We start from the raw sequence: 40,676 nt of genomic DNA on the forward strand, positions 1-40,676 counted from the left end.
CGGCATTGAATCGCTTTATTATCGAGTTCGGTGACCGCCTGGACGGCCACCTGTAATGGGATGGGCAGTTACACAGATTTATTTACAGGCTCTTACTTACCGCCTGGACATCAAACGCCTCATCCGCCGTAAGCTGACCATGGCAATTGCGGATGCCCGTATGGAAGTCGACGGCCGGGAAATCTACACCGCCAAAGACCTTCGGGTTGGCCTGTTCACATCTACTGATGACTTTTAGGAGTTAGCACGATGCGTCGCGTTGTTGTAACCGGCATGGGGATTGTCTCCAGCCTCGGAACCAACCAGAAAGAAGTAGCCCAGTCCCTTCGGGAATCCCGCTCCGGCATCGCCTTCAGTGAGGAAGCCAGAGACAATGGTCTGCGAAGCCACGTTGCGGGCAAGATCGACCTGAACCTGTCGGAACTGATCGACCGCAAGATCTGGCGCTTCATGTCCCCGGCGGCCGGCTACTGCTACCTGTCAGCCAAAGAAGCCATCGAACAGGCAGGCCTGACCGAAGAACAGATTCGTGCCAACAGCACCGGTGCGGTATTTGGTACTGGCGGCGCCTCCACCGTGGAGCTTCTGGACGCCATCGACACCCATCGCGACAAAGGCATTCGCCGGGTTGGCCCTTATCGGGTGCCCCGCACCATGGGTAGCGCGATCAACGCATCCATTACTACCGCATTTGGCATTACCGGCATCAACTACGGCATCACCTCTGCCTGCGCCACCAGTGCCCACTGCATTGGCCACGCGGCAGATCAGATCGCCCTGGGCCGTCAGGAAGTCATGCTCGCTGGTGGTGGTGAGGACATTCACTGGACTCTGAGCCTGATGTTCGACGCCATGGGCGCGCTGTCCACCAAGTACAACGACACACCGGAGCTGGCCTCACGCACCTACGATGCGGACCGCGACGGCTTCGTTATCTCCGGCGGTGGCGGTGCCTTGGTACTGGAATCCCTGGAGCACGCGGAAGCCCGTGGCGCCACCATCCTGGCGGAACTGGTTGGCTTTGGCGCCACCTCAGACGGCGCCGATATGGTCGCCCCGAGTGGCGAAGGTGCGGTTCGCTGCATGAAGCAGGCCATGGCGCAGGCTGGCGGTGAGATCAAATACATCAACACCCACGGTACCAGCACCCCGGCCGGTGACATAACCGAGCTGAAAGCCCTGAAGGACACCTTTGGCGACAAAATTCCGCCACTGAGCTCCACCAAACCCCTGTGCGGCCACGCCCTGGGTGCCGCTGGCGTGCACGAAGCCATTTACACCCTGATCATGCAACGGGAAGGCTTTATTGCCCCGTCTGCCAACATCCAGAACCTGGACGAAGGCGCCGAAGGCTACCCCATCGTCCGGGAACGCCAGGACAACCAGAACCTGGACCTGGTGATGAGCAACAGCTTCGGCTTCGGCGGCACCAACGCCACCCTGATTTTCAAGAAAGTCTGATCAGGACAGCCTGAGCGAGCGATATTCAGCCGGCGGAGTGCCCATCCAGCGCTTGAACGCCCGGCTGAATGCGCTGAGTTCCGAGAAACCAAGCTGTTCGGCAATCTCTACCAGCGGCTTGGTTTTATCTTTCATGTAGGTAATGGCCTGTTCGCGGCGCACCTGCTCCAGCAACGACGCAAACGTCAGCCCCTCTTGCCGCAACTTCTTGTGCAACGTGTAGCGGCTCATATTCAGCTGCCCTGCCACCGTCTCCACACCCACCTTGCCACGCGCCAACTGAAGCCGGATCAACACACTGACCCGATTACTCAACGAACGCTTTGAAACCTCAGGCCCCAGAGGCTCTGATGCCATGCCAATTCCTCCTGCCATTCTGTTTTAATCCACTGTGAAAGCTTGTCAGCGTACACATGTTAGCCGAGATCAATCAATACGACTTTTGAGCAAGATCAATGGCGATGCACTCAGTTTAGGGCAAAATCCACATTTTTCATGATGCCCTTCCTGCAACCACTGATTACCAGAACCACCCGGAGCCCCCATGACCACCCCGGAACTGCTCGCGCCCGCCGGCACCCCCGAACACCTTGAAACCGCTTTCGCCTACGGCGCCGATGCAGTCTATGCCGGCCAGCCAAGGTACTCGCTGAGAGTAAGGAACAACAGTTTCAGAGACGTTTCAGCTCTCGGCGCCGGCATCGAACGCGCCCACGAATTGGGAAAACAGTTCTACCTCGTCTCCAACATCGCCCCCCACAACGACAAGGTACGCAGCTACCTGCGAGACCTGGCGCCAGTGCTGGAACATAAGCCCGACGCCCTGATCATGTCCGACCCGGGCCTGATCATGCTGGTGAGGGAAACCTGGCCCGACCAACCCATCCACCTGTCGGTACAAGCCAACGCCGTCAACTGGGCCACCGTCGAATTCTGGCGCCGCCAGGGCATCAACCGGGTCATCCTGTCCCGGGAACTGGCCCTGAACGAAATCCGCGAAATCCGCGAGAAAGTCCCCGGAATGGAACTGGAAGTGTTCGTACACGGCGCGTTGTGCATGGCCTACTCCGGCCGCTGCCTGCTGTCCGGCTACATGAACCACCGCGACGCCAACCAGGGCGCCTGCACCAACGCCTGCCGCTGGAACTACAAACCGGTACAACACAGCCACGACCAGACCGGCGACCTGATCGCCACCTCCGCCGACGCCGTGAAAACCTACGAACCCAAAGAAATCCTGCTGGAAGAACCCAACCGCCCCGGCGGCTTCATCCCCGCCTACGAGGATGAACACGGCACCTACATCATGAACTCCAAAGACCTCCGCGCCGTCCAGCACGTCGCCGAACTGGTCAACATGGGCGTCCACTCCCTGAAAATCGAAGGCCGAACCAAAAGCACCTACTACGTGGCCCGCACCACCCAGGTCTACCGCCAGGCCATCAACGACGCCCTCGCCGGCAAACCTTTTGACATGCACATGATGAACGAACTCGAAGCCCTCTCGAACCGCGGCTACACCGAAGGTTTCCTCCGCCGTCACGTACCCCAGGAATACCAGACCTACGAACAGGGCTCCTCCTACCTCGGCACCCAGCAAGTGGTAGGCACCATTACCGATGCGGATGACCGATGGCTCACCATCGACGTCAAAAACAAATTCGCCCCCGGCGACCAACTCGAACTCATCACCCCGTCCGGCAACCTGCGCTTCAGCGCCAACACCATGGAAAACCGCCACGGCGAAGCCATGGACTACGCCCCGGGCAGCGGTCACATCGTTAAAATCCCCAGGCCAGATAGCTTGCCGGAAAAGCTGGACTTCACTTACCTGACCAAGATTTTTCCCAATAGCCCAGAGAGTTAAAGAGAAGCTTAGTGGCGGTCCGCGCAATGTCGCCGGAGCTGGGCGGGTACGCCTTCCCAAAACCTTGCGGAGCCAGGGATGGCGGAGCAGAGCGTACACGGACGTATCCACAGCGTGTTTTGGGAAGGCGTACCCGCCCGGCGACCACACCAATCCTGAAGGCTACAAAAGCCCAGACTCCAGGCCAGAAAACAAACCAAAGTCTATCAAGGCAATAACCGCCCCCTTAGTGCCCCGAGGGCCGATTAAGGTATAATCCCTACACAACCGATTTAATACCTGACTAAAATACTCTGGTATTGTATAATCGCTCGCCAGAAGCAACGGGAAAACGGCCAAAAAAGCCCGCCCCGTCATCCAAAAACCGATTGCAGGGCGTACTCAAGGACACGAGCGACCACTGCAACGCCAGCAAACAGATGACATCCGCCGACACCACCCAGCCAAAGGTATGCTCGGCGAAACACAGGGCACCATGCCCAAGATGAGAGAATTACGGAGCGACGATCATGGCGACCACCGACAACGAGGTGAAAGAGCTGATCAAACGGGAATACGAGCACGGATTCGTCACTGAAATTGAATCCGACACCTTCGAACCCGGCCTCAATGAAGATGTAATCCGCCGCCTGTCTGAAATCAAACAGGAACCGGAATTCATGCTCGAATGGCGCCTGAAAGCCTATCGTCGCTGGCTGGAAATGGACGAGCCGGAATGGGCTCACGTAGATTTCCCGAAAGTGGACTACGATGCCATATCCTATTATTCGGCGCCCAAGAAAAAAGAAGACATGCCCCAGAGCCTGGACGACGTTGATCCGGAGCTGCTGCGCACCTACGAAAAACTGGGCATCCCCCTGCACGAACGGGCGAAACTGGCCGGTGTAGCGGTTGATGCCGTCTTCGATTCCGTTTCTGTGGCCACCACCTTCAAAGAACCGCTGGAAAAAGCCGGCGTGATCTTCTGCCCCATCTCCGAAGCGGTACAGAAGTATCCGGAACTGGTGAAAAAATACCTGGGCAGCGTCGTGCCGGCCGGCGACAACTACTTCGCCGCCCTCAACTCCGCCGTGTTCTCCGATGGCTCCTTCGTGTACATCCCGAAGGGCGTTCGCTGCCCCATGGAACTGTCCACCTACTTCAGGATTAACGCGGCCAACACCGGCCAGTTCGAGCGCACCCTGATCATCGCCGAAGAAGGCAGCTACGTGAGCTACCTGGAAGGCTGCACCGCCCCCATGCGGGATGAGAACCAGCTGCACGCAGCAGTGGTGGAACTGGTCGCCCTGGACGACGCCCAGATCAAATACTCCACGGTACAGAACTGGTACCCGGGCGACGAGAACGGCAAAGGCGGCATCTACAACTTCGTCACCAAGCGCGGCGCCTGCATCGGCAAGAATTCCAAGATCTCCTGGACCCAGGTAGAAACCGGCTCCGCCATCACCTGGAAATACCCGAGCTGTGTGCTGCGCGGTGAGAACAGCGTTGGTGAGTTCTACTCCGTGGCCCTCACCCACAACTACCAGCAGGCCGATACCGGCACCAAGATGATTCACCTTGGCAAGAACACCAAGAGCACCATCATCTCCAAGGGTATCTCCGCCGGCCGCAGCTCCAACGCTTACCGCGGCCTGGTAAAATTCGGCCCGGGCGCGGAAGGTGCGCGTAACTTTACCCAGTGTGACTCGCTGCTGATTGGCGACCGCTGTGGCGCCCACACCTTCCCGTACATCGAAAGCAAGAACAAATCGGCCATCGTGGAGCACGAAGCCACCACCTCCAAGGTCAGCGACGAGCAGATGTTCTTGTGCCGTCAGCGTGGTATCGATCCGGAGCAGGCGGTGTCCATGATCGTGAACGGCTTCTGTAAGGAAGTGTTCAAAGAGCTGCCGATGGAGTTTGCGGTGGAAGCCGGCAAGCTTCTGGAAGTCAGCCTGGAAGGCTCCGTCGGTTAACGAGACGGCATACACACAAGTATCCCGGAAGGGACACCCTGATAGCTGACTCCCCCATACTTGGGGCAGGAAAAGAATTCAGACGGTTAAAAAGAGAGAAGCGTACAAATGCTGAGCATCAAAAACCTGCACGCCTCCGTTGAGGGCAAAGAAATCCTCAAAGGCATCAACCTGGAGATCAAAGCCGGGGAAGTTCACGCCATTATGGGCCCGAACGGTTCCGGTAAGAGTACCCTGTCACAGGTTCTGGCAGGCAACGACGCATTTGAAGTTACCAGCGGCGAAGTCACCCTCAATGGCGACAACCTGCTGGATCAGGAAACCGAAGAGCGCGCCCGCGAAGGTATCTTCCTGGCGTTCCAGTACCCGGTGGAAATCCCCGGTGTCAGCAACCTTCAGTTCCTACGCACCGCCGTAAACGCCATGCGCAAGCACAAAGGCGAAGAAGAAATGAACGCCGCCGAATTCATGAAGCTGGCCAAAGAGGTCTCCAAACAGGTCGACCTGGACCCGGCATTTCTGAAGCGCGGCGTAAACGAAGGCTTCTCCGGTGGCGAGAAGAAGCGTAACGAAATCATGCAGGCCCTGCTGCTGCAACCGAAACTGGCGATTCTGGATGAAACCGACTCCGGCCTGGACATCGACGCCCTGCAAGTCGTATCCAACGGCGTAAACGCATTGCGCGCTGAAGACCGCGCCATCCTGATGGTCACCCACTACCAGCGCCTGCTGAACCACATTGTGCCGGACTACGTGCACGTACTGGCCGGCGGCAAAATCGTTAAATCCGGCGGCCGCGAACTGGCCCTTGAGCTGGAAGAACGGGGTTATGGCTGGTTGGGCATCAAAGACGAAGACACCAGCAACTGATCAGGAGGTCGCGGAATGAAATCAGCACCCACGCTTTCCAGCGCCTTCCTGCACCCGGCCGGGCAATCTTTGCCGGAGCCGTTGCTGGCGCTGCGTAAACAAAGGGCCAGCGCACTGGTTGATATGCCACTGCCAACCCGCAAAACCGAGAACTGGAAGTACTCCAGCAAGTATCTGAAACTGGCCGATGACATGGCCATCTCCTTGCCGACTGAAGGCAAAGGCGGCAACAGCCTGGCGGTTCCCGGTTACAAAGTTGTTTTCAACAACGGCGTGATGATCCCGGAAGCCAGTGAGTACCCGGACCTGGACGGTATCATCATCCAGAGTTTCAGTGACTTGGATGAAGACGACGCCAAGGCGGTATCACTGCAGCTTGGCAGCACCCTGGACCATGACCAGGCCCAGTTTGCCCGCGTGAACGGCGCCCGATTCGAGGACGGCCTGTTTATTCGCCTACTGCCCGGTGCCGTGCTCGACCAGCCGTTGTTCGTGATCCACGAAACCACCGCCGATGACAGTGGTTCGGCTTATCCGCGTATCTACGTGGAAGCCGGCGCCAACAGCCAGATGACGCTGGTGGAAGAATACATTTCCAGTGGTGATGCAAGCGCCCTGGTTAACACCGTTACCGAATTCAACCTGGCCGATGGCGCCAACATCACCAGCATTCGCCTGAACATGGAAGGTGAAAACGTTCAGCACATTGGCGCTACTGGCGTTCTGCAGCAACGCAGTTCCCGGTTCGAAAGCCACTGCGTGGGCTTCGGCGGCCCGCTGCGCCGGCACGATCTGCAGGTTCGCCTGGAAGGTGAGGGCGCGGAGACCAAACTCAACGGCGTAGTGGTTACCCAGGGCAAGCAGCACTACGACAACCACACATCCATTGACCATGTAGCGGCCCACTGCAACAGCGAAGAGACCTACCGCAACATCGCTGCGGACCAGTCCCACGCTATCTTCAATGGCCGCATTCATATCCACCAGGACGCCCAGAAGTCCAATGCGGATATGAACAACAAAAATCTGCTGCTGTCTAACGGTGCAGAGATCGATACGAAACCGGAACTTGAGATCTACGCGGATGACGTCAAGTGTGCACACGGCGCCACCATTGGCCAACTGGATGAAACCTCGGTGTTCTATCTGGTATCCCGCGGCATTGGTCGCCGGCAGGCCAACGTGCTGTTGACCATGGCGTTTATAAACGAGCTGGTGCAGCAGATTCCGGTGGAAGCCGTGCGCGAAACTGCCCAGGCGCGGCTCAATGATTTCTTCGAGCAAACCTTTCAGGAGGCCTGAGGGCATGACTGACTTGTCCGTGGTAAAGAACACCAACTCCCCGGCGTTTGATGTAGAAGCCATCCGCCGAGACTTCCCGATCCTGGCACAGGAAATCAACGGGAAGCCGCTGGTGTATCTGGACAACGGCGCTTCGGCCCAGAAGCCACAAGCCGTCCTCGATGCCATGGACCGCTATTACCGCGAGATGCATTCCAACGTGCATCGGGGCGCCCACACTCTGGGCGACCGGGCAACGGCCGCCTTTGAAGGCGCCAGGGAAGTGGTGCGTCATTTCCTGAACGCCCCCAGCACCAAAGAAATTATCTGGACCCGTGGCACCACGGAGGCCATCAACCTGGTGGCCAACGGCCTTGCCCCGCGCCTGAAAGCCGGCGATGAGATCCTGGTCAGCCATATGGAACACCACGCCAACATCGTGCCGTGGCAGATGATCGCCGAGCGCACCGGCGCCAAAGTGGTCCCTGTGCAGGTTACCCCCGAAGGCGATCTCGACCTGGATTCCTTCAACAGCCTCCTCAACGAGCGTACTCGCGTGCTGGCTCTGACTCACGTATCCAATGTGTTGGGCACCGTAAACCCGATTGCCCCGTTGATCGAGCAGGCAAAAAAGCAGGGCGTGATCACCCTGATTGACGGCGCCCAGGCGGTGCCGCATTTCAAGCCAGACGTGCAGGCACTGGGCTGTGATTTTTACGTGTTTTCATCCCACAAACTGTTCGGGCCCACCGGCATCGGTGTGCTGTATGGCCGTGGAGAACTGCTGGAAGAAATGCCTCCTTATCAGGGGGGAGGCGAGATGATTGAACGGGTGTCGTTCGAGCGCACCACCTGGAACGTTCTGCCCTACAAGTTTGAAGCTGGCACCCCGGCGATCGCCGAAGCCGTCGGCCTCGCGGCCGCGATCGATTACCTGGACAGGCTGGACCGCCAGGCCATGGAAGCGGCAGAAAATGCCCTGCTTATCCGTGCCAACGAGCTGGTAGAGACGGTTCCGGGCATGGAGATTATCGGCACCGCGAGGCAGAAAGTACCGGTAATGTCCTTCAAGATTGCCGGCCTGCACCCAAGCGACATCGGCACCCTGCTGGACCAGCAAGGCATTGCCATCCGCACTGGTCACCACTGCGCGATGCCATTGATGGATTTCTACGGAGTACCCGGTACAGCCCGGGCTTCATTTGCGTTCTACAATACGCTGGAAGAGGTCGAGAAACTGTTTACCGGCCTGCAAAAGATTCAGCGCCTGTTTGCCTGAGGAGGTGGAAACATGTCAGCCGAAGTCTTCACCCCAAATGATGTGAACGTGACCATGACTCCGACGGCGGTCAAACACGTTCGCAAACAACTGGATAAAAAACCAGAAGCCAAGGGCATTCGCCTGGCCATCAGAAAGAGTGGCTGCTCCGGCTTCAAATATGAAACCCAGTGGGTGGAAACCCCGGAATCCGACGACCGTATTTTTACAATCGACGGCGTGGATGTGTTCGTAAAGCAGGAACACCTGCCCCTGGTGAACGGTATTGAAATCGATTTTGTCACCGAGGGCGTCAACTCCCTGTTCCGCTTCCGCAACCCCAACGCGACAGCGGAGTGTGGGTGTGGCGAGAGTTTTACGGTGGCATAAACAGAGGTCTTACAGAGCATGCAAGAACGGGAAGTTGTTCTAACCAAGCGCGAAGTGGAGGCCCGGCTGGTGCCTTCCGGCACGGAGATCATGATTCCGTCAGACACCTTCGTGACCATCACCCAGTCCCTCGGTGGCACCTTTACCGTAGCGGTGAATGGCAACCTGGCACGCATTGAGGGTCACGACGCAGACGCCTTGGGCAAGCAGCCCCTGGAAAGCAGCTTTGAGACCCCGGAAGACGGCACCATCAACGAAAACCAGGTGTGGGAAGCCCTGCGCAACTGCTATGACCCGGAAATCCCGGTCAACGTGGTGGACCTGGGCCTGATCTACAACTGCAAAATCGAGAACGGCACCGAAGACGGCAACCACATTCACATCACCATGACCCTCACCGCCGCTGGCTGTGGCATGGGCCCCGTCATCACCAACGATGTGCAAACCAAGGTGGAGCATGTCCCCAACGTCGACAAGGTAACGGTTGAGCTGACCTTTGATCCGCCCTGGAACAACGATATGCTCACCGACGAAGCCAAACTTGAACTGGGAATGCTATGACCGCCAGCAAGGAACAATTTCTCGACAACCCTCTGGGGGTAAAAACCACCCTGGAAGACGTTCTGGACGCCTTTGAGTTTCTGGACGACTGGGAAGAGCGCTACGCCTACATCGTGGACCTGGGCAAACAGTTGCCGGCGTTCCCGGATGACGAGCGGACAGAAGAGAATTACGTGCATGGCTGCCAAAGCCAGGTGTGGCTGGTTCACCATCACGACGAAGACAGCGGCAAACTGTTCCTGCTGATCGATTCAGACGCCATCATCGTGCGTGGCCTGGCGGCCATTATACTGGTAGCCCTGAACGGCAAGACACCGCGGGAGTTGCTGGCCACCGACATCGACGAGCTGTTCGAACAACTGGATCTGTTCCGCCACATCTCGCCAACACGGGGTAATGGCCTGCGGGCAATGGTCGGCAAGATCCGGGACATCGCGGCGGCCGAAGCCGCCTGATCTCACCAGATGATCGCCATGTCATCCCGCTGGATATTCACCTGACCACCGATTATCGGCAGCCGACCGATGCTGAAATCCGGGTGCACGTTATCCAGGGTGATTGAAACTCTCGCGTCCGTCAGCTCAGGGGTGCCGTCCAGTGAATCAAAGTAACGCTGGCTGCGGTAGATATTGAGCTCGTCACCCGGACGCAGGCCAGCCGTAGCTCCAGAGGCCAGAGTCACCCGATCGCCAGTCACCCGAGTGACCCGCACCATGAATGGCTGACACGCCAGGGCATTGTTCACCGCCACCGACATGTCATCAATCACACCAGACACCGCCCGGCCCCACTCGGATTGCTCGAAGCCGGCAGATGCAAAACCGCCCGTGCCACTGCCCTTGGGATCCCAGCGAGCGGAGGTTTCAAAACGCTGACGAAATACCGGCGAACCACTGAAGCCATCGAACACCATCACCTCAGCTTCAAACCGGCGAGTGGTATCGACCAGCCCAATGCCGCGTTGCATGCGGTTGATGATGGAACTGCCCCAGGCGTTTGGGTCTGCCACACCAATGTCTCTGATCACACCCGACACCACGAACTGCGCCCCCAGCTCCCGAGCCAATTGAACCACATTGGTCAAGTGGTTCGCGGCCAGATTCTGGCGCGAGGTCGGAGCATCCGGAAGATCGCTAAACAACTGCAATGAGGTGGAACCCAACACCTGCATCCTGCCTTGAGACTGCAAGCGGGCAATCAGTGCCTGCGGCAATTTCTCGCCGGCATCATCGAGCCCCGGATTTCCGCCCTGCTGTGGCCGGACAATCGGAAAGCCTGTCACCGCAACCCGCTTGCGCAGCCCGGAGGCTTCCCCGGCCTTACAACTTTCGGTACCGGAAGCATCCGCCATCTCGGCCCGCACCACCACCCGCAAAAGGTTGCCGCTACGGTACTCATCCACAATGGTGGCATTACGTAACTGGGCGGTGGCCGATAGCTGCGTTCGGGACTGGGTCAGCTCACCATTTTCAAGCGTATCCTGGGTGCTTACGCTGGCCTCATACTGCAGTGCGAGATCACGCATGGCCGCCTGCCGGGCCTCGGCGCGGGCCTGGTCCAGATTGTTCTCCCGGATATTGGCATGGCCCACCCCCTCAAGCACCGCGGCGCTGACCACGCCCGAGCATACCCACAGCAACAATAGAACAATGGTTTTCATACTTCTCCCGCATTCCGCCAGGGCATTAACGGATTAATCCAGATAATAGAGCGACTGGGTGCGCCGGGTTTCTACATCCCCAACCCGGTCGTTCTGGCGCGGCATGGGGATCATGCATTGATCCCGAACCTGATCATCCACCACCCGTGAAACGCACTCACGGAATCTTGGTTCCAGCTTGAGCTCCATCACTGTCTCAATCACACCATCGCTGTGCTCGTTCACCGCCACCATCCGCGCGCCGCGAATATAACTGTCTACATAGGTGCGGAAGTTGTCATTGTTAACGACAAAATCATTCACCGTGGAACTGCCGTAAATCACCGTACCGTATACCCGCTCAGCCAGATTCCGATAGGCATCCAGTTGCGAAGCACGCCGGGCCATTAACCGCTTTCGAGGATTGATGCGGTCTTCACGGACATCCTGGTAGGTGCCAAAACCACTGACCCGAACCGTGATGGGTTCAAATTCTGTACGGGTATCCTGCGAGCTGTTCTGATAGCTGCCCACCGGCGCGCAAGCTGCCAATGTAAAAACCAGAACAGGCACGAGAGTCCATCGCAGTGTCATTATCTTGTCTCCGGAAAACACTTTTGCAGTATCCATGAAAAAATCACGCCAGCATCAACAACCCAATGATGTTACGCGCTTTTTTAAAACCAACGACCTTTCTCCCATGGGAAAGCGGCAACAGTCTGCCTTCGTTTACAGTTCGGGAACAAACCGTTACCCGTTGTGAGCTGCTTCACGGATTAAACTCGTCTAATCTTTCAAGTACTTAATTGTTTGTACCTGCAAAAAACAACTCAGGACTGTTCATGAAAACAAACCGCCTTTGCAAATTGTCCCTGGCCATCAGCCTTTCCGTTGCCACCACCTCTGCCCTTGCGAGCCCGCAGACACCCATGTCTGCGCGCTCGTTCGCCATGGGCGGGACTGGCGTCGCCGTAGCACATCCCTCTGCGGCCCCCTTGGCCAACCCGGCCATGATGGCCGCGCCCCAGCATGACTGGGCGGATGATTTCGGCCTGATGCTGCCCTCGGTCAATGCACGATTTGCGGATGAAGAAGAAGTTATTGATCAGATTGATGATATTCAGGATGTGATTGATGAGTTCCAGGGACTGAACAGAACCTCTAACCCCGAAGAAGCACGTCGTCTCGCAGGAGATCTTCGGGAGCGTTTGAACAACTTTGATCGAGACACTGTTCGGGTCGATGCTGGCCTGGGCATTGCCTTTGCTATTCCCACGAATTCCATTTCAGTAGGCTTTGTGGCGGATGGCGCCATCCGGGCGACCGTCAGGGGCGAACTGGATCCGGATGATGATGCGTTCCTGAGGGAGCTCGAAACCGCTACTGCACTGGAGCTTGCAACTGCAGACCTGGACAGGGATCTGAAATCCAGGGGCCGCATTCTAGCGTCGGCAGTTGCTGAGGTCGGCATCAGCCTGGCCACAACCTTTGAGTTGAACAATGGCGAGCAATTCCAGTTCGGCGTCACCCCAAAATATGTCGAGCTTCGCACTTTCCAATACACCGAAACCGTCTCAGGTTTTGAAGACGATGACTTCGACAGTGACGAATTCGAAACTGACAAAAGCGGCTTCAACCTGGATATCGGTGCCGCCTATGCCTTCGGTGAGAATCGCGAGTGGAATGCCGGTGTGGTGGTCAAAAACCTGATTCCGATGGAGCTGGACTCCGCGCAGGCACGCCCGTTCCTCGGCGAAGAGAAACGCACCCTCGAACTCAACCCCATGGTCACTGCCGCCATCGCCCACAAGAGCGACTACCACGTAGTCACAGCCGAACTGGACCTGACCAAGAAAAAAGCCTTCGGCTTTGAAGACGATACACAATGGCTGGCTGTCGGCGCCGAATTCGACGCCTGGCGTTACGCCCAGCTGCGCGCCGGTATCCGGCACAACCTGGCCAGCAACAGCGATAACGACGGCATCGAAGAAGATACCCAGTTCACCGCTGGTCTGGGCCTGAATGTTCTTGGCGCCCGTCTGGATATTGGCGCTCTGTACAGCAGTGCTGATGTGGGTGCCGCGATCGAGCTTGGCACCTCCTTCTGATATCGCCGTAGTTCCAGAGCCCGGCCTGCCCCGCAAGCCGGGCTTTTTTGTGCCATACGGCATCCTTGCCACGCAAAGTCACGGTTCGGGTTTGCCTACGGCAGACTGTGGCCGGATAATCTACCGATCTGCACCCACACACCAAAGGAAACCCCAGCTTCATGCAAACCTATCTGGTAGGCGGCGCCGTTCGGGACAAACTGCTCGGCCTTGAGGTGAAAGACCGGGACTGGGTCGTGGTTGGCAGCACACCGGATGAGATGCGGGCGAGAGGTTTCAAGCAGGTAGGGGCCGATTTTCCGGTGTTCCTGCACCCGAAAACCCACGAGGAATACGCGCTGGCCCGCACCGAACGCAAGCAGGGCCGGGGTTACCACGGGTTCACCGTGTACAGCGCACCCGATGTCACCCTTGAGCAGGACCTGAAACGCCGCGATCTGACCATCAATGCCATGGCGGAAACCGAAGAGGGCGAGCTGGTTGATCCGTTCCATGGTCACGGCGATCTTGAACAACGAAAACTGCGCCATGTGTCCGAAGCGTTCGCCGAAGACCCGCTACGCATCCTGAGAACCGCCCGGTTTGCGGCGCGCCTGCAGCCTATGGGTTTTAGTGTATGCCAGGAAACCATGGCCCTTATGCGCGAGATGGTCAGTAAAGGCGAGCTGGGAGATCTTGTACCGGAGCGCGTGTGGCAAGAGGTTCAGCGAGCACTGCATGAAAAAGCTCCCGGCGTGTTTTTCGATGTACTCAAAGACGTTGGGGCGCTGGAGATTCTGATTCCTGAGCTGGCCAGACCGGCGATGTTGCAGCATGGGCTGCAGGCTCTTCATTGCGTACATCGGAAGAACGGCAACACGTCCCAGCGCTTCGCCGCGCTCCTGTGCGCCGTCCCGGAAGCCGCAGCTGTTACCCGTGCCAAAGCCATGAAAAGTCCGAACGACTGCAAGGACATGGTGCACCTGGTCGGCCGTTTTATGGGCCAACTCGCCGAATCGAGCCAGCCTGCTCCTGGCCCGGAACAGGCCATGGAGTTACTGGAGAAAGCCGATCTCTGGCGCCGCCCAGAGCGCTTTGCCCACTTACAGGAAACTCTGAGCTGCACAGTTAACCCCGACCAGTCTGAGTTCCTCAGCCAACTGGACACGGCCGCCCGTCTGGCCCTGGCGGTCAACCCCCAAGACCTGATCAAACAGGGCCACAAAGGAAAAGCCCTGGGCGATGCAATCCGCAACGAGCGGCTGGCACGTATCAAACAGGCATTGACCAACTGACCAGAGGAATTGTGTATGGCTGCCCCCGTTGTCCTGATTACCGGCGCTGCCCACCGACTCGGCGCCCGCACGGCAGAGGTCCTGCACGCCCGGGGCTGGAACCTAGTCATCCACTATCGTTCGAGGGCCGACCAAGCGACCGAACTGGTGGCGAAACTGAATCGGGAACGGCCCGACTCAGCCACCTCGATACAGGCAGACCTGGCAGACACTGAACAGGTTGCCAAGCTGGCCAAAACCGCCTGCCAACATTGGGAACGGCTGGATGGCCTGGTCAACAACGCCTCAGTCTTCTATCCCAGAACCACCGAAGACTCTGGCGAAGACGACTGGAACGCCGTCATGGGCGCCAACCTGAAAGCGCCATTCTTTCTGCTCAAACACTGCCTGCCAGAGCTGAAAAAGAACAACGGAGCGGTGGTGAACCTTATCGATATCTACAGCGAGAAGCCGCTGAACCATCACCCCCTGTATTGTGCGAGTAAAGCGGGCCTGGCCGCCCTCACCCGATCGTGGGCCAAAGATCATGCCCCGGAGATCAGGGTAAACGGTGTATCGCCCGGCGCTATCCTGTGGCCAGAGGGCGAGGCCGAAATCGACCCGGTTTACCAGCAGGCCATTCTGGACAAAACACCCCTGGCCCGCACCGGCAACCCGGACGACATTGCCGGTGCCATCGCCTTCCTCTTGTGCGATGCACCTTTTATCACCGGGCAGGTGCTCTCCGTCGACGGCGGCCGCAGCCTGAATATGTAAATCCTTCCCCCCGCAAGCCAAAACAACTCATACCTTGGTTGTTTTGGCCGAACCGGGCTTTCCCGCTACAATGCCTGCCATCCTGATTCACACGCCGGCGGGCATCTTTCTGATCCTGCCCTTATAAACGGAGAATTCCCATGCGTGATGTCGTGATTGTTACCGCAAAACGTACCGCAGTTGGCAGTTTTGGTGGTGGCCTGTCCAGCCTGCGGGCCGACCAGCTTGGTTCCGCCGTCATCAAGGCGCTGATGGAAGAAACCGGCGTGGCCGGCGAACAGATCAATGAAGTCATCCTGGGCCAGGTACTGACTGCCGGTTGCGGCCAGAACCCTGCCCGACAGGCAGCCATCAATGCCGGCCTGCCCAGCTCCGCCCCCGCGATTACCATCAACAAGGTGTGTGGTTCCGGCCTGAAGGCCGTGCACATGGCCGTGCAGGCCATCCAGTGCGGCGATGCCGAGATGATCATCGCTGGTGGCCAGGAAAGCATGAGCCAGGCGCCGCACGTTCTGCCCAACAGCCGTAATGGCCAGCGCATGGGCAACTGGAGCATGGTCGACACCATGGTGAACGATGGTCTGTGGGATGCCTTCAACGATTACCACATGGGTATCACCGCCGAAAACATCGTGGAGAAGTACGGTATCAGCCGGGACGAGCAGGACGAATTCGCCGCAGCCTCCCAGCAAAAAGCCGTGGCTGCCCAGAACGCCGGCTATTTTGACGGCCAGATTGTTCCGATCACCATTCCCCAGCGAAAGGGCGACCCGCTGGTAGTCAGCAAAGACGAATGCCCCCGCGACGGCGTGACCGGAGACAGCCTTGGCAAACTGCGCCCGGCGTTCAAGAAAGACGGCTCCGTGACGGCCGGCAACGCCTCATCCCTGAACGACGGTGCCGCCGCTGTGATGGTGTGCAGTGCCGAGAAAGCCAAGGAACTGGGCCTGACCCCGCTGGCCACCATCAAGGCCCACGCCAATGCTGGCGTTGACCCCACCATCATGGGTACCGGCCCGATTCCCGCCAGCCAGCGCTGCCTAGAGCGGGCCGGCTGGACGGCCGCAGAGCTGGACCTGATCGAAGCCAACGAAGCCTTCGCGGCCCAGGCCATCTCCGTCAATCGGGACATGGGCTGGGATACCAGCAAGGTCAACGTGAACGGCGGCGCCATTGCCATTGGCCACCCGATCGGCGCCTCCGGCTGCCGTATTCTGGTTACCCTGCTGCACGAAATGGTGCGCCGGGACGCCAAGAAAGGCCTGGCAACCTTGTGCATCGGTGGTGGCATGGGTGTTGCCCTGGCCGTGGAACGCTAAGCACGGTGCTGCACGTTGTACTCTATGAGCCGGAGATACCGCCCAATACCGGCAATATCATCCGGCTCTGCGCCAACACCGGCTGTCAGCTGCACCTGATTGAACCGCTGGGGTTTTCCCTGGAGGACAAACAGATGCGTAGGGCCGGGCTGGATTACAGCGAGTACGCCACCGTAAAGATCCACCCGGATTACGCCAGCTTCCTGGAAACCGAACAGCCCGCAAGGCTGTTCGGACTCACCACGAAAGGCAGCCGCCACTATCACGAGGCCGATTTCCAGGATGGCGACTACCTGATGTTTGGGCCGGAAACCCGAGGGCTGCCAGTAGACGTTCGGGAAGCCCTGCCAGAACAGAACCGGCTGCGGGTGCCCATGCGCCCGGAGAGCCGCAGCCTGAACCTGTCCAATACCGCGGCCCTGGTGGTTTATGAGGCCTGGCGGCAGACCGGATTCAACGGCGCCGTCTGAGCACTCCCGCTGGCAAGGGGAATGACCAGCGGATAGCCCTCAGGGAGTTGGATAACCCGGGCCCGATAGCCGTAAACCGCTTTCAATAGTGACGGCGTCAGTACCTCACTGGAGCCCCCTTCATGAAAGCAGCGGCCGGACTTCATGACCACCATTCGGTCTGCAAACTGAGCCGCAAGATTAAGGTCATGGACAATGGCCAGCACGGCCACCCCGTGCTCCCGGGCCATTGCGCCCACCAACTCCAGCACCATCTGTTGGTGCGCAGGGTCCAGTGCCGACGTGCACTCGTCCAGCAATAACAGTCGATCCTGCCGGGTATCCCATATCTGTCCCAGCACCCTGGCCAGCTGCAACCTCTGCTGTTCCCCGCCGGACAATCCCGGCACCAGCCGATGCCGCAAATGCTTGATCTCCAGGGCTTCCATCAGGGTTTCTGCCACGGAATCCACGCATCGGCGGGTTGCGGCCGGACGACCAAGGGCCACCACTTCCTCCACCGTCAGTGGGAAGTTAACCTCAACACTCTGAGGCATAATTGCCCGATGGCGTGCCAGCTCACCCGGGCACCAGCCACCAAGTTCGCGGCCGGCTAGACGGATCCGGCCCCGGTACGGCAATTCTCCAGCCAGTGCTTTCATAAGCGTTGACTTACCCGCACCATTCGGCCCCAGCAGCATCAATACTTCACCAGCAGACACCGTCAGATTGATATCGCTGACAATCTCCGTTCCCGCTAACGATACACTCAAGTTCTGAATTTCCAGGACCATCACATCACCTTTCTCCGCATGAGCAAACCCAGAAAAAACGGACCTCCGATCAGAGACATCATCAGCCCGATGGGCAGCTCGGCGGGTGCAACAACAACGCGCGCGATGGCATCAGCCGCAACCAACAGAGTTCCCCCCATCAGCGCACTGACTGGCAACACCACTCGATGACTCGCCCCCAGCAGCTGCCTTACCAGGTGCGGCACAACCAATCCGACAAAGCCGATCAGTCCGCTAACAGCCACGGCTGCGCCAACACCCAGCCCGACAACCAGTATCGCTACCTTCTTAACGGTGGCTGTTCGATACCCCAAGTGGCCCACTACCGATTCGCCCAACAAAAACGCGTCCAGTGGTCTGGCCAGCCAGGGTGCTGCCATTAAAGCCAGGATCATGAAAGGTGCACCTAAAACAAGATCGTCCCAGGCAGCATGGCCAAGGCTTCCCATTGTCCAGAACGTCAGGGATCTTAATTCCTCATCGCTTGCGTAGAACGTCAGCAAACCGGTTGCTGCGCCCGCCACTGCGTTAATGGCAATACCCGCCAACAGAAGCGTTGCCACAGCCGTCTGGCCAGCACGACTGGCAATTCGCCAGGCCAGAATGACGGTGCCACTACCGCCGGCAAACGCGGCCAGGGGCAACGCCCACTGCCCCGCCAGGGTCACCCAACCACCAAGGGCCGTCCCGCCAAGAACGATGACGGCAATGGCGGCCAGTGACGCACCAGCGGAGACACCTATCAGGCCAGGATCTGCCAGGGGGTTTCGGAAAAGTCCCTGTAGTATCGCGCCGGAAACCCCCAATACAGCTCCAACCAGAAAGCCGAGTAGAAACCGGGGTAACCGGACTTCCAACACAACCATAGCCGCTACCGGATCCGAAGCTTCCCGGCCGGCAACGACCTTGAGAATATCCATCAGTGCAAGGTCGTAGGCACCACTACCAATCGATGCCAGGGCCGCAACCGCCAGGAGAGCTCCCAGCAACAAGAGCGCCGGCGCCAACGGCAAACGACCGGAATGGTCACGGATCATTGGCGGCTATTTCCCTTTGGCCGGGCAAGGCATCGTTAAGCGCCGCCATCGCTTCCGGCAAGCGAGGGCCGAAGCCAAGCAGGAACATACTGTCGGCCACCAGCCGATGCCCGGACTGCCATGCTTCAAGGCGTTCAACCTCTGGCCACCCCGAAATGTCGAACTGGCCCGGAGTGGATTCCGCGATCACCACCGCATCAGGGCGGGAAGCAAGAATCGCCTCCCGATTGGCCGGTTTGTACCCTTTAATACCCTGGGCGGCATTTTCGGCCCCGATCAGTTCAACCAGAGCATTCGCTGCAGTCTCCGACCCGGCCAACATGACCGAGTGGTTGCCAGCGGCGAGGATGAACAGGATTCTGGGCTGGTAATCACGGTTTCCGGTGTTCTGTTGAATCCGGCGGATATCCGCCTCGACGCCAGCCACCAGAGCCTGCGCTTCCTCGGTTGCCCCGAGCAGCTCGCCAACAGACAATATGCGCTCCAGCGCTGCCTCCGCGGTCCACCGCGACGGCAGTTGCGCAACCCGAACCCCGGCGCGCGCGAGGCGCTCAAGATTCCGGGCGGGCGCTGCCTGCTCTGAGGTAATCAGCATATCCGGCTTCAGTGCCAGAACGCCCTCGAAAGGCAAAGCGCGCAGATAACCAACCGTGGGTAGCTCAGCCGTTTGCTCCGGATAACCGCTGGTGGTATCCACTCCAACCAGGCGCGACTCCTGCCCAAGGCGATAGACGATTTCGGTGATGGCACCGTCTGCAGTCACCAGGCGGCTCGGTTCGGCAAACACCGAGCCCGATGCCAGCGACAATCCAATCAGAATGAACAGGGGCCATCGCAGCCTCATGACAAAGCCTCAAGCGTTGCGACCTGTTCACGCCAGAGTTCCGATTCCGGAATGCCGGGTTTACGTTCACCAAAAACCGTCAGGACCAGTTCTCCGTCTCCATTGAAAGCTTCCACAGATGTGATCAGACCATCGGTGGACGGACGTCGTACCAACCACCAGCGTTTGATACCGTCGGTGTTAGCGTGCAGGTTGAAGCCCGAATCCAGTACGTTCATCCAGGGGCCAGTGCGGCGAACATTTGTGACACCCCCGGTAAAGATCTGGACAATCCCGGGATTGCCGACAAAGAACATCGCCGGGCATTGGTTGTCTCTCAGCAATCCCAGCAACCGATCCAGCACATTCTGATCCCCTGACTGCAGCTCCGTGGCCCACTCACCACGCACCAGTTCGAGCGCTGTCAGGCGGTCAGCACCGGCACGCTTTAACAGAGCTCCAAAATGATGGACATCTTTGAGTTTCTCCCAGCCAGTGCGCAGCGCATCAACATCCACGGTTTCCGGGGACGAACGCTGCAATGTCTCTCGCCGGCCTACCGGTTTAAAGGCTTCCTGGCGGGCTGCTGTAAAGCGTTCGACCATTTTTTCCCAGGCATCCGCATCGGTCGTGTCCACTCGATAGATCTTGTGAATGGCCGTGCCGTACTGGTCGAAAAACTGAAGGCTTTCCCGTAGCCCGGACCGCACCTGCTCCAGTACCCGGTAGCCCCAGGCCCAGTGTTTGAAAAACACCCGTATGTCAATCTCTCCAACCGCCAGCCCCATAGCTCCAGAGCCGCCAATCGTGAAGTCTCTGAAGCAACCGGTAACTTCATGAACTACCTCGTTGTTGCGGGCAAGAATCATCACCGGTCCGACCTGCTCCAGGGCTCCAAGGATCTGACTAAATTCGTTTACGAGTGGAACGACGGCATCGCGCTCCCGGAGTCGTACAAGCTCCATTTCGCTGACCCCAAGCCGGTCTGCGACCTGGCGGATCCTGAGATTCGGCTCCTGTTGTCTGATGGCTTCCCATCGTGCCGGCAGGTTGTCCGGCACACTTACTGAATCGGCTATTGCCTGTTGCATGACTTACTCCTCGGCTTGCTGAAGTTCCACCGGCAACCAACGCACCGTAGGCTGCCCGCTGGTTCCGTTCTGGTCGTAGTATCCGACGATCTGCAACGCCCAGACCGTGGACTCAGGATCATCAGCCTCCGCCTTAATCAGAAAGGTTCGGAAGTTGGGCCAGATTTTGTGTTGGTTGGTCAGGTTGTAGGCGTACCAGGTGTTATCCGTGAATACCCCGCCGGTTGAGTCCGTGTTGTAGAGCTGGGGAACACCCGGATCGCTGTCATTGGCGGCAAGTTCGCTCCAGGTCATCGGGTCGGAGGCCCCGCCTTTACCGGCGCCAGACACACCGCTGTTGGATTTCAGGTACCAGTCCCGACCAGAGAAGCCGACCTGGACGTCCCAGTTGTCGCTGGTATCACAATCAACAACGGCATCTGAGTCAAAATCGAAGCATACGTCGCCGCCGTCATAGCCTGCAGGGGGGTGTGAATGTGACTGGTGTGGTGCTGAATTGCGACGCGCCAGAGGCCTGCACGTCAAACTCCAGTGTGAAATCCTCAATACCTTGTCCTCCGCGGGTCGGGAAATTGAAGTCGACAACCCGCATTCGGGCATAGCTATTTCCCTCGGCAGAACGCACCAGATAGCCAACATCGTCTGCCTCGCTGATCACGCCCGTGGCAAAATCATATTGAGACCAGGTATCTGAGGCCCCAAATGCACTGGCAAAGGCATCCTCCTGCCAGCTAGCCGGCTCTTCAAGAATGCCCAGCAAGTGCTCCTGCTCGGAGTTGGCGGTCGCGTTGGTGAACATATTCGCGACGGGGTCGCCATTACCATCGTAAAAATCGTCCTGGGCAATAGCCAGAGCACCGACAACACTGCCGGTTCCGGAGGCACCGCTGTTCACCCTGAAACTCAAACGGTTGGCGGCAATGTGCCAGTCGCCACCTTCCTCCACCATCGCTCCGGTTTCCAGATTGAGGTAGACGGTCTCCGTTGCCGCGGGCAGCAACTGCTCGGAAAAATCGCTGACATTATCTGCATCGTCCTCCGCGATGGAGTTGTCACTACCTCCACCACAGGCCGTCAGAGCCAGGGTAGCCAGCACAACGGCCAGAGGCCTGTTATCGAAAAGTTCCATGGATGTCTCCTTCATATGTTTTTCGGGTGTTCGGGCATCATTGGCCAAAGGAAACCGTTAGCCCGGCGTAGAGGAAACGCCCGGCAACCGGTCTGAAATCTTCACTGGCATTGGAAAAATCACGCTGTTCGCCGCTAATGTTCTCGGCTCCGGCGAACAATCGAAGCTGGTCGGAGAACTGGTAGTTCAACTTCAGGTCGGCCGTTGCATACCCCGGGGACTCGGTTCCTGAGGCCGCATTCACGAACTCTTCACTCTGGTACCGAAGCCTCGCACTCCAGGACAATCCGGGCAGCCAAAGCGGACCATCCAGCCCGAGGCGTACCTGATGCCTCGGGCGGCGATTAAGCTCATCGCCTGTTGCCACGTCTTCGGTTCGGGTCAGGGTATAGCCGGCGGTGAGTCGCCAGTGCTCAGAGGGTTCCCAGCCAGCCGTGGTCTCGAATCCCCAGGTTCTTGCCTCGGCAAGGTTTTCATAGGAGAAGACCTGAACTCCGTCGTTCCGCGCCTCGGTAGCCTCGGCATCCGGCGAGGTCTGGATCAGTTGCTCGATGTCATTAAAGAAGGCGTTGGCTTCCAGCCATGCAGACCGGTTCCAGGACAGGCCTCCTCCAAACTGGTAGCTGACGGATTGCTCCGGCTCCAGATCAGGCGTCCCCTGCACGATGTAGCCAAGCTGACTGTGGTCAAAAGTGAAGTGCCGCTCCTTGAGATTCGGCACCCGATATCCAGCGCCGACACCAGCGCGGAGGAAGCCGGTCAGAGAATCAGTCCGGATCAGGTCGTAGCGCGCATTGATCTTGGGGGCGGTGTGGGTTCCGAAATCGGAGTCATTCTGGAAACGGACGCCGGGCACCAACTCAAGATTCGCGGTGGGCATCCAGGTGTCCTGAACCCAGACCTCCTGGCTCTCACGCTGTCGGCGAGGCTCAGCACCCAGTTCGGAAGCGCCGTCCTTGGTCTGCTTGAGGGTTTCGCGGTTAACATCGACACCAGCCTGCAAGTGATGACCGAGCCCCACCGGCTTGCCCAAATGGGCAGAAAAACGAGACAGAGTAGATTCGGCACGACGGTCATCAAAGACACTGCTGGCCGTGTATTTCAAGGTATCGTCGTTGAGGGTCTCATGGACAGCGGCCCAACCGGCACGCAGATCTGAATTGCGACCATGATCGCCAGCCAGGGTATAGCGGGTGCGAGTGACTGTCTCATCCTTACCCTGATTGATAACAAAAGGCGGGTTGCGTTCGGTAAACCGTGACCCGGACTCCTCTTCGAATCGGGCGACCGCAGCGCTCAGCCGGTGGTTGCTGTTTGGAAACCAGTCAGTGCGGAAGCTAAGGTCGGTTCGGTCGTATTCATCGCCCGGTCGTGCCCAGGTCTCTGGCCGCGGGTCGATGCCATCGGAATGCTGGTGTGATGCGGATAATCGAAGGGCCAGCTGTTCATTGCCACCCTGGACCGAGGCTCGGGCCGAATATCGCGCGGGGTCGGCGTCACGCCCAGAAGGGTTCTGATCGCCATAGGTACCGACGTCGGCGGTGAAACGACCAGAGAACCCGGAAGCTGGCGGACGGGTGATGATGTTGACCACCCCACCGATACCGGCACTGCCGTATTGAGCAGACACAGCTCCCTTGACCACTTCGACACGCTCGATATCAAGGACAGCCAACTGACTGACATCAACGGATGAACCGGTCGTCGCCGTCATCGGCATACCATCGATCAGCACCAGGACCCGGTCAGCCTCAATTCCCTGCAACCAAACCTCATACCCGGGTTTCCCGTGAACCTCCCGCAGCTGAACCCCGGGCACGTTCTCCAGCGCTTCTTTCATGCTCCGGGCGTGAGTTTTCTCAAGTTCCTTCGCGGTGACGACCTCGGTGCGCACAGGAGTGTCCAGCAACTGACGCTCCGTTCTCGTTCCAGTGACAACCAGCTCATCCAGATACAAGGCCTCGGCAATCAGGTTGCCGGAACTTCCCAAAAGCAAAAGGAACAGCAACCACCGCCCGAGAACACACTTCGAATTCAACATAACACACACCAATAATCGTAATGCGAACGATTATTGTTTTGTTTCAGAAAAAGATCAACCCCTTTGATTGATGAATATCAAGCGCGCACAAAAAAACCGGCCTCAGCCGGTTTTTTCATATTTCCAGAAAACCAAACGTTTAGTGAGTCTGCTCTTCCTTGGCCTCACCTGCCGCCTCTTCCTGCTTGCGCTTCAGCGCCTGGGCGTAAATCGCGTCAAAGTTCACCGGCGCCAGCATCAGGGCCGGGAAACTGCCCTTGTTGACGATACCGTCGATGGCTTCGCGGGCGTAGGGGAACAGAATAGTCGGGCAGTAAGCGCCCAGCATCTGACCGAGCTGCGGGCCTTCAATGCCAGACACCATGAATACACCGGCCTGCTGGATCTCAACGATGTAGGCAACCTTCTCGCCGACCTTGGCAGTCACGGTCAGCGACAGCACCACTTCATACTGATTATCACTGATCTTGTTGTGGGCGGTATTCAGATCCAGGTTCACCTGCGGCTTCCACTGCTCCTGAAACACCAAGGGAGCGTTCGGGGACTCAAAAGACAGGTCCTTCACATAAATGCGCTGAAGGGCAAACTGGGGTTGGTTCTGGTTTTCGGTGCCTGCGGCTTGCTGATTCTCAGCCATGATCAGTCCTTTCGTTCTGGTAAAAAGGGCAACAGCCCGTTGTTATGGTCACGTGAGCCGAAACAGTCTACTGCGTGGTCCCGGCAGGTAATGTGAAACAGTGCGACAGATCGGCAATCAGATCAAGCCCTGTTACTTTTTCACCAGCGGCAGATTGCTGGCTCTCCAATCGGTGATACCGCCATTCAGGCGCACCACATTGGTATAGCCCTCTGCATTCAACTGTTTGACCGCCATGGCCGAATGCTGGCCCATCTTGTCCGCCACAATGATCTGCTTGTCTTTGAACTTGCTCAATTCATTGGCTCGGCTCTTGAGGCTGTTCAGAGGGATATTGATGGAGCCGGTGATACGACCTTCGCCGAATTCCTTGCGATCGCGGATATCCACCACTACCGCCTCGTCCTTGTTGATCAGCGTAACCGCACCCTGAGCCGAGATTTTGGTGCCGCCCCGACGGGACTCCAGCACCAGAATGGCCACCAGGAATGCCACGAACAGTGATACCAGAATGTAATGATTGACTACGAATTCAAACAAGCGGTCCATGAAACTACCCTGAAAATTTGATTTGGCGGGATTATACACACCCCTAACGACTCAAAGAAGGCAAGTGTCCCCGCCGGTTGGCTGCAAACCCGAGCTCCAAACCATAGCGCCAATACATAATACCGATGTATGCCCTTACGTGGCCTGCGCAAATGAAAACGGTTACAATCTGACCCACTTTAAATTCGCTACTTTCGCAATCAACCGGACGAAATGATGACCGAGACGCGCAAGCCCACTGCACTGATTATTCTCGACGGCTGGGGCCACCGGGACCCGGCTGAAGATAATGCCATTTCCAATGCCCAGACTCCGTTCTGGGACAAGCTCTGGCAGAGTCAGCCCAAGACCCTGATCAACACCTCAGGAATGTTTGTGGGCCTGCCCCAGGGCCAGATGGGCAACTCCGAAGTGGGCCATATGAACCTGGGTGCCGGCCGGGTGGTCTACCAGAGCCTGACGCGTATCGACAAGGACCTCGAAGACGGCAAGTTCCAGAGCAACGAAGCCCTGTGCAACGCCATTGACAAAGCCGCGGCCAATGGCAAGGCCGTTCACATCATGGGCCTGTTGTCTCCCGGCGGCGTACACAGCCACGAAGACCACATTCTGGCGGCCGCCGAGCTTGCGGCTGCTCGAGGCGCCAAAGAAGTATACATCCATGCCTTTCTGGACGGCCGCGACATGCCCCCGCGTAGCGCCCGCCCGTCCCTGGAAAAAGCCGCTACCAAACTGAAAGCCCTGGGCGTTGGCCGGGTAGCCACTATCGTGGGCCGATACTTCGCCATGGACCGCGACAACCGCTGGGATCGGGTGGAAGCCGCCTATAACGCCATGACGCTGGGCGAAGCCGAGTTTACCTTTGAAGATCCGGTTACCGCCCTTGACCAGGCCTACGAGCGGGGCGAGAACGACGAATTCGTAAAAGCCACCCACATTCGCGCCGAAGGCCAGCCGGAAGGCACCATCAACGATGGCGACTCTGTGTTGTTCATGAACTTCCGGGCCGACCGCGCACGGGAAATGACCCGTACCTTCGTGGAGCAGGGCTTCGACGGTTTTGATCGCCGCAAACACCCTGCACTGGCCGACTTTGTGATGTTGACCGAGTACGCAGCCGACATCAAAACCTCCTGCGCCTACCCGCCCGAACAGCTCACCAACGGCCTTGGCGAATACATGGCAACCCTGGGTAAGACCCAGTTGCGCATTGCCGAAACTGAAAAGTACGCCCATGTGACGTTCTTCTTCAACGGCGGCCTGGAAACCCCGTTTGCCGGTGAAGATCGCATTCTGGTGCCTTCCCCGAAAGTAGCGACTTACGACCTGCAGCCAGAGATGAGCGCACCAGAAGTGACCGACAAACTGGTGGAAGCCATCAAGAGCGGCAAATACGATCTGATCGTGTGCAACTACGCTAATGGCGATATGGTTGGCCATACCGGCAAACTGGATGCCGCCATCAAAGCCGCAGAGTGCCTGGACAAATGTGTACAACGGGTGGTGGAAGCCCTGGATGAAGTAGGAGGCGAAGCACTGATCACCGCCGACCACGGCAACTGTGAACAGATGACCGACCCGACCTCTGGCCAGGTACATACTTCCCATACCATCGGCCCGGTACCACTGGTCTACACCGGTCCCCGCAAGGTCACCCTCAAGGATGACGGCAGCCTTTCCGATATTGCACCGACCTTGCTGGCACTGATGGGCGACGATCAACCCAAGGAAATGTCCGGGCACAGCCTGGTCGATTTCGTCTGATCCGGCCGCTGGCAAACGTGTTGTCTCGGCTCGCCGTACTGGTGTTGGCCCTCGCGTTGGGGGCCACACCGCTGCTTGCCCAACAGGAAGTCACGCCGGCCCAGGTGGAAGCGCTGAAAAAGCGTATTGCCACCATCGACAAATGGTTGGTCAGCGCCGAGAGGAATCGATCAGACCTGGAAAAACAGCTGGTTGCCACCGAGCGCAGAATCAGTGAGCTGACCCGTGAACGCCGCGAACTTCGGGCCAGGGCGGACGACCAGCAGAAACGGCTGTCTGAACTGCAGAAACAGGAAAACGAGCTGGCCGAGACCCTCGAAAAACAACGGGACAGTTTGAAGAAGCAGATACGTGCTGCCTGGATGGAAGGCGATGCACCCGCCCTGAAGGTTCTGCTCAATGAAATCGAGCCGGGCATGATCGCCCGCACCCTGACCTATTACGAATACCTCAGCAAAGATACCGTTGAACGACTGGAAGCCTTCCAGGCCAGCCTCCAGGAACTCAAAGCTGCCCGCGCGGCAGTCCAGGCCAGCCGGGTAGAGCTCGCAACGACCGAAAGCAATCTCGAACAGCGCCAGCAGCAACTGGCAAGCACCCGCAAGGAACGGGAACAAACCCTGGCGGCCCTGAATGCCGACATCCGCACCCGCCGCGGCGAGCGGGATGATCTGGAAGCAGACCGCAAGCGGCTGGAGCGGCTACTGGAAGAAGTTCAGGAAGCCATTGCCAGCATTCCGGCACCCAACGAGTCGCGCCCCTTCAAATCGCTGCGCAACCGCCTGCCCTGGCCTGTCCAGGGTAGGGTTGTGAGCAACTATGGCGCAACCTATGCCGATGGCAAGCTTCGCCGTAATGGTCTCATCATGAACACCTCCGAAGAAGCCGAGGTAAAAGCCGTCCACTATGGCCGGGTGGTCTTCGCCAACTGGCTGCGCGGCTTTGGTCTGATAACGATCATCGACCATGGGGATGGCTATATGACATTGTACGGCCACAGCAGCAGCCTGTTCACCGCCCCTGGAGACTGGGTGGGTGCAGGGGAAACCATTGCCCTGGCCGGGCGCACCGGTGGTACGGAAGATCCGGCGGTGTATTTTGAAGTGCGCCAGAATGGCAAACCGGTCAACCCCCGCAGCTGGCTTGGCAAACCCTGAACCAAAGGGCTGACAAACACCGCGCCGGGCGCCATACTGTCGGGAGCCTAGTGTCCCGTCTGGCTAATTCCTTAATCTACTGAGCTTCTGAGAAGCCGAAGAGCTAGGCGTGCTGGTGAAGGTTTGGTGGTTCCAAATCGAGACAGCAGAACGACGCTTTTCGGCTTCTCAGAAGCTCCCGAAGGGCTTGCCTCTGAGGACTCTGAGCCGGTGTTGTCAGTCCTTGATGTGGAACCACCACATCTGCAGACTGACGCCTTGGTCAGAGTCCTCAGAGGCAAGCAGTAGATTAAGGAATTAGCCAGACGGGACACTAGCTGGTCCAACTTGCGGAAACACAACAGGATATGTGAATGAAACGGGTCAGAAGTACACTCCAGATCTCACCACTGCGCGCCATCGCAATTGCCACCTGTTGTCTGGTCGCCCCCGGCCTGGCTGTTGCGCAAGACCAGGAAGCCCAGACCCAGCGGATCCTGGAAGGTATCCAAAACGGCGAGCGGGTACAAATCCAGCTCCCTGACCCGGAAGAACAGCTACCCCTGGATGATCTGAGGAAGTTCACCGAAGTCTTCAGCCGCATCAAAGCGGCTTACGTTGAAGAGGTCTCTGACCGGAAGCTGCTCGAAAGTGCCATCAAAGGCATGCTGTCTGACCTGGATCCCCATTCCACCTACCTGGCCCCCAAAGACTACGAGGAGCTGGAAGAAAGCACCTCCGGCGAGTTTGGCGGCCTGGGCATTGAAGTGGGCATGGAAAACGGTTTCGTAAAAGTCATTGCCCCGATTGACGACACCCCAGCCCAGAAAGCCGGTGTACTGGCCGGCGACCTGATCATCAAGCTGGACGAAAAACCGGTTAAAGGCATGTCGCTGGAAGAGGCCGTCAAACTGATGCGCGGCAAACCCGGTACAGTACTGACCCTGACCATCATGCGGGAGGGCGAAAGCGCCCCGATCGAGATCGACGTTACCCGCGATGTCATCAAGGTAACCAGCGTTAAATCCCGGATGATTGAAAACGGTTACGGCTATGTGCGGATTACCCAGTTCCAGGCCGAAACCGGACGGCAGTTCCGCCAGGCCCTGACCAAACTGGAAGAAGAATACGGCGGAGACCTGGATGGCCTGATTATCGACGTTCGCAACAATCCGGGCGGCGTATTGCAGGCAGCCGTCGAAACGGCAGACGCCTTGCTGGATGAAGGACTGATTGTTTACACCGAGGGACGCATCCAGAGCTCGCGGCTGCGCTTCAGCGCCAAAGCCGGCGACATCATGGAAGGCACACCTATCGTCGTTCTGATCAACGGCGGCTCCGCTTCTGCCTCGGAAATTCTGGCGGGTGCGTTGCAGGACCACGGCCGGGCGGTAATCATGGGCACCAAATCCTTTGGTAAAGGCAGCGTTCAAACCGTCATTCCTCTGGATGAAACCCACGCCATCAAGATGACAACTGCCCGCTACTACACCCCGGAGGGCCGTTCTATACAGGCCACGGGCATCAAGCCAGACATCGAAGTGCGCCCTGCTGAGCTGACCGAGCTTGATGGCCGCCCCTTCTTTACCGAGGCAGACCTGAGCGGTCATCTTGAAGGCCAGGATGAAGAGCGCGATCGCAAGGAGCGGCAGCAACAGGCTGAAACCCCGGCATCCGCAGCGGAGCGGGATTATCAGCTACGTTCCGCGCTGAATCTGCTGAAAGGCATGAACATTCTTAACCGGCGGGACCGGGGCAAAAATCAGTGACGCTATTGAAAACCGTTATTCTGCTCGCCGGCCTGATCGTCGGGCCAGCAGCCTTTGCCGCGAGCCCCGGGGGTGACAGGTACCCACCGACGATCGCGATCATCATTGATGATATGGGGCACAACCTGTATGAGGGTCAGCGGCTGGCGAAAATGGAACAGCCGCTGACACTGGCCTTCCTGCCCTACCGCAAACATACTACTTCCCTTGCGAAACTTGCTTACCAGCAGAACAAGGAAATCATGCTGCATGCGCCGATGGCCAATACCCGGCACTTTGGCCTGGGGCCCGGCGGGCTTACACCGGATATGGACGAAGCAACGCTGACCAAAACCTTGAGGCGCTCACTGCAGTCCATCCCCCATGTAAGCGGCGTTAACAATCACATGGGCAGCCTGCTGACCCAGCAGTTGCAACCGATGGACTGGGTTATGAAAGAGTTGAATCGCTACCCGGTGTACTTTGTTGATAGCCGCACCATCGCCAACTCGATCGCCGGCAGGGTTGCCGATGCCTACCGGATTCCCAGTCTTACCCGGGATGTATTCCTGGACCACGAACAAACCGAAGAGTTTGTAGACCAGCAGTTTCAGCTACTGATCAAAACCGCCAAAGAAAAAGGCACGGCCATCGGCATTGGCCACCCCCATAAAGTGACCGTGGACTACCTCGAAAAGCACTTGCCGGAACTGGATGCCCAGGGCATTGCGGTCGCTACCGTCAGCGGTATCTGGGCCATGCGCAATGGCAATCGGGAGATGTTTGCGGAAGGCGAGAAGCAGGCCATTCGGCCTGCCTATGCAAAGCAGGATTAACGGTTAATCCCGAACTTCGATACCCTGGGCCTTCATAAAGGCCTTGGCCTCGGGAATGGTGTGCTGGCCGAAGTGAAAAATGGAGGCTGCCAGTACCGCATCTGCACCACCCTGAGTAACGCCATCCGCCAGATGCTGCAGCTCACCCACACCACCTGAGGCAATCACCGGCACCGCCACGGCATCACTGATGGCGCGAGTCAGGCCCAGATCAAAACCAATCTTGGTGCCATCCCGGTCCATGCTGGTCAGCAGCAACTCGCCAGCGCCCAGATCCACCATTTTCTTCGCCCATTCCACCGCATCCAGCCCGGTGGGCTTGCGGCCACCGTGGGTAAAAATTTCCCAGCGGGGCTCTTCGCCTTCTGCGCTGACGCGCTTGGCGTCAATGGCCACTACGATGCACTGACGACCGAAACGTTCGGCAGCTTCTTTTACGAATTCCGGGTTGAATACCGCGGCAGTGTTGATAGACACCTTGTCAGCACCGGCATTCAGCAGCTTGCGTATGTCGTCTACCGTGCGCACGCCGCCGCCCACGGTCAGCGGGATAAACACTTCTGCCGCCATGCGCTCTACAGTTTCGTAGGTAGTATCGCGGCTTTCGCTGCTGGCAGTAATATCCAGGAAGGTGATTTCGTCTGCGCCCTGCTCGTTGTAGCGGCGAGCCACTTCAACAGGATCGCCGGCATCGCGGATATCCACGAAGTTGACGCCTTTAACCACACGGCCTTTGTCCACGTCCAGGCAGGGGATGATGCGTTTTGCCAGTGCCATGATCGGTCCTCAGTTTTTCAGGCTGTCGCAGTAGGCTTGCGCTTCGGCCACATCCAGGGTGCCTTCGTAGATGGCACGGCCGGTGATGGCGCCGATCACGCCTTTGTCAGCCACGGTGGCCAGGCGCTTGAGGTCGTCCATGTTGGTGACGCCGCCGGAGGCGATCACCGGGATGCCGCCCTCTTCCGCCAGCTTGGCGGTGGCTTCCACGTTCACGCCCTGCATCATGCCGTCGCGGGCGATGTCGGTGTAGACAATGGAGGACACGCCGTCGTTGGCGAAGCGCTTGGCGAGGTCTACGGCCATGACTTCGGAGACTTCGGCCCAGCCGTCGGTGGCTACGCGGCCGTCTTTGGCGTCCAGGCCGACGATGATGTGGCCGGGGAATTCTTTGCACATTTCGGTGACGAATTCGGGCTCTTTAACGGCTTTGGTGCCGATGATGACCCACTGTACGCCGGCCTTGAGGTAGGCTTCGATGGTGTCGGCGGAGCGGATGCCGCCACCGATCTGGATGGGCAAGTTCGGGTATTTCACGGCAATGGCTTTGACGATTTCGCCGTTGACGGGCTCGCCGGCGAAGGCACCATTAAGGTCGACCAGGTGCAGGCGGCGGGCGCCGGCGTTGACCCATTTGGTGGCCATGTCGACGGGGTCGTCACCGAATACGGTGGAGTCTTCCATGCGGCCTTGGCGCAGTCTTACGCATTTGCCGTCTTTCAGGTCGATAGCGGGGATAATCAGCATTTTGTTCTTCCTCGGAGTTTGCCGTATGGGAGATGGCCGCCCGCCCGCTGCTACGGGGAGAGCCCTCCGGGACACGCTGTGAATACGTCCTTGTACGCTTGACTGCAGCATCCCTGCTGCAGACAGTCCCGGAGGGCTCTCCCCGCATCAGCGGGCTACTCGTTTCTTGCCCGCAAAATCATCCGAGCAGCAACGAACGAGTTTCTCCCTCAGCTTTTTCCAGTCCAGTTCGTGAAGTTTTCTAACAACTGCAGGCCTGCCCGGGCGCTTTTCTCCGGGTGGAACTGCGCTGCAAATATGTTGTCTCTTGCCACCGCTGCCGCCAGGTCGACACCGTAACGGGTGCGGCCGGCCATGTCGGCGTTGCCGTCGGCTTCGGCGTAGTAGCTGTGCACAAAGTAGAAGCGGTCGCCGTCCGGGATGTTGTGCCAGAGCGGGTGGTCTACGGTGTGATACACCTGGTTCCAGCCCATGTGGGGCACTTTCAGGCGTTCGCCGTTTTCGGTGAGGTTGTCACCGAAGTAGCGGACTTCGGACGGGAACAGGCCGATGCCTTCCACGCCGCCGTTTTCTTCGCTGCGGGCCATCAATGCCTGCATGCCGACGCAGATGCCGAGGAACGGGCGGTCCTGGGAGACTTCTTTGACGAGTTCGACCACGCCCAAACGGTGCATTTCGGCCATGCAGTCGCGGATGGCGCCAACGCCGGGCAGGATCACCCGGTCGGCTTCGCGGATTTTGGCGGCATCGTCTGTAACCAGTACGGTGCAGTCCGGGGCCACGTGCTCTACGGCTTTGCGGGCTGAATGCAGGTTGCCCATGCCGTAGTCGATGATGGCGACGGTCTTCATGGTGGTTCTGTTCCTTTCGGTAACCGGTTACAGGGCGCCTTTGGTGGACGGGGTGATACCCGCCATGCGCTCGTCCATTTCAATCGCCATGCGCAGTGCGCGGCCGAAGGCTTTGAACACGGTTTCGATCTGGTGGTGGGTGTTCTTGCCCTTCAGATTGTCGATGTGCAGGGTCACCATGGAGTGGTTGACGAAGCCCTGGAAGAACTCGGCAAACAGGTCTACATCAAACCCGCCGACGCTGGCGCGGGTGTAGGGTACGTCCATGAGCAATCCGGGGCGGCCGGAGAGGTCGATGACCACGCGGGACAGGGCTTCGTCCAGGGGTACGTAGGCGTGGCCATAGCGACGGATGCCTTTTTTGTCGCCCACCGCCTGCTTGAAAGCCTGGCCCAGGGTGATGCCGATGTCTTCCACGGTGTGGTGGTCGTCGATGTGCAGGTCGCCCTTGCAGGTGATGTCCAGGTCTACCAGGCCGTGGCGGGCAATCTGGTCCATCATGTGCTCAAGGAAGGGCACGCCGGTGTCAAAGCAGGCTTTGCCGGTGCCATCGAGGTTGATCTCGACAGAGATCTGGGTTTCAAGGGTATTTCGCTCTACCCGAGCCTTGCGTTCAGCCATGGAGACTCCGTCTAGAAAACAGGCTTGCTACTGTAAAATTTCAATTCGCAGATTATACCCGTTAACACAGCCGGAGTCCCGCAACCGCATCAATCGCCCTGATAGCTCAGAACGCGTTCTTCAGGTTGTTCATGTAGGTGTCTACAAGGCTGTTGAACTCGTGCTTGATGACCGGGCTGATGGCCAGCTTGAGCAGGCTCGGCAGCGGCACCGTCAGCTGTGCGCTGGTCTGAAAACGCACTTTGGTTGAGTTGTCGCCATTGGCAGTGAGGGTCCAGGCACCACTGACCACGCCGTTACCCTCGCCTTTTACCGGCTCCCAGGTAATCTTGCCGTTGCCTTTGTCTGCGTGATAGGTGCAGGCATACACAGACTGGATGGCGTGCTTGTCGACACCCACTTTTTCCATTTCCCAGCGGTAGGCGTTACCACCGAGGTCAACCAGCTTGTCTACTTTCGGGAAGTGGCTGGCAGATTTGGGGACGTCTGCCAACAGATCGAATACTTCGTTATAGCCTGCCGGAATCTCCAGGTCCCGGTTCAGCTCAATCGATACGGTAATGGCCACAGCCGACTCCTTCTTATGCTTATTTGTGTGCCGGGCATGCGCACCGGCTCCGGAAAAAGGGGTATTTTGAACCAAGACTAACGCATTGTCATATTCCTGCACTGTTAATTTACTAACCCTGCGTTATCCTTTGGGTTATTCATCCGTAATAGTCAGGTACCACACCCTGCCGGGAAGACAAGGAACTCGTACCATGAAAGTTATCCGCTATGCGCTTTACGCCGTGATCGCCCTGATTGTACTGGCGGTCGCCGCTGTTGCCATTGCTGTTGCCGTGATCAATCCGAATGATTACAAACCCCAGATTGAGGCTGCGGTTGAGAAACACACCAACCTGGACCTTATCCTGGAAGGCGACATTGGCTGGTCTTTTATTCCCCTGGGCCTTGAGCTGAACGATGTCGAGGCAACTCTGGAAGGCGAGCGCCTGGTTGCGCTGGAGCGGCTGGTCGCCCAGATTGATTTCTGGTCGCTGATTGCCATGGCGCCAAGGGTAAATACCTTCCTGCTGGATGGCCTGGATGCGCGACTGGTGGTGAATGAGCAGGGCGAAGGTAACTGGACACGCATCATGCCCGAAGGTGAACCCGCCGAGGCGCCTGAACAGGCGGCAGCGGAGCCAGACACAGCATCCGAGGAAGCCGCGGGCGGCGAGATGCTCGACTTCAACGTTGAGAACATCGAAATCACCAATGCCCGGGTTCACTACAACGACCTGAGCACCGGCCAGTCCGTGACCCTGGAAGATTTCACGGTTTCCGCCAGCAATATCACCCTGGGCTCGGAATTCCCCCTCGATATTCGCTTCAAGGTGGAAACTGCCCAACCGCAATTTGCCGTTGATGGCAGCATCAGTGCCCGCGTGAACGCTAATCAGGCCCTGAACGAGTTTGCGGTTTCCGGCCTCAAGGCAGTCTTTGACATGAACGGCGAACCTTTCGGTGGCAAATCCGTGAAGGCGGAGGTGGCCGGATCGCTGCAGGCCAACCTGGAGGAGGAAACCGCCTCTCTGAACGACTTCACCGCCAGCCTGGCTAACCTGAAGCTGAGCACCAATCTGAACGTTAAAGGTTTTGGCGATCAGCCGGCACTGGATGGCCGCCTGGAGATTGCCAGCTTCTCGCTCAAGCAACTCCTGAACAATCTGGGCCAGCCGGCGATAGAAACCGAAGATCCGGATGTGCTCAAAGCCATTGCACTGTCCACCAACCTTGGCGGTCAGCCGGGCACCGTTGCCCTGAGCGATCTTAAAATCACCCTGGATGACACCACCTTCAACGGTGGCGGCAGCTACAACCTGACCAACGGTGGGCTGACCTTCAATCTTCAGGGCGACAAGATCAACGCCGACCGCTACCTCCCGCCAGCTACCGATGAAGATGAAGCGGCACCGCAGCAAACCGCCGAAGCGGGCCCGGAAGGCGACCTGTTGCCACTGGAAACCATTCGCGACCTGTTGCTGGATATCGATTTTGGCCTGGGCGAGCTGATCATCAGCAACCTGACTATCAACGAGATCAAGGCCAGCACCACCGCCAAAGACGGCCTGCTGCAAGTGGATGAGTTCAGCGGCAAGCTCTATGACGGCAGCTTCGGCGCCAACGTCACCATCGATGCCCGTACCGACAACCCAAAATGGCGAGTTCGCTCTGACGTGACCAGCGTTAAAACACTGCCCTTGCTCACCGATCTGGCAGAAGTGGACATGCTGTCTGGCGCCGCCAACCTGAAAGTGGCTGTCGACACCAACGGCAACCGCGTCTCAGCCCTGCGCAGCAATGCCAAAGGCGAGATCAGCTTTAATCTGGCCGAGGGCATGCTGCGCAACATGAACCTGACCCGCATGGCCTGCCAGGGCATTGCGTTGGCCAACCAGGATTCACTGAGCACTTCTGACTGGGGCGAGCACACTCCGTTCAACGATATGCGCGGCACCCTGAAAATTGATGGCAACACCCTGAACAACACCGACCTGGTTGCCGCACTCGCCGGTATGCGGCTGGAAGGCGATGGCACGGTAGACATGGAGCAGAGCCAACTGGATTACGAACTGGGACTCAGAATTGTGGGCGAGATTCACCGTGACAATGCCTGCCGGGTAACCGAATACGTACAGAACGTGGTAATTCCTGTGGAATGCCGTGGCAATTTCGTTGAGAACCCCGCAGGCCTGTGCTCATTCGACGGATCACGTTTCCGTGACACCCTGAAAGACATCGCCGCCAACGCGGCTCGAGCAAAGGTTCGGGAAGAGACAGATCGCGCCAAGCAGCGGGCCGAGGAGAAGGCTCGCGAGGAAATCGACAAGCGCCTGGGCGAAGATGGCGAGCGTGTGCGGGATGCCGTTCGGGGGCTTTTCAACCGATGAGCGACCGGTTCGCCGACCAGCTGCTGGCGTGGTACGACCAACACGGCAGGCACAACCTGCCGTGGCACCATAACCGCAACGCCTACCGGGTGTGGGTCTCTGAGATCATGCTTCAACAGACCCAGGTCACCACGGTGATTCCCTACTTCGAAGCCTTCATGGCGAGCTTTCCAGATGTGCATGCCCTGGCCGCCGCACCGGAAGACGATGTGCTCAGCCACTGGTCTGGCCTGGGCTACTATGCCCGCGCACGCAACCTGCACAAAGCCGCGAAACAGGTGGTTGAGGAATTCGGCGGCGAGTTCCCCTGCGATCAAGAGCAACTCGAATCCCTCACCGGCATTGGCCGCTCAACCGCCGCCGCCATCATTGCCCAAGCCTTCGGAAAACGGGCCACCATTCTGGACGGCAACGTAAAACGGGTTCTTGCCCGCTATCACGCCGTACCCGGCTGGCCAGGGCAAACCCAGGTGCTCAACACACTCTGGGAACACGCCGAAACGCATACGCCCGATGACCGGGCCAGAGACTACACCCAGGCGATCATGGACCTGGGCGCCATGGTCTGCACCCGCAGCAAGCCCGCCTGCGACAGCTGCCCTATCAGCGATGGCTGTGCAGCCAGAGCCCACAACGAGGTGAAGCTCTACCCTGGTTCAAAACCGAAGAAAGCCAAACCGGAAAAAACCACCTGGATGCTGATCCTGGAAGACGGCGACGGCCGCATTCTGTTGGAGCGCCGGCCTCCCAGCGGCATCTGGGGCGGTCTATGGAGCCTGCCGGAGCTGGACCCGGCCTACGGCTCGGAGGAACTGCAGGAAGCCTGCGAGAAAGAACTGGGCATCACCTGCCAGGACCCGGACCTGATCAGCGGCTTTCGGCACACCTTCAGCCATTACCACCTGCACATCCAACCTGCGCGACTGCCAGTCATAGACGTATCCGGCATTGCCGATTCCGACAGGCATCGCTGGCTACATCGCGATGAAGCATTGTCCCTGGGCTTACCTGCCCCCATTCGCACCCTGCTGACAGAACCGGAGCAAACCGCCCTGCTCTGACCCCAGCAATTGCCGATGCTCAAGTCACACCCGGAATTGATCTGTTATCATTCGCCAAACTGAACATCAACACAGGAGCCGCCATGAGCCGCACCGTATTCTGCCGCAAATACCAGAAAGAAATGGAAGGCCTGGCCATGCCCCCCATGCCCGGCCCCAAAGGCCAGGAGATCTATGACAACGTCTCCAAGCAGGCCTGGGAAGAATGGCAGAACCAGCAGACCATGCTGATCAATGAAAAGCACCTGAGCATGATGGATCCGAACAACCGGAAATACCTTCAGGCCCAGATGGAACGCTTCTTCAACAACGAGCCGTTCGACAAGGCTGAAGGCTACGTACCACCGGGAAAATAACCAAACTGATCAAGGCCTGAACAACCGGAAAAGATTCTGAAAATTTTTGCCGGGCGGCCTTGACTACCCAACCCTAAACCGGTTTAATAGCGCCCCGTTGCAGCACATAGCTCAACACGCCCGGATAGCTCAGTTGGTAGAGCAGGGGATTGAAAATCCCCGTGTCGGTGGTTCGATTCCGCCTCCGGGCACCATTTCCTCCCTCCCCAGAAATGCGTAACCCACTGTTTTAAAAGACTAATGATCGATTAAGATCAACCAATGTCGTGTACGGAACGTACAAATGTAACCCATTGATTTTCCTAAATCGGGAAAAATCTGGTAAAACTCGTCACGACACAATCACGACTCGCCCCACCCTTTCCTAATATCTCCCAGGCCGTAATTTATGGGCGTAAGCCCCTTTCCGCTGGCCTGCGCATTTGGTTTTCTAATGTGAGGAGATATTCAGTGGCAAGTTTCAAAAAAACCACTACCGGTTGGCGAGCCGATGTTTTCAAGAAAGGAGTCCGCAGATCGAAAACCTTTCGATCTAAACGAGACGCTATAGCCTGGTCGAACCAGGTCGAGTACGAAATCGAAAGTGGCCATCACACTCCAGGTGCCGCACCCGCAAATGCCAGAATGCACGACGTGCTTAAACGTTATCGAGATGACATCTCTCCAAAGAAACGTGGGGCCCGTTGGGAAATCACCAGACTCAACCAGATGATGCGGGATCCACTTCTTGCAGATGTGAGGCTTGTGGATGTTGGGCCGCGGCATTTTTCGGCATGGCGGGACGCACGAATGAAAAAAGTCTCTGGCTCCACTGTCAATCGAGAGTTCAACTTGTTGACGCATGCCTGCAAGCTGGCTTGGCGCGAATGGCAGTGGCTGACAGAACACCCCATGGCCGGAGTCTCAAGGCCGCCGGAAAATAAGCCTCGTGACAGGGTGATCGCTCCAACAGAAATTGAAGCCTACCTTAAGGCCAGTGGTTTCAGCTTCAGCTCCCCACCAAAAACAGTATTGAGTCGAGTCGGAGCAATGTTTCTATTTGCCTCTGAGACAGCGATGCGGGGTGGTGAAATCTGCAATATGAAAGTCGCGGATATCGATTTCAACAAACGCGTTGTTTACATCCCGGAAACAAAAACGGGCGTACCTAGATGGGTACCACTCTCGAAAAAAGCGGTTCAGGTGTTAAACCACGTCCTGGATTACACGGGCGGATCGCAAACTGTTTTCTCCGTTACCTCACGGCAGCGAGACGCCCTTTCGCGAAAAATCATGACAAAAGCTAGACTCGAGGGCATCCATTTCCACGACACACGGCGAACTGCTCTCACGAGGCTGGCGCAAAAATTTGGACCGATGGAGCTGGCCAAAATTTCTGGTCACAAGGATCTAAAAATTCTGCAATCAGTTTACTACGCGCCAGATCCTTCGGATTTGGTGCAAAAACTCGACTAGTTGATGCCTCGATCTGCTCCTTAAGCCGTTAGAATCGGACTGAGGAGCAGGCTACAGCGGCTCAAAATCACGCCCTGCACCAACTAAAATTACCATTTGAGGCTATTATGGTTCCCAGTTTATCCATCATTCTAGCGATTTTTTTAATCGCTATATCGCTTGGTGTCACTGCCATCTATGGAGCAATTCGATGGCATTACAGGGACGTCTATCGTGCAGAAAAAACGACCCAACACGGAACGTATAGGTAGATATTTCCACCTTTATTCTTGTAATTTTCTGAGAAAACCACAGTAGTTTCCGATTCAAAACCCACTAGAAACTGCGGAGGAAACCGTAACAAAACCGCCGTTTTTATCCTTCATATTCGTCCAAAATGGTGCTCATTTTTTCAGAATAACGAGTTGAAAAATCGTGGTTTTTACCCTCAGATTGCGACCAAAAACAGTTGTCGGAGCGCCACGCTGTTTTCCAGAGAGGACTTGGAACCACGCCCGAATTTTTCACCTCACTTTTTTAAGGGACTGTGCGGTTTTTAAATGTCTTATTTGGCTCCAAGGGGTCGCGTTTCCACATGACATATTTAGTATGGCGACTATCCGTTTTGTAAATCGCTTATAGCCCCTCAAAAATAGCCGTTTCCTCGCACCCAATTATATGCAAATTGCAACCATATATCTTGCTGACCTTACCAATTGCCATCCGAGCTATCGTGTAATCTGAGGCAAATATTTTTTGCAAAGAAAACGGGGGGTAACTACATGCTCCAACTAACGCGTGTAAATTCCTCCACCCCGTATCCACCTAGAAACCGGTGCGAACGGAGGAACAACATGCAACATCCAACCTCAGGTCTTGAACTAGCAGACACAGAGCTCCCTCAGAATCTGGAGCAGCTGTGCAAATTCTTTCTGTCAATGTTAGAGGCTGATAAACCAAGCCCAGACTCTCAGCTATGGACATCATCTGACGTAGCCAAATTTTTGCAAGTAAGCGAGGCCATGTCACCGCCGGAGTAATACTGACCCACTAGCGCCGACTTAAAATTGACCCACCTGAGGCAAAATGGCCGCCTAACAAACTGACCAGGGCGGCG

Annotated in this window: 39 protein-coding genes, 1 tRNA gene and 1 pseudogene; 24 read left to right on the top strand and 17 right to left on the bottom strand. The window is 57.7% G+C overall.

Going from position 1 to position 40,676, the window contains the following annotated elements; all coding sequences use genetic code 11:
- Positions 1-91: 91 nt before the first annotated feature.
- Positions 92-238: pseudogene (locus ABIE59_RS18405) on the top strand (beta-hydroxydecanoyl-ACP dehydratase); the annotation flags it as partial.
- A gap of 11 nt (positions 239-249) precedes the next feature.
- On the top strand, positions 250-1,461 hold the full coding sequence (fabB, locus tag ABIE59_RS18410; RefSeq protein ID WP_354449146.1) for a beta-ketoacyl-ACP synthase I: 1,212 nt from the start codon (positions 250-252) through the stop codon (positions 1,459-1,461).
- Here the strand turns inward: fabB and ABIE59_RS18415 are convergent, their stop codons facing one another.
- Positions 1,462-1,818 (bottom strand): helix-turn-helix domain-containing protein, encoded by a 357-nt coding sequence (locus ABIE59_RS18415; protein ID WP_072676369.1) that lies wholly within the window; start codon positions 1,816-1,818, stop codon positions 1,462-1,464.
- 187 nt (positions 1,819-2,005) lie between these two features.
- Between ABIE59_RS18415 and trhP the strand changes: the two genes are divergently transcribed.
- From trhP to ABIE59_RS18455, 8 genes are all read left to right on the top strand, one after another.
- Complete coding sequence (trhP, locus tag ABIE59_RS18420) at positions 2,006-3,328, top strand: prephenate-dependent tRNA uridine(34) hydroxylase TrhP (RefSeq protein ID WP_354449148.1); 1,323 nt, start codon at positions 2,006-2,008, stop codon at positions 3,326-3,328.
- A gap of 509 nt (positions 3,329-3,837) precedes the next feature.
- On the top strand, positions 3,838-5,286 hold the full coding sequence (gene sufB, locus ABIE59_RS18425; RefSeq protein ID WP_354449150.1) for a Fe-S cluster assembly protein SufB: 1,449 nt from the start codon (positions 3,838-3,840) through the stop codon (positions 5,284-5,286).
- 108 nt (positions 5,287-5,394) lie between these two features.
- A complete protein-coding gene (gene sufC, locus ABIE59_RS18430) occupies positions 5,395-6,156 on the top strand; it encodes a Fe-S cluster assembly ATPase SufC (RefSeq protein ID WP_354449152.1) in 762 nt (253 codons plus the stop codon).
- Between the two features lie 15 nt (positions 6,157-6,171).
- Positions 6,172-7,458, top strand: coding sequence for a Fe-S cluster assembly protein SufD (gene sufD / locus ABIE59_RS18435; protein ID WP_354449154.1), 1,287 nt, complete (start codon positions 6,172-6,174; stop codon positions 7,456-7,458).
- Positions 7,459-7,462: 4 nt separating this feature from the next.
- Positions 7,463-8,716, top strand: coding sequence for an aminotransferase class V-fold PLP-dependent enzyme (locus ABIE59_RS18440; protein WP_354449156.1), 1,254 nt, complete (start codon positions 7,463-7,465; stop codon positions 8,714-8,716).
- Between the two features lie 12 nt (positions 8,717-8,728).
- Complete coding sequence (locus ABIE59_RS18445) at positions 8,729-9,085, top strand: HesB/IscA family protein (protein ID WP_342631133.1); 357 nt, start codon at positions 8,729-8,731, stop codon at positions 9,083-9,085.
- Between the two features lie 18 nt (positions 9,086-9,103).
- The gene (sufT, locus tag ABIE59_RS18450) at positions 9,104-9,646 is read left to right on the top strand and encodes a putative Fe-S cluster assembly protein SufT (protein WP_152439009.1); all 543 of its coding nucleotides are present in this window, start codon (positions 9,104-9,106) and stop codon (positions 9,644-9,646) included.
- Positions 9,643-10,101 (top strand): SufE family protein, encoded by a 459-nt coding sequence (locus ABIE59_RS18455; protein ID WP_058090504.1) that lies wholly within the window; start codon positions 9,643-9,645, stop codon positions 10,099-10,101. Before sufT ends, ABIE59_RS18455 begins: the two co-directional genes overlap by 4 nt.
- A gap of 2 nt (positions 10,102-10,103) precedes the next feature.
- Here the strand turns inward: ABIE59_RS18455 and ABIE59_RS18460 are convergent, their stop codons facing one another.
- Together ABIE59_RS18460 and ABIE59_RS18465 are read right to left on the bottom strand one after the other, a co-directional pair.
- A complete protein-coding gene (locus ABIE59_RS18460) occupies positions 10,104-11,306 on the bottom strand; it encodes a flagellar assembly protein T N-terminal domain-containing protein (protein ID WP_354449159.1) in 1,203 nt (400 codons plus the stop codon).
- Between the two features lie 33 nt (positions 11,307-11,339).
- Complete coding sequence (locus tag ABIE59_RS18465; protein ID WP_061332971.1) at positions 11,340-11,879, bottom strand: LPP20 family lipoprotein; 540 nt, start codon at positions 11,877-11,879, stop codon at positions 11,340-11,342.
- 248 nt (positions 11,880-12,127) lie between these two features.
- Here ABIE59_RS18465 and traF point away from each other — a divergent pair, with 248 nt between their 5' ends.
- The 5 genes from traF to trmL all read left to right on the top strand — a co-directional run bounded on the left by traF (position 12,128) and on the right by trmL (position 17,212).
- On the top strand, positions 12,128-13,393 hold the full coding sequence (gene traF / locus ABIE59_RS18470; protein WP_354449161.1) for a conjugal transfer protein TraF: 1,266 nt from the start codon (positions 12,128-12,130) through the stop codon (positions 13,391-13,393).
- Between the two features lie 161 nt (positions 13,394-13,554).
- Positions 13,555-14,667, top strand: coding sequence for a tRNA nucleotidyltransferase/poly(A) polymerase-related protein (locus ABIE59_RS18475; protein ID WP_354449163.1), 1,113 nt, complete (start codon positions 13,555-13,557; stop codon positions 14,665-14,667).
- A 15-nt stretch (positions 14,668-14,682) separates the two neighbouring features.
- Entirely contained in the window at positions 14,683-15,423 is a 741-nt protein-coding gene (locus ABIE59_RS18480; RefSeq protein ID WP_354449165.1) for a pteridine reductase, read from the top strand.
- A gap of 140 nt (positions 15,424-15,563) precedes the next feature.
- Positions 15,564-16,742, top strand: a complete 1,179-nt coding sequence (locus tag ABIE59_RS18485; RefSeq protein ID WP_354449167.1) for an acetyl-CoA C-acetyltransferase — start codon at positions 15,564-15,566, stop codon at positions 16,740-16,742.
- A gap of 5 nt (positions 16,743-16,747) precedes the next feature.
- Positions 16,748-17,212: a tRNA (uridine(34)/cytosine(34)/5-carboxymethylaminomethyluridine(34)-2'-O)-methyltransferase TrmL gene (trmL, locus tag ABIE59_RS18490; RefSeq protein WP_354449169.1), complete on the top strand. Its 465-nt coding sequence runs from the start codon at positions 16,748-16,750 to the stop codon at positions 17,210-17,212.
- Here trmL and ABIE59_RS18495 read toward each other — a convergent pair.
- The 9 genes from ABIE59_RS18495 to ABIE59_RS18535 form a co-directional block, all read right to left on the bottom strand.
- A complete protein-coding gene (locus ABIE59_RS18495; RefSeq protein ID WP_354449193.1) occupies positions 17,170-17,985 on the bottom strand; it encodes a heme ABC transporter ATP-binding protein in 816 nt (271 codons plus the stop codon). The genes trmL and ABIE59_RS18495 overlap by 43 nt on opposite strands.
- A complete protein-coding gene (locus tag ABIE59_RS18500; protein WP_106694650.1) occupies positions 17,985-19,022 on the bottom strand; it encodes a FecCD family ABC transporter permease in 1,038 nt (345 codons plus the stop codon). Before ABIE59_RS18500 ends, ABIE59_RS18495 begins: the two co-directional genes overlap by 1 nt.
- Entirely contained in the window at positions 19,012-19,866 is an 855-nt protein-coding gene (locus ABIE59_RS18505; protein ID WP_354449171.1) for a heme/hemin ABC transporter substrate-binding protein, read from the bottom strand. Before ABIE59_RS18505 ends, ABIE59_RS18500 begins: the two co-directional genes overlap by 11 nt.
- Positions 19,863-20,936 carry a hemin-degrading factor gene (locus ABIE59_RS18510; RefSeq protein ID WP_354449173.1) on the bottom strand — a complete coding sequence of 358 codons (1,074 nt, stop codon included), beginning with the start codon at positions 20,934-20,936 and terminating at the stop codon, positions 19,863-19,865. Before ABIE59_RS18510 ends, ABIE59_RS18505 begins: the two co-directional genes overlap by 4 nt.
- A gap of 3 nt (positions 20,937-20,939) precedes the next feature.
- On the bottom strand, positions 20,940-21,461 hold the full coding sequence (locus tag ABIE59_RS18515; protein ID WP_354449199.1) for an HmuY family protein: 522 nt from the start codon (positions 21,459-21,461) through the stop codon (positions 20,940-20,942).
- Positions 21,388-22,065 carry an HmuY family protein gene (locus ABIE59_RS18520; RefSeq protein WP_354449175.1) on the bottom strand — a complete coding sequence of 226 codons (678 nt, stop codon included), beginning with the start codon at positions 22,063-22,065 and terminating at the stop codon, positions 21,388-21,390. Before ABIE59_RS18520 ends, ABIE59_RS18515 begins: the two co-directional genes overlap by 74 nt.
- Positions 22,066-22,102: 37 nt before the next feature.
- On the bottom strand, positions 22,103-24,106 hold the full coding sequence (locus ABIE59_RS18525) for a TonB-dependent receptor plug domain-containing protein (protein ID WP_354449177.1): 2,004 nt from the start codon (positions 24,104-24,106) through the stop codon (positions 22,103-22,105).
- A gap of 139 nt (positions 24,107-24,245) precedes the next feature.
- The gene (secB, locus tag ABIE59_RS18530) at positions 24,246-24,743 is read right to left on the bottom strand and encodes a protein-export chaperone SecB (protein WP_058090491.1); all 498 of its coding nucleotides are present in this window, start codon (positions 24,741-24,743) and stop codon (positions 24,246-24,248) included.
- A 132-nt stretch (positions 24,744-24,875) separates the two neighbouring features.
- A complete protein-coding gene (locus ABIE59_RS18535) occupies positions 24,876-25,292 on the bottom strand; it encodes a rhodanese-like domain-containing protein (RefSeq protein ID WP_061332982.1) in 417 nt (138 codons plus the stop codon).
- A gap of 216 nt (positions 25,293-25,508) precedes the next feature.
- Here ABIE59_RS18535 and gpmI point away from each other — a divergent pair, with 216 nt between their 5' ends.
- The 4 genes from gpmI (at position 25,509) to ABIE59_RS18555 (ending at position 30,776) form a co-directional block, all read left to right on the top strand.
- The gene (gpmI, locus tag ABIE59_RS18540; RefSeq protein WP_354449195.1) at positions 25,509-27,056 is read left to right on the top strand and encodes a 2,3-bisphosphoglycerate-independent phosphoglycerate mutase; all 1,548 of its coding nucleotides are present in this window, start codon (positions 25,509-25,511) and stop codon (positions 27,054-27,056) included.
- 20 nt (positions 27,057-27,076) lie between these two features.
- Positions 27,077-28,213 (top strand): murein hydrolase activator EnvC family protein, encoded by a 1,137-nt coding sequence (locus ABIE59_RS18545; RefSeq protein WP_354449180.1) that lies wholly within the window; start codon positions 27,077-27,079, stop codon positions 28,211-28,213.
- Between the two features lie 353 nt (positions 28,214-28,566).
- Positions 28,567-29,961 (top strand): S41 family peptidase, encoded by a 1,395-nt coding sequence (locus tag ABIE59_RS18550; RefSeq protein ID WP_354449182.1) that lies wholly within the window; start codon positions 28,567-28,569, stop codon positions 29,959-29,961.
- A gap of 32 nt (positions 29,962-29,993) precedes the next feature.
- Positions 29,994-30,776, top strand: coding sequence for a divergent polysaccharide deacetylase family protein (locus ABIE59_RS18555; RefSeq protein ID WP_354449197.1), 783 nt, complete (start codon positions 29,994-29,996; stop codon positions 30,774-30,776).
- 3 nt (positions 30,777-30,779) lie between these two features.
- On the opposite strand, the gene hisF is transcribed toward ABIE59_RS18555, so the two are convergent.
- The 5 genes from hisF to ABIE59_RS18580 all read right to left on the bottom strand — a co-directional run bounded on the left by hisF (position 30,780) and on the right by ABIE59_RS18580 (position 34,340).
- Positions 30,780-31,553 (bottom strand): imidazole glycerol phosphate synthase subunit HisF, encoded by a 774-nt coding sequence (hisF, locus tag ABIE59_RS18560; protein WP_072676352.1) that lies wholly within the window; start codon positions 31,551-31,553, stop codon positions 30,780-30,782.
- Between the two features lie 9 nt (positions 31,554-31,562).
- Positions 31,563-32,300 (bottom strand): 1-(5-phosphoribosyl)-5-[(5-phosphoribosylamino)methylideneamino]imidazole-4-carboxamide isomerase, encoded by a 738-nt coding sequence (hisA, locus tag ABIE59_RS18565; protein ID WP_058090485.1) that lies wholly within the window; start codon positions 32,298-32,300, stop codon positions 31,563-31,565.
- A 209-nt stretch (positions 32,301-32,509) separates the two neighbouring features.
- Entirely contained in the window at positions 32,510-33,151 is a 642-nt protein-coding gene (hisH, locus tag ABIE59_RS18570) for an imidazole glycerol phosphate synthase subunit HisH (RefSeq protein ID WP_230715568.1), read from the bottom strand.
- A gap of 27 nt (positions 33,152-33,178) precedes the next feature.
- Complete coding sequence (gene hisB, locus ABIE59_RS18575; RefSeq protein WP_058090483.1) at positions 33,179-33,772, bottom strand: imidazoleglycerol-phosphate dehydratase HisB; 594 nt, start codon at positions 33,770-33,772, stop codon at positions 33,179-33,181.
- A 106-nt stretch (positions 33,773-33,878) separates the two neighbouring features.
- Positions 33,879-34,340, bottom strand: coding sequence for an SRPBCC family protein (locus ABIE59_RS18580; protein ID WP_354449185.1), 462 nt, complete (start codon positions 34,338-34,340; stop codon positions 33,879-33,881).
- A gap of 193 nt (positions 34,341-34,533) precedes the next feature.
- On the opposite strand from ABIE59_RS18580, the gene ABIE59_RS18585 reads away from it, so the two are divergent.
- The 5 genes from ABIE59_RS18585 to ABIE59_RS18605 all read left to right on the top strand — a co-directional run bounded on the left by ABIE59_RS18585 (position 34,534) and on the right by ABIE59_RS18605 (position 39,580).
- Positions 34,534-36,708 (top strand): AsmA family protein, encoded by a 2,175-nt coding sequence (locus ABIE59_RS18585; protein WP_354449187.1) that lies wholly within the window; start codon positions 34,534-34,536, stop codon positions 36,706-36,708.
- The gene (gene mutY / locus ABIE59_RS18590; RefSeq protein ID WP_354449189.1) at positions 36,705-37,769 is read left to right on the top strand and encodes an A/G-specific adenine glycosylase; all 1,065 of its coding nucleotides are present in this window, start codon (positions 36,705-36,707) and stop codon (positions 37,767-37,769) included. The genes ABIE59_RS18585 and mutY overlap by 4 nt, the downstream gene beginning before the upstream one ends.
- 83 nt (positions 37,770-37,852) lie before the next feature.
- Positions 37,853-38,125, top strand: a complete 273-nt coding sequence (locus tag ABIE59_RS18595; RefSeq protein WP_354449191.1) for an oxidative damage protection protein — start codon at positions 37,853-37,855, stop codon at positions 38,123-38,125.
- A gap of 118 nt (positions 38,126-38,243) precedes the next feature.
- Positions 38,244-38,319, top strand: a tRNA-Phe gene (locus tag ABIE59_RS18600).
- Between the two features lie 256 nt (positions 38,320-38,575).
- Positions 38,576-39,580 carry a tyrosine-type recombinase/integrase gene (locus ABIE59_RS18605; protein WP_041656482.1) on the top strand — a complete coding sequence of 335 codons (1,005 nt, stop codon included), beginning with the start codon at positions 38,576-38,578 and terminating at the stop codon, positions 39,578-39,580.
- Positions 39,581-40,676 lie beyond the last annotated feature (1,096 nt).

It is taken from the genome of Marinobacter sp. MBR-99 (assembly GCF_040547575.1).
Lineage (GTDB): Bacteria > Pseudomonadota > Gammaproteobacteria > Pseudomonadales > Oleiphilaceae > Marinobacter.

Excerpts from the sequence above, each read along its gene's own strand:
- fabB (WP_354449146.1), top strand. The coding sequence starts at position 250 with ATGCGTCGCGTTGTTGTAACCGGCATGGGGATTGTCTCCAGCCTCGGA.
- ABIE59_RS18415 (WP_072676369.1), bottom strand. The coding sequence starts at position 1,818 with ATGGCATCAGAGCCTCTGGGGCCTGAGGTTTCAAAGCGTTCGTTGAGT.
- trhP (WP_354449148.1), top strand. The coding sequence starts at position 2,006 with ATGACCACCCCGGAACTGCTCGCGCCCGCCGGCACCCCCGAACACCTT.
- sufB (WP_354449150.1), top strand. The coding sequence starts at position 3,838 with ATGGCGACCACCGACAACGAGGTGAAAGAGCTGATCAAACGGGAATAC.
- sufC (WP_354449152.1), top strand. The coding sequence starts at position 5,395 with ATGCTGAGCATCAAAAACCTGCACGCCTCCGTTGAGGGCAAAGAAATC.
- sufD (WP_354449154.1), top strand. The coding sequence starts at position 6,172 with ATGAAATCAGCACCCACGCTTTCCAGCGCCTTCCTGCACCCGGCCGGG.
- ABIE59_RS18440 (WP_354449156.1), top strand. The coding sequence starts at position 7,463 with ATGACTGACTTGTCCGTGGTAAAGAACACCAACTCCCCGGCGTTTGAT.
- ABIE59_RS18445 (WP_342631133.1), top strand. The coding sequence starts at position 8,729 with ATGTCAGCCGAAGTCTTCACCCCAAATGATGTGAACGTGACCATGACT.
- sufT (WP_152439009.1), top strand. The coding sequence starts at position 9,104 with ATGCAAGAACGGGAAGTTGTTCTAACCAAGCGCGAAGTGGAGGCCCGG.
- ABIE59_RS18455 (WP_058090504.1), top strand. The coding sequence starts at position 9,643 with ATGACCGCCAGCAAGGAACAATTTCTCGACAACCCTCTGGGGGTAAAA.
- ABIE59_RS18460 (WP_354449159.1), bottom strand. The coding sequence starts at position 11,306 with ATGAAAACCATTGTTCTATTGTTGCTGTGGGTATGCTCGGGCGTGGTC.
- ABIE59_RS18465 (WP_061332971.1), bottom strand. The coding sequence starts at position 11,879 with ATGACACTGCGATGGACTCTCGTGCCTGTTCTGGTTTTTACATTGGCA.
- traF (WP_354449161.1), top strand. The coding sequence starts at position 12,128 with ATGAAAACAAACCGCCTTTGCAAATTGTCCCTGGCCATCAGCCTTTCC.
- ABIE59_RS18475 (WP_354449163.1), top strand. The coding sequence starts at position 13,555 with ATGCAAACCTATCTGGTAGGCGGCGCCGTTCGGGACAAACTGCTCGGC.
- ABIE59_RS18480 (WP_354449165.1), top strand. The coding sequence starts at position 14,683 with ATGGCTGCCCCCGTTGTCCTGATTACCGGCGCTGCCCACCGACTCGGC.
- ABIE59_RS18485 (WP_354449167.1), top strand. The coding sequence starts at position 15,564 with ATGCGTGATGTCGTGATTGTTACCGCAAAACGTACCGCAGTTGGCAGT.
- ABIE59_RS18495 (WP_354449193.1), bottom strand. The coding sequence starts at position 17,985 with ATGGTCCTGGAAATTCAGAACTTGAGTGTATCGTTAGCGGGAACGGAG.
- ABIE59_RS18500 (WP_106694650.1), bottom strand. The coding sequence starts at position 19,022 with ATGATCCGTGACCATTCCGGTCGTTTGCCGTTGGCGCCGGCGCTCTTG.
- ABIE59_RS18505 (WP_354449171.1), bottom strand. The coding sequence starts at position 19,866 with ATGAGGCTGCGATGGCCCCTGTTCATTCTGATTGGATTGTCGCTGGCA.
- ABIE59_RS18510 (WP_354449173.1), bottom strand. The coding sequence starts at position 20,936 with ATGCAACAGGCAATAGCCGATTCAGTAAGTGTGCCGGACAACCTGCCG.
- ABIE59_RS18520 (WP_354449175.1), bottom strand. The coding sequence starts at position 22,065 with ATGGAACTTTTCGATAACAGGCCTCTGGCCGTTGTGCTGGCTACCCTG.
- ABIE59_RS18525 (WP_354449177.1), bottom strand. The coding sequence starts at position 24,106 with ATGTTGAATTCGAAGTGTGTTCTCGGGCGGTGGTTGCTGTTCCTTTTG.
- secB (WP_058090491.1), bottom strand. The coding sequence starts at position 24,743 with ATGGCTGAGAATCAGCAAGCCGCAGGCACCGAAAACCAGAACCAACCC.
- ABIE59_RS18535 (WP_061332982.1), bottom strand. The coding sequence starts at position 25,292 with ATGGACCGCTTGTTTGAATTCGTAGTCAATCATTACATTCTGGTATCA.
- gpmI (WP_354449195.1), top strand. The coding sequence starts at position 25,509 with ATGACCGAGACGCGCAAGCCCACTGCACTGATTATTCTCGACGGCTGG.
- ABIE59_RS18550 (WP_354449182.1), top strand. The coding sequence starts at position 28,567 with ATGAAACGGGTCAGAAGTACACTCCAGATCTCACCACTGCGCGCCATC.
- hisF (WP_072676352.1), bottom strand. The coding sequence starts at position 31,553 with ATGGCACTGGCAAAACGCATCATCCCCTGCCTGGACGTGGACAAAGGC.
- hisA (WP_058090485.1), bottom strand. The coding sequence starts at position 32,300 with ATGCTGATTATCCCCGCTATCGACCTGAAAGACGGCAAATGCGTAAGA.
- hisH (WP_230715568.1), bottom strand. The coding sequence starts at position 33,151 with ATGAAGACCGTCGCCATCATCGACTACGGCATGGGCAACCTGCATTCA.
- hisB (WP_058090483.1), bottom strand. The coding sequence starts at position 33,772 with ATGGCTGAACGCAAGGCTCGGGTAGAGCGAAATACCCTTGAAACCCAG.
- ABIE59_RS18585 (WP_354449187.1), top strand. The coding sequence starts at position 34,534 with ATGAAAGTTATCCGCTATGCGCTTTACGCCGTGATCGCCCTGATTGTA.
- mutY (WP_354449189.1), top strand. The coding sequence starts at position 36,705 with ATGAGCGACCGGTTCGCCGACCAGCTGCTGGCGTGGTACGACCAACAC.
- ABIE59_RS18595 (WP_354449191.1), top strand. The coding sequence starts at position 37,853 with ATGAGCCGCACCGTATTCTGCCGCAAATACCAGAAAGAAATGGAAGGC.